We start from the raw sequence: 55,521 nt of genomic DNA on the forward strand, positions 1-55,521 counted from the left end.
CGCGAAGTCCGAGAAACCCATCTGGCTCAGGAAGCCCGCACCCCACTGCCAGGATGCTTCGATCGGATAGATGAACCCGGTCAGCACCAGCACGAAGATCAGGAAGGGCCAGAGCTTCACGCGTTCGGCCATGGTGCCGGAAACGATGGAGGCGGTCGTGGCGCAGAACATCAACTGAAAGAAGAAATCGGAGGCATTGGAATAGCCGCCGGCGTCGATCGTCGTCTTGACGTCCTTCGTGCCGAAGCCCCCCAGCACATCCTGAATGATCCAGCCATCGCCGGGATACATCAGGTTGTAGCCGACCAGCCAATACATGATTGCCGCGAGCGAGAAGAGGCCGATGTTCTTGGTCAACTGCGTGGTCACGTTCTTGGCCCGCACNAGNNCGNCNNGACGACGATCGACGCCGGCGGCTATTCCAATGCCTCCGATTTCTTCTTTCAGTTGATGTTCTGCGCCACGACCGCCTCCATCGTTTCCGGCACCATGGCCGAACGCGTGAAGCTCTGGCCCTTCCTGATCTTCGTGCTGGTGCTGACCGGGTTCATCTATCCGATCGAAGCATCCTGGCAGTGGGGTGCGGGCTTCCTGAGCCAGATGGGTTTCTCGGACTTCGCGGGCTCCACACTCGTCCATGCGACAGGCGGTTTCGCGGCATTGGCCGGGGCCATCGTGCTGGGGCCGCGCCTTGGCAAGTTCGCCAAGGATGGTCGCGTCGTGCCGATGCCCGGCTCGAACCTCGCGCTGGCCACACTGGGAACGTTCATCCTGTGGCTCGGCTGGTTCGGCTTCAACGGGGCGTCCCAGCTGGCGATGGGAACGATCGAAGACGTGGATGCCGTGGCGCAGATCTTCGCCAACACCAACATGGCCGCCGCAGCGGGTGCCGTTGCCGCACTGGTGCTGACACAGGTCATGTACCGCAAGGTCGACCTGACCATGGTGCTGAACGGTGCACTCGCCGGTCTGGTTTCCATCACCGCCGGACCGCTTGACCCGACCCTCTTCGGGGCGCTCTGGATCGGCGCCGTGGGCGGTGTGATCGTCGTATTCACCGTGCCGTTCCTCGACAAGCTGAAGATCGACGATGTCGTCGGCGCAATCCCCGTGCACCTGCTAGCCGGGTTCTGGGGCACGCTCGTGGTACCCGTCTACACGGCAGGCACGTCCTTCGTGACACAGATCATCGGGTTCGCGGTGATCGGGGCCTTCGTCTTCGGTGTATCGCTGGTGGTCTGGCTGATCCTCAAGGCGACCATGGGTATCCGCGTCGACGAGGAAGCGGAAATCACCGGCCTCGACATGAGCGAGCTGGGCATGGAAGCCTATCCGGAGTTCGCCCGCGGCTGATCCATCCAGTCCGTCCAAGAAAAGAGAAAACCCGCGCCGTCGAGCGCGGGTTTTCCGTTTGGATGCCTCCGGCGGAAGTATTTTCGATCATGAGAAGGGGAGCGTCAGATACCCACCTCGACGATTGCCCGCGCAAGGATCGGTACGGTCTGGCTGTTGAGGCCCGCAATGTTCATGCGACTGTCGCCGACCATGTAAATCCCGTGCTTTGCCCTGAGCTCCTCCACCTTGTCGGGGGTGGTGCCGAGCCGGGAAAACATGCCCCGATGCTGCGCCAGAAATCCGAAGCGGTCCGACCCGGACAGATCGCGCAGCGTATCGGCAAGCTGGCGGCGCAGCCCCAGCATCGTGTTGCGCACCTCTTCCAGTTCTGCCTTCCAACCGGCCCGCAGCGCCTCGTCCTGCAGGATCATGGTCACCACGCGCGCCCCGTGATCGGGCGGAAAGCTAAAATTCTGCCGATTGAGGAAAGCCAGCGTTCCCTGATTCAGGCCACGCGCCGCGGGTTCCGCGGAAATGGCCATGAGCAGCCCGGTGCGTTCGCGGTAGATGCCGAAATTCTTCGAACAGCTCGCCGCGATCAGGCATTCGGGCACCGCCGCCGCGATTTTCCGCGTGGCGGCGGCATCCGCATCCAATCCGTCACCGAAACCCTGATAGGCGATGTCGATCATCGGCAGGGCGCCCGTTTCGCGGAGGATTTCGATCACCGTGTCCCATTCCGCATCCGTCGGATTGGCGCCGGTTGGATTGTGGCAGCAGCCATGCAGCAGCACCACGTCGCCCGCGCGCGCCTTACGCAGATCGGCGCACATGCCGTCGAAATCGACGCCGCGCGTTTCCTCATCGAAATACCGGTAAGGCACGACTTCCATCCCGAGGTAGGACAGGATGGACAAATGGTTTGGCCATGTCGGGTCTGACACGAAAACGCGCGCCTCGGGCCGTGCCATCCGGATCAGTTCGAACGCCTGACGCACTGCCCCGGTCCCCCCGGGCGTCGCAGCCGCGGCGACAGTCTCCCGCGGCACTGCATCGCTTAGGATCAGCCCGATCATCGCATCGGCGAAAGCCGGGTCCCCGGCAAGGCCGGTATAGACCTTGGTATCCTGAGCCTCCCAGAGCCGGTGCTCCGCGGTTTTCACGGCGCGCATGACCGGGGTCAGCCCGTTCGCATCCTTGTAGACGCCCACGCCCAGATCGATCTTGGTCTCACGCGGGTCATCCCGATAGGCCTGAACGAGGGCGAGTATCTTGTCAGCAGGCTGCGCCTTGAGCGTTTCAAACATTACGAAGCCTCCCCCTTGGCGATGGGCATGGTGGGCGCCATGCCCCATTCCGCCCAGGACCCGTCATAAAGCGACCAATCCCGATGGCCCAATCGCTCAAGCCCGAGGGCGAGGATCGCGGCGGTGATGCCGGACCCGCACGAGGTGATGACTGGGCGCGACAGGTCCACGCCTGCGGCCTCGAACGCCGCGCGCAATTCATCGCCGTCCTTCATGGTCTGATCATCGTTCAGAAGCTCGGTGTAGGGCAGGTTGCGCGCGCTGGGAATATGCCCCGCCCGCAATCCCGCGCGCGGCTCGGGCGCATCGCCCCGGAACCGTGACGGTGATCGCGCATCGACGATCTGTGGATTGCCCAGCTTGGCCGCCTGCGCGACTTGGGTGACGTCCCGCACCAGTTGGTTCTGCAGACGCACTGTCATGTGCCTGTCACGCGGAATGGGCGGCATGTCCTCGGTCGGATGCCCTTCGGCCACCCACTTGGGCAGCCCCCCGTCGAGAACGGCGACATTTTCCTGCCCCATGAGCTTGAAGAGCCACCAGACCCGCGCCGCCGACAAGAGCCCGGCCCCATCGTAGACCACGACCTGATGCCCGTCGCCCACGCCCATGGCGCGCATCCGCGACATGAACTTTTCGACCGGTGGCGCCATATGCGGCAGGTCGGAGCGACCGTCGGAAATATCGTCGATATCGAAAAAGCGCGCGCCGGGGATATGGGCAGCCTCGTATTCGGCTTTCGGATTGCGCCCCGCGTCGGGCAGGTACCATGACGCATCCAAAAGGCGCAGATCAGGGTCCTTGAGGTGTTTGGCAAGCCAGTCCGTCGAGACCAGCGTCTTGGGATCGTCAGGCATGGGCAGCCCCCCTTGCAGCGGATGTGCCTCTGCCTACCGCCGCGCGCTGCCCCTGACAAGAGCGCCCGCCCCGCCCTTGTTCAACCGTGATCCTTGAGCAGGCGGGCCTTCTGCCGCGCCCAGTCGCGCTTGGCCGAGGTTTCTCGTTTGTCGTGGTTCTTCTTGCCCTTGGCGATGCCCAGCTTGATCTTGGCCATTCCCCGGTGGTTGAAATACATCACCAGAGGAACGAGCGTCATGCCCTTGCGCTGGGTCGCATTCCAGAGGTTCGCCATTTCCTTGCGGGACACCAGAAGCTTTCGCCGGCGTCGTTCGTCATGGCCGAAGGTCTTTGCCTGCTTGTAGGGGGCGATATAGCTGTTGACGAGCCACAGCTCGCCATCTTCCACCGCCGCATAGCTTTCCGCGATATTGGAGCCGCCCATGCGCAGGGATTTGACCTCGGACCCTTCCAGCACGATGCCACATTCGATGTCGTCCTCGATGGCATAATCGTAGCGGGCGCGGCGGTTTTCCGCGATCACCTTGTAGTTCGGATCGGATTTCGAAGATGATTTTACCTGCGCCATGCCCCCCGATGTAGGGCGATGACAGGAAGGACGCAAGCGCGCGCCGCTCCGAGCGGAGGACGCATTGGCCAGCGCACCTCCTTACCCGTATCTTTCCCGAAGGGGAGCATAGATTCGCCATCTTTGCGGCCTTTAGTCGTCACCTCCTGCACTGCTGAAACATAGCCAAGGATACCGACATGCCCAACGTGCTCAGACACCTCGCACTATTGCTGACACTGACCTTTGTACTGGTTTCCTGTTCGGAACGGGTGGGGAGCGAGAAAGGCGCCCGGATCATCACACTTGGAGATTCGCTGCTCGCCTCGAACGTGGGGGAAAAACGCTCCGTCTCCAACATGTTAGAGGCTGAACTCGGCGTTCCCGTGCTCGACCGCTCCGTCGTGGGAGCGCAGATGCATTATATGCTGCCCATTTCCGGCGCGCTCGGCATGAGCATCCCCAAACAGTTCGTGCCCGGCCCGTGGGAATGGGTGATCCTGAACGGCGGCGGCAATGACCTGTGGCTGGGCTGCGGTTGCCTGCTTTGCACCGGCACCATGGAACGGCTGATCTCTGCAGACGGCAAGAAAGGCGAGATCCCGAAATTGGTACGCCGGATCAGGGCGACCAATGCCCGGGTCATTTACGTGGGCTACCTGCGCAGCCCGGGCTTCGGTTCGCCCATCGATCACTGCAAGTCGCTGGGCGACCGGATGGAGGCGCGGATCGCGCAGATGGCTTCGGCGGATGAAGGCGTCACCTTCCTGTCCCTGGAGGACCTGGTGCCTTATGGGGACAAATCCTATCATTCGGCCGACCGCATCCATCCTTCCGTCAAGGGCAGCGCCGCTGTCGGCCGGCGGGTCGCTGACATCATTCGGAAAGGCGGGCTTTAACCCCCTTTGCGCGACCGGACATAACGGATCAGTAGCGGCAGAAGCCCGGCGGCGGCCAGCGTCCCGGCAATGACGATGACCTCCCGCTGCTCCAATTCGCCGTAAAGCCGCGCTAGAAGGATCGCGAACGCCTGCCCCAGCGTGGCATAGAAAAGCGCCCAGAGCGACGACGCGACAAGCGTGATGGCCGCATAGGATGTGTAGGAAACCCGCGTATGCGCCAGCGCCAAGGGCGCGAGGATGCGCATGCCGGGAATGAAGCGGAACAGGGCCGTCACCACGTAAGGATGATCGCCCACATGGCGCAAAATCCGGCCCAGCATCCGTTTCTGCGACAGTTTGATGACCCGGGGATGGGTGCGATAGCGGTGGCCTGCGTAAAATATCAGGTTGTCCGCAGTCCATGCACCCGCCGCGATGGCGATGACCACCTGCCAAAGCGGCAGGAAGCCCCCGTGCGCCAGCACGCCGCCCGTGATGGCCGCCGACTCCCCCTCGAGGAAGCACCCCAGAAACAGGGCAATAAGCCCGAACTGGGCAATCAGGGCATTCAAATCCATCAGGGCCTGACCTTGACAGGAATGTGAAGAAAGGCGGGGTCAGTCACCCAGCTTGGCATGCACTTCAGCGAGGTCGATCTCACCCACTGGCATCTTGTTCGACGGGTTGTCGAAGTCGTATTTGAACAGGTCGAAATCTCGCTTGTAGATCTCCCGCACGAGGTGCATCGAAAGATCGTCGAAATAATCCTCGACAGGATGCGCACGCTTGGGGCCGTGCCCTTCGGATTCGTTGAAGCGCGGTATCTGGGCAAGGTCCACGGGATGCGGGGTTTCGACTGCGTCCAGCACGCTTTGCATGCCGCCGTTGAAATCCTCCGTCCAGATGATCTTGTCGTAGGTCCCGCCATTGGCAATGAACGTGCTGACATGCCCTGATTCCGCCGACCAGTGGATATCCGGATCCATCGGGCGCCGCCACCGAATGGTGTCCCGCGCGAACAGCAGGAAACGGCGGAAACTGGCGATCTGGTCGAACTCCTGCTTGCCGTCGCCGCCGCCCACTTCGATCCCGTACTTCTGGACCAGCAGCGGCACCAGCTTGCCCCGATAGCGCTTTCCGTTGCGCTGAATGCCGCAGATCTTGTCGAAAAAAGAACTGAGCACCCGGGTGTAGGGGTTGCGCACGCAGGTGAAGGCAAAGGATTTATGTCGGGTCACATTCTCCACGATCGGACCCTGCGACGCATCGAGCGCCCATTTGTGCAGCCCTGCCTTCGCGTCGTGGATATCGCCGTCGAAAAACGCGCCGTGATCCGAATAGAACATGATCTGACCGATGGTGGAACAAGCGCATTTGGGCACCACGCGGTACACCATGCTTTCGCTTTCCGTCATCCACGTTCCGGGAAAACCCATAGCACCACTCGCCTTCCACCTTGCGTCTGTTTTATGGCAACAGATCGTGACCCGCATAAAAAAGCAAAGAAATGCGGTTTATTCAATCGGTCTTCACGATTATCTAGTTCAACAAAAGCACCACTGAGGGCAGTTCGTTTCGCGCATGGCAAAAATTGCCTATATCCTGCTGTGCCACAAGGACCCCGTCGCCATCATCAGGCAGGCGGAACGCCTGACCGCCGTGGGGGACTATATGTCCATCCACTTTGACGCGAGCGCTGATCCCAAGCATTTCGCGCAGATCCAGAAGGCGCTGGCGGACAATCCCAACGTTACCTTCGCCAGGAAACGCATCCGCTGCGGCTGGGGCGAATGGTCGCTGGTGCAGGCAACGCTTTACGCTGTGCAATCGGCGGTCGAAACCTTCCCCCGCGCGACCCATTTCTACATGCTGTCGGGGGACTGCATGGCGATCAAGTCGGCCGAATACACCCACCAGTTTCTCGACGACAACGATTGCGACTTCATCGAAAGCTTCGACTACTTCGCCAGCGACTGGATCAAGACAGGCTGGCGCGAGGAACGGCTGATCTACCGGCACTGGTTCAACGAACGAACACAGAAAAAGCGCTTCTACACGATGTTCGCCCTTCAGAAACGGCTGGGCCTGACCCGCCCGATCCCGGAAGACATCCAGGTCCAGATCGGCAGCCAGTGGTGGTGCCTGCGGCGCCGCACGATCGAGGCACTGCTGGATTTCCTGAAGGAACGGCGCGATGTCACGCGCTTTTTTCGCACCACATGGATCCCGGATGAAACCTTCTTTCAAACCCTCGTGCGCCATCTCGTGCCGGATACCGAAATTCGTTCGCGCACGCTGACGTTCCTGATGTTCACCGACTACGGCATGCCAACAACCTTCTATGACGATCACTACGATCTGCTGCTGAGTCAGGATTACCTCTTCGCCCGCAAGATCAGCCCCGAGGCGCAGGACCTGAAACGTCGCCTCGGTCTGCTCTACGCGGCCGAAGGCGTGCCTTTTGAGATCAGCAACGAAGGCCGGTCGCTCTTCAAATTCCTGACGGGCCGGGGGCGCATCGGGCGGCGTTTCGTGACCCGCTTCTGGGAAACCGAAAGCACGCTGGGGCGGGAACGCGAACTGCTGATCGTGGTCTGCAAGAAATGGCACGTGGCCAAACGCGTGCTGGACCGTATTCGCCAACTGACGAACCTGCCCGCCATCGAATACCTCTTCAACGAAGAGCACACCCCCCTGCCCGACCTCGGCGGGCTGGAAAACACGCTCGAAAAGCGCACCCGCCACCGCCGGGCCCTGATGCGCATGCTGTTCGACTACTACCAGACCGACCGGCTGATCGTCTGTATGGACCCGGGCAACCTCGACCTGCTGAACGATTTCGCCTCCGACCGCTCGATCACCCGGATCCTCGAAATCGAATGCCAGTTCTCAGATGACTACCTGACCGGCCACGCCATGCGTGTCGGCCTCGCGGGGGAACGGACATCGCAGGACACCTTGAACCGGCTGCTGCCGACGATCCGCAACGACATGGTTCATGAATCCGACCGCATTCGCGATTCACAGTTCGAAAACCACGACCGGATGCGCGAAAGCGCCTCGTTGGAGGAAAACGCCGTCTCCCTTGGCCGCTTCCTGAACATTCCCCATGAAAAGGCGCTACAGATCGCCGAAACCGACTACCTGTTTGCAGATTGAGGACCCCGATGGGCTACAATTACGACGACCAGAACATTTTCGCGAAGATCCTGCGGAAAGAAATTCCGAACGACACGGTTCATGAAACCGAACACAGCCTCGCCTTCCGCGATATCGAACCGCAGGCGCCGGTGCATGTGCTGGTAATCCCCAAGGGTGCCTACGTCAGCTACGATCACTTCGCGGCAGAGGCCTCCGAGGCTGAGATCATCGACTATACCCGCGCCATTTCTGAAGTCTGCCGAAAGGAAGGCGTCGCCCTCGATCAGGGGGAAGGGTTTCGCATGATCGCCAATGCGGGCAAGCACGGGGTTCAGGACGTACCGCACCTGCACGTGCACATCCTCGGCGGTCGCCGCATGGGCCGCATGGTCGCACGCGAAGGTTAAATCGGCCGCCCCTTCACCCTTTTCCAAATACTCCCGCCGGAGGCTCCGACAGCACCGCGAAAAGCCCTCGGGGGTCAGTTTCAGGTGCCCCCGGAGCATCACCTGTCTTTGCGACGGTCGCGCCACCATGCGGCCAGCCGCCCCTGCCGGGCCGACAGGTCTTCCTCCATCCGCTCCAATGCCGGGTTCACACGGGCGTCGCGGAACCGCCGCCAGCGTACCCAGACAGCGTAGACCAACGCCAGAAACAGGGTCAGCACGATGATGCTGACAAAGGGAATGCCCTTCGAGGCATTCGGCCCATCCACGACGCGCAAGGAGACGGCGTTCGGATAGATCGAGAACAGCTCGTTACGCCAGCCGTAGTGCTTCAGCGCCACATAGACAGGTGCCCCCGATACGGACCGCAGGTCAGCCGCTTCCGCTTGCAGATTCGCGGTATCGAACTTGAAATAAGGCGGCCAGCCCCAGCCGGTATCCTCGTTGCGGTAAACCATCACATCGCCGTCCGCGCGGCGTGTCTGGATAAAGAATACATCCCGGTTCTGCATCGAACCGTCCGCCCCCGCGTCAGCCTGGGCCCAGAACAAGGAGTTCGCGCCGAAATCTATCCGCTTTTCATAGGTATCGGTAATGCGGACGATATCCGTCTGCGGCAGGGTATAATGGAAAAACGCGGCGACAAGCGCCCACAGGGAAATCCAGAACACCCATTTTGCGATCTTCATCTCGGTTCCTTCCGGCGGTGACCTATCCGTGCCGGTCTATCGGCTGCGACAACCAAGATATAGGAAGTTTCGCGCGTTTTGCGACGGTGGGACCGGCCATCGGGGCCGGTCCCTGCCCGTTCAGCCCACGACGTTGAACTCCGGCCCATAGGGATAGCCGGTGATGTTCTCGTTGCCTTCGTCGGTAATGACGAGGATATCGTGCTCGCGGTAGCCGCCCGCCCCGGGCTGGCCTTCGCCGAGGGTGAGCATGGGTTCCATGGAAATGACCATGCCCGGTTCCAGCACGGTATCGATATCCTCGCGCAGTTCCAGGCCAGCTTCACGTCCGTAATAATGGCTCAATACCCCGAAGGAATGGCCGTAGCCGAAGGTACGGTATTGCAAAAGGTCACGTTCTTGCAGGAAATCGTTGATCTGCCGGGTGACCTCCGAACAGCTCGCACCGGGCTTCAGCAGGCTCATCCCGAACTCATGCGCGGCAACGTTCGCTTCCCAGATCTTCAGGCTGGCCGGGTCGACCTCTCCGGCGAACATCGTGCGTTCGAGCGCCGTATAATAGGCCGATACCATCGGGAAAGTATTGAGCGACAGGATATCGCCGCGCTCGATCTGCCGGGCCGTAACGGGGTTGTGCGCCCCATCGGTATTGATGCCCGATTGAAACCAAACCCAGGTATCGCGGTACTCGGCGTCCGGAAAGCGTTTGGCGATCTCCAGTTCCATCGCATCGCGCCCGGCCATGGCGACGTCGATCTCTCGCGTGCCGATCCGGACGGCATCGCGGATCGCGTAGCCGCCCACGTCCGCTATGGCGGCACACTGCCGGATGAGCGCGATCTCCGCTTCGGACTTGTGCATGCGCTGGCGCATCGTCGTCTCGAAAAGGTCCACCATGGTGAGCGGTTGCAGGAAATCCTCCAGCTTGTCGCGTTGCATCAGCGTCAGATGATCGCTCTCATATCCAATCACCCCGCCGGTCCCGGTGACGGAGGCCACTGCGCGCCAGAAATTGTCGCGCTGCCAGTCGGTATAGGTGATGTTGTCGGCAAAGCTGCGCCGCCACGGCTGGCCGGCGTCGATGCCCGCGCTGATCGTCACGCATTCGGTTGCGGTGACGACGAGGCCATAGGGGCGCCCGAACGCGCAATAGAGAAAGCCGGAGTAGTAGGCGATGTTGTGCATCGAGGTGAAGACAGCAGCAGTCGCGCCGACGTTGTCCATCCGCTCGCGCAACTCATCGAGACGATCTTCGTATTCAGCCGCATCAAAAGGCAGCGGCGATTTTTCTCCGTTATGGAAACGGTACATGTCAGGACGTGGGGTGGTCATATCAGACCCTCCTTTTCAGAAAGGTCCCGGCGTTCAGGACGCATCGGCCCGCGAGGGGGCGACGCCATCGCCCCGGCCTATGTTTGATTGGCGTATTCCGCAGCCCCGATCAAGCCTCTATTTCAACCCGAGCAGATCCCGCACCATCGCGCTGTCCGGCTCGGTCAGTGCATCGATCACGTCGAAATGGTGCCGCCCTTCGACGACGTGATGCCTTGCCCCCCAGGCTTGCGCGAAATTTTCGGCCTGTTCGAGAAAGACGGGCCGTTCTTCCGCGCCCACCCAGATAGAAACATGCACCCCATGCGGCGGCGGCATGTTGACCGGGCTTTCCGCGCGGGCCTCAACCATATCCAGCCGCAAAACCTCGTTCATGGAGGTTTCGAGCAGCGGTTCGAGGTCCGCCACCGGCGAGATCGGCAAGATACGGGTGATCCTGTCGCGTATATCCCCCGGCAGGACGACCGGATCCATCATGCGGGAAACCAGTTGCCCCCCTGCCGAATGACCCGCCAGCACGATGTCTCCTTGGGTACGCTTCGCCACCTCCATCACGGCGCGGGCGATCTGCCCGGTGATCTGAGCGATGCGTACATCGGGGCAAAGATCGTAGGAGGGCATCGCCACCGCCCATCCCCGCGCCACCGCGCCCTGCGCCAGATGGGACCAGTATGAACGATCGAACGCCTTCCAGTAGCCCCCGTGGACAAAGATGACCGTCCCCCGGGACACGCCCTCGGGTTCGAAAAAATCGAAGGCCTCCCGCTCGGTCGGGCCGTAGGACACCCCAAGCTGTGCGCGGAAACCCAGCTTTTTCCGAAAGGTCGCGGCCTCTTGCTGCCAGCGTGGCGGATAATCCTCCGCGCCCTCTATATGGGCCGCGTTGGCATAGGCGTCATCCAGTCTCATTCATGGCTCCCCCGGCACGTTCCATCGCAAAGTGGAACTGGACAATCATAGCCAATGTTGCTTTGGGTACCACAGACAAAAGCGGAGAGATTGCCATGACCGACGCGAAGACCGACCTCAAATCCATGCTCAAGGACCCCTCCCTGCTGGAGACGCGGGCCTATGTGAATGGCGAATGGATCGACGGTGACGACGGAACATTCGATGTGACGAATCCGGCCCGCGGCGACGTGATCGCCAAGGTTGCCAACCTGTCCCGCGCTCAGGTGGGCAAAGCCATCGCGGCCGCCGAAAAAGCGCAGAAAGACTGGGCCAAGCAGACCGGCAAGGAACGTGCCGCGATCCTGCGCAAGTGGTTCGACCTGATGATGGAAAACCAGGACGATCTGGGCACCATCCTGACCGCCGAACAGGGCAAGCCGCTGGCCGAAGCGAAGGGCGAGATCGGCTATGGCGCATCCTTCATCGAATTCTTCGGTGAAGAGGCCAAGCGCATCTACGGCGAAACCATTCCCGGCCATCAGCGCGACAAGCGTATCATGGTCATCAAGCAGCCCATCGGCGTTGCCGCATCCATCACGCCGTGGAACTTCCCCAACGCCATGATCACGCGCAAGGCCGCGCCCGCGCTTGCGGCGGGATGTTCCTTCGTGGCGCGCCCGGCGGCGGAAACGCCCCTGTCCGCCATCGTCATGGGCGTACTGGCAGAGCGTGCAGGTATCCCGGCAGGCGTGTTCAACGTGGTGCCGTCCTCTTCCTCCTCCGAAGTGGGCAAGGAATTCTGCGAGAATCCTGCTGTCCGCAAGCTGACGTTCACAGGCTCGACCGAAGTGGGTCGTATCCTGCTGAAACAGGCTGCCGATCAGGTGATGAAATGCTCCATGGAGCTGGGCGGCAACGCCCCGTTCATCGTGTTCGACGACGCGGATCTGGATGCCGCGGTCGAAGGCGCGATCCTGTGCAAGTTCCGCAACAACGGCCAGACCTGCGTCTGCGCGAACCGCATCTACGTTCAGGCCGGTGTCTATGACGCTTTTGCCGAAAAGCTGAAGGCGCGGGTCGAAAAGATGAAGGTCGGCGACGGCTTCGAGGATGGCGTAGACCTTGGCCCGCTAATCAACGGCGACGCCAGCGAGAAGGTCAAGGAACATATCGAGGATGCGCTTTCGAAGGGCGCTGAGATCATCCTCGGTTCCAAGGAAGAGAAGATGGAAGGCAACTTCCTTGCACCCACCATCGTCAAGGGCGTCACCCAGGACATGCAGGTCGCCACCGAGGAAACCTTCGGCCCGCTCGCACCGCTCTTCAAGTTCGATGACGAAGATGACGTGATCCGGATGGCCAACGATACGATCTTCGGCCTCGCTTCCTATTTCTACGCCAACGATCTCAGCCGCGTCTACAAGGTGGCCGAGGCGCTGGAATACGGGATTGTCGGGGTGAACACCGGCATCATCTCGACCGAGGTCGCGCCCTTTGGCGGCGTCAAGCAGTCCGGCCTTGGCCGCGAAGGCAGCCACCACGGGATCGAGGATTACCTTGAGATGAAATACATCTGCATGAGTGTCTGATCATCGACAGTCGCGATGTCGGAAAAGAAGAAGGCAGCGGATTCCGCTGCCTTCTTTGTTTCTTGGAACGCGGCAGGAGCGCGTCGAGCCACTCTTAGTTTAGGCCGACGCCCGCAGACCCGAACTGGGAAAGGGAGGAGCCGAAGCGCGCGTCGCTCATCCCGAGGTTCAGGCGGTTGTCCGCATCCAACGTCGTCCGGCTGCGCAGGATCACGCGCGGTGTCGCGGTGGCGAACCGGTCATCCAGCGCGACGGAATACCGCAGCGTCCCGTCTTCGCGCTGTTCGACCCGGTCAATCGTGCCCACGACCGTGCCGTCGGAGGAAACGGCCACGGCTGAACCGCTGTCGATCACTGCATTCATGCGGTCGAATTCAGCGGTTTCAAGCGGCCCTGTCACACGCGGGGTTGTGACGGTGGTATCCGTTTCGAGGTTCGTAGTCGCCAGATTGCTGGTGCCGATGTTGCTGGTATCCACGTCTGCATCGACGTTGAGATCCAGATCGGCAGCAGTCTCGGCCACGTCGGTCGCGGCAATCACACCTGTGCCGGCTCCTGCGGCAACACTGGTATCTTCGGAAAGCGTCTGCGCTGCGAGCGGAAGGGCTGTCAGCCCGGCCAGTGCTGTGGTGAGGGTCAGCGTTCGAACGGTATCGCGATAGGTCATTTGATGTTCCTTTCGTCTTCGTTGCTTTGTCTCGGACAGGCACGCAGCCTGTTATCTACAAAACGCATCGCCCCCCGGGCGGGTTGCGAGAACCTTCGAAACTCCGCGGATTTCCGCGCGCCGCATGCAAAAAGGCCCGAGGCGATGCCCCGGGCCAGTGACAGGAGTGGTCTTTATCCGATCAGTTGACGGATTTCGCGTCCACAACATCCTTCTCGATCGCCTTGCGGTCCGATGCGATCTCGATCTGACGCGGCTTCAGCGATTCGGGCACCTGACGCACGAGGTCGATGTGCAGCATGCCATCGGCATGGGCGGCGCCGGTCACCTGAACGTGATCCGCCAGTGCGAAACGGCGTTCGAACGCACGGGTGGCGATACCACGGTGCAGATAGGTCTTCTCTTCCTGTTCATCGGCCTTGCGGGCAGACACGATCAGAGATTTCTCACGCACCTCGACGCTCAGATCAGCTTCGGAGAAGCCGGCCACGGCGATGGTGATGCGGTAAGAATCGTCATCCAGCTTTTCGATGTTATAGGGCGGGTAGCTGGAGGTCGTGCCGTCGTTGGACAGGACGCGGTCCATCATGTTGGCGATCTGGTCGAAGCCAACGCTGGACCGGTAGAGCGGTGCAAAATCATATGTACGCATGTTTCATCCTCATGTTTGAGCGATTTTACGCATGGGCCTTCCATCATTGGACAGACCCGTTTCGGTTATGCCGAAGCCCTTTGAGGCACCCCGGCACCCGCCATGTGGGAATGATTCAGAAGCGTTTCAAGACCCCCGCCCAAAGGTCAGGGGCGTACGAATTTCGCCCCGGTGTCCCGGTTGGGCTGGCCCACGCGGATGCGGCGGCTGCCCGGTCCTTCATGCTGAAAGACACCTTTACCCGCGACCAGTTCGGCCTGCAAAAGGGCGAGCGGCGCGCCGAGCGCAGTCCCCAGCGAAACATTGGCGCCCTCGACCTCCGCCTTGGCGGAGACGACCGATACGATATGGGGGGCACCGTCCTGAAATACGAATATCGGCGCACCGCTCGATCCGAAATCGACAGAGCATGAGGTAACGAGAACCCCCTCCTGCCGGGCGAGAACGGTGCAAACCTCCTGCAGGGAGGGGGCCTCGGACCGGTCGCGCGCATAGCTCACCACGCCGACGCTGTCGCCGGGCCGGGGGCGGGCGCCGGTGCCGAAAGGCTGGATCGTGGTGTTGTTGATCGGGCGTTCCAGTTCCAGCAGGGCCACGTCGTTGCGCACCCGGTCGGACGATACATCGCCGTCAAACACATATTCAGGATGCACCACGGCCCGGCGGATGCCGCGGTAAGCCCCGGCGCGGCCATTGCGCCATCCGGCAAGGAACTGCACCGCGCCGTGATCGATCTGCTGTTTGGTGCGGCTGTCGAACAGGCAATGCGCCGCAGTCAGGACGAGCCTGGGCGCGATCAGCGCGCCGGTGCAGAAACCCACGCCCCCGATATCGAGCCGCCCGACCGCTTCCCAGTCGCGCCCTTCGACACCGCTGTCCAACTGGCGCAGTTGCGCATCCTGTGCCAGCGCACCCTGCGCCGCGAAAAGCAGAATAGTCGCGAATACCTTCAATACACGCAATTCAATCACCCCTGGTCACCCGGTATCCGGATACCCACCAGATGGGGCGAAAATAGGGCCGGATCAGCGCAACCGGGGGATTTCCGGGGCGCGCTGCGATCCATCGCGGTCCAGCGCCGGGGGTTTGGGCCCGCCCGTGGCCCAGTCCAACAGTTCCACGGTATGGACAACCGGAATACCGGTGCCCGAGCCGATCTGCATCATGCAACCGATATTTCCCGCCGCGATGATGTCCGGGCGTTTGGCTTCCAGCGTCCTCACCTTGCGCGCCTTCAACTGGCCGGAGATCTCCGGCTGCATCAGGTTATACGTACCCGCCGAACCACAACACAGATGCGGATCCGCAGGCTCCACCACCGTGAAGCCCGCCTTCTTCAGCAGATCTTTCGGGGCGGTCTTGATCTGCTGGCCATGCTGAAGCGAGCAGGCAGCGTGATAAGCGACCACGAGCCCTTCGTGCGCGGGTGATACCGGCGCGGGAGCATCTATTCCGGCGATGTCGTCGCGGGCCGGTCGTGGCGCTTCCTTGCCTTTTTCCGTGTCCAGAAGATCGACAAGAAGCTCGCTCACGTCACAGGCGATGGCTGACACACGCGCGGCATCTTCGGCCAGCGGTTCATTGCGGAACATATGGCCGTAGTCCTTAACCGTCGTTCCGCAGCCCGAGGTGTTGATCACGATGGCGTCCAGCCCCTTTCCGTCCATCTCCGCCGTCCAGGCGCGGATGTTGCGGGCAGCACTTGCGTGGCTCTCATCAGTCTTGCCCATATGATGGGTAAGGGCGCCGCAGCAACCTGCCCCCTCCGCCACCACGACTTCGCAGCCAAGCCGGGTCAGCAGGCGAATGGTCGCATCGTTGATATCCGTGTTGAGCGCCTTTTGGGCGCAGCCGGTCATCAGCGTCACGCGTTTGCGCGCTGTGCCTTCCGCGGCAAAAGTCTGGGGATCGTCGTTGCGGCTGACCGGGGGGATATGGCGCGGCGCCATCTCCAACATCGCCCGCAGCCGGACATCGGGCATCAGCCGTGCGAAGGGCCGGCCGATCTTCGCCCCCAGCAGGGCGAGCCGGAAGCGCGTCGGATAGGGCAGGATCCGCGCCAGCATCCAGCGCAGCGCACGATCCGACCACGGTCTTTTGTAACGACGTTCTATGTAATCGCGCGCGTGATCGACGAGGTGCATGTAATGCACGCCCGAAGGACAGGTCGTCATACAGGCGAGGCAGGACAGGCAACGGTCGATATGCTTGACGGTCTTCGCATCCGGGTCGCGGTCGTTCTCCAGCATGTCCTTGATCAGGTAGATACGGCCCCTCGGACTGTCGAGTTCATCCCCCAGCACCTGATAGGTCGGGCAGGTTGCCGTGCAGAAGCCACAATGCACGCAGGCACGCAGGATTTCATTGCTGCGTGCGATCTGCGGATCGGAAAGCTGGCTATCCGTGAAAGTCGTCTGCATCGAGCGCTCCGGCTGAAAGAGGTGGAATCAAGTAGCTCGCGCCATCAATCCGGGATTGAGGCGGGAATGAGGGTCGAACCTGTGCCGCAAAGCGGCGGCCAGTTGTGCGACGCCGGGGGCTTCGGGGTGGAACCGACCGAGTCGATCGAAGGTATCGGCACCAGCGCGAACAAGGGTGGCGTGCCCAGCAAATACGCCCACCGCAGCCCGCACGTCATGGCCGGCAGAGGCAAGGCACCAGAGCCGTCCGCCGCCCCAGTCATAAAGCACCGACTGCGCGCCGCTCCGCTCTGCGATGGCAGGCGCATCGGAAGGTTTGCACGACAGCGACCAGACGTCCCCCTTCCGCCCGGCAAAGGGGGTCACGTCGCGCAGGGTGCGCCAGGTTTCGGCGGATGCCTCCGCCTCTTCAATCTCGGCTTCGCCTGCCTTTTCGGCCAGCAAATCGCGCAACCGCCCACCGCGATAACTTACCGACTGTTCGAACCCTTCGATCCGCAGGTACGTTTTGCTGCTGGCCGGGTCGTGGGCCGCACCGGTCACCTCGAACGGGCTTCCCATCGCTTGGGCCATCGCCTGTATCGCTTCGGCATCTGACAACCCGTTCAACACCAGCGTCGCCTCGGTTTCGGGGCGCGGCAGCACCTTGAGCGAAACTTCCGTCAGAACGCCGAGCGTACCGAAAGACCCCGCCATCAGCTTCACGAGGTCATAGCCCGTCACGTTCTTCATGACCCGGCCGCCGTTCTTCACGACATCGCCCTTGCCATCCACGAAGCGGACCCCCAGCAGGAAATCCCGCGCCGCGCCGACAGTCATGCGCCGGGGCCCGGAGACATTGGCCGCGAAGACCCCGCCAATGGTGGGCGTTCCGGAAGTACCCAGCAACTGGCGGTGATCCATGGGCTCAAACGCGAGGCGCTGGTTATCCTGCGCCAGCGTCTCCTCGATCTCCGACACCGGCGTTCCGGCCCGTGCCACGAGCGTCAGCGCCCCGGGCTCATAGAGCGTAACCCCGGCCATCGCCGCGGTAGAAAGAGTTTTTGCATTGCATCGCACGCCGCGGGTGTTGCCGCCCTGTACGGCCCATGCGTCGCCTCCGCCGCGCAGAAGCTCGGCCAGTTCCGCCTCGGTATCCGGTGACACGCCGCTTTGCGGGGGGAGTGTTTCTGAAACGCTCATTCCGCTGCCAGAGCCTTTTCGCGGCGGGTGGCCGAAGCATCCAGCGGGAACACCTTCGCAGGGTTAAGCAGCCACGCCGGATCGAAAACGTCTTTCACCGCCATCTGCGCCTCCAGATCGGCAGCATCGTATTGTACGTGCATGAGGTCCCTCTTCTCGATCCCGACCCCATGTTCCCCGGTGAGGCACCCGCCCGCTTCGACACAGAGCTTCAATATCTCTGACCCGAATTCTTCGCACAGCTCCAGATCGCCGGGCTTGTTCGCATCGAACAGGATCAGGGGATGCATGTTCCCGTCGCCCGCGTGGAAAACGTTGCCCACCTTCAGGCCATAGCTTTTCGACATCTCGCCGATCCTCCGCAGCACCATGGGCAGCGCCGAAACCGGGATCGTCCCATCGAGGCACATGTAATCGTTGATCTGCCCCATGGCGCCGAAAGCGGACTTTCGGCCAAGCCAGATCTTGGCGCTTTCCTCCGCCGAGGTGCTTTCCCGCAACTCGACCGGATTGTGGCCCCGGGCAATCTCAGTGATCAGGGAAAGCTGGTGATCGATCTCGGCATCCGATCCCTCCACCTCCACGATGAGCAGCGCCTCGCACATGGGATAGCCTGCATGGGCGAAGGCTTCGGTGGCTTCGATGCAGGGGCGATCCATGAACTCGATTGCGACGGGCAGAACCCCCGCGCGGATGATGTCGCTGACGCAGGCACCCGCAACTTCGTTATCGTCGAAACCAATCAGTACCGGGCGCGCGCCTTCAGGCTTCGGCAGGATGCGCAGGGTTGCCTCCGTCACGATGCCCAACTGCCCTTCGGACCCGCAGACAAGCCCCAGCAGGTCGAGACCGCCGGCATCCATGTAAGGGCCGCCGATATCGATAATCTCGCCGTCCATCAGCACCATCCGAACCCCGAGCAGGTTATTGGTGGTGACACCGTATTTCAGGCAATGCGCCCCGCCCGAATTCATCGCGATATTACCCGCGATGGCGCAGGCCAACTGGCTTGAGGGGTCGGGCGCGTAGAAGAAGCCTTCTTCCTCCACCGCGCCGGTCACCGACAGGTTGGTTCGCCCGGTCTGCACCCGCACGAATCGGTTGTCGTAATCGGTTTCGAGCACTTCGTTCATGCGCGAAACACCGAGGATCACGCAATCGGCCGTGGGAAGCGCGCCACCGGCCAGCGAGGTCCCTGAACCGCGCGGAACCACCGGAACGCCCTCTTCCGAGCAGATGCGCAGGACGTCGGAAACCTCTTCCGTGGTGGCGGGCAAGACCGCCAGCATGGGCGGGCACTTATAGGCGGTGAGCGCGTCGCATTCGTAGGCCTTGGTTTCGCGGGGGTCTTCGATGACGGCATCGGCGGGCAGAACCTTGCGCAGCCGGTCGGCCACGCGCGCCTTGCGCGCCAGCACGCCAGCGTCGGGTACGGGCATTTCCATGAGCGCCTCCTGTTTGGTAAAGTAATATTACCAATTCACCCATTTGGCAAGAGTGAGGACGTATCGACACAGGTGGCGACGGCTGGGTGGAACCCTATTGGAATGCTCTGGGTTGAACTTATATACCCTTTGCGTAACCAAGATGGTGATCCCAGTGTACAGATTCATCGCAGCCTTGCTGATCACTTTCTCAGCCTTCCCCGCTCTCGCGGACGAACCCGTGATCGAGCAAGTCACCGTTTCCCGTGACGGGGACTTGTGGACATTCGATGTGACCATCAGCCACCCTGATTCCGGATGGGATCATTATGCCGATGCCTGGCGGATCCTGGATGAAAACGGGCGGTCCTTTGGCCAGCGCGATCTTGCCCATCCGCATATCGAGGAACAGCCGTTCACACGATCCCTGTCAGGCGTAACCATCCCGTCCGAGGTCAGAAGCGTGATCATTCAGGCGCATGACACCGTATCCGGATGGTCCGGCGCCGCCCGGCGGATAGACCTGAAATAACTCAGACCCTGTGATAAGGGCCGCCCGAGAGGATCGAGGCGGCCCGATACAACTGCTCCGCCAGCATGACGCGGGCCAGTACATGCGGCCAGACCATTTTACCGAATGAAAGCAGATGGTCGGCACCTGCGCGAAATGACGGCTCCAGCCCGTCAGCACCCCCGATGACGAAAACAAGATCGCCCTGTGCGGCATCGCGCCACCGGCCCAACCGGTCGGCGAAAGCGGGCGAGGTTTCGACCTTGCCCCGCTCATCAAGTGCGCAGATCACGGCACCGTTGGGGAGGGCTTTTTGCAGCAGAGCAGCCTCTTCGGCCATTCCGCCCTTCTTGGCTTCCACTTCGATGACATTGACAGGCCCCAGACCTACCCCACGCCCGGTCCTGTCGAACCGGGCCAGGTAGTCGTCAATGAGTGTCTTTTCGGGTCCGCGGCGGATCCGTCCCACCGCAAGCAGGTGCACACGCAAGGTTGAAACGTCAGCCCTGCAGCGCCGCCGGGTCCCCGTTGGACTGCCACATCTTTTCCAACTGGTAGAATTCGCGCACTTCGGGGCGGAACACATGGACGATCACATCGCCCGTGTCGATCAGCACCCAATCGCCGATGTCCTTGCCTTCCATACGGGCTGTGCGGCCGAACTCGTCCTTCACCTTCTGAACGAGCTTTTCGGCGATGGAGGCCACCTGCCGGGACGAACGGCCCGAGCAGATCACCATATGATCGCCAATAGCCGTCTTGCCGCGCAGATCGATCTGCACGATGTCTTCGGCTTTGTCTTCATCGAGGGATTTGAGGATAGCGGCCAGCAGAGCATCGCTCGCGGCCTGATCGCCAGCGGTCGCCATCAGCGCCGCACCGGGTTTCGCAGGCTGGCCTGCGACAGCTTGGATTGACAGGACATCGTCCTCCTTTTTGCGCGCCGCCAGATCCCCGGCGCTGGGATCACAACCAAGTTAGCAACGGCCGGGGGGCATTTCAATGACGCGCAGCGGCAATCTGCCTACCACCCTTCTTCCGTTATGATATTGTCCGCTTCCGCACCAAGCGCTTTCAGACTGTCGCGCACATCGTCGACGAACCCCTCGGGCCCGCAGATGTAGAAAATCTTACCCTCGAAATCCTGGACGTGCTTCTGCAGAAACTTACGGTCGATCCGACCTTGCGCAAAATCGCTGCTCTCTTCATCGGTGACGGTGAAGACCGGGTTCAATCCATCCATCCGCTCCCATTCTTCCTTCAGAATGATATCGGCCTCGGTCTTGTTGGAATAGAGCAGCCGGCTCCCGCTCAGGGCATCGTCCCGGGACCGACGGCGCAGGATGGAGATGAACGGCGTCACCCCCGCACCCGCCGCGATGAATACCCCCGGCCCGTGGTCGGTGATCGCGCCGAAAGGGTCAGTCATCAGCATATGATCGCCTTCGGACAGATCGGGCAGCCGCTTGGTGACACCGTCGTGGTCCGGATAGCTCTTGATCACGAACTCGAGGATCGTGTCCTCGGGCTGGGAAGTGAAGGTAAAGGGCCGGTCTTCGTCGCGCCAGCCTTCCCGGTCCAGCATGAGCGCCGCCGCCTGCCCCGGCTCGAAGTCAATCCCCTCCGGCCGGTCGAAGACGTAGTGGTTCGTGTCATGGGTAACCGGCGCAAGCGCCTTGAGGGTGAGCTTATGGGGCATTTATCAGGTCTCCTTTGCCACTCAACCTGTAGAAGAGCCCCCGGTTCCGGCTACTGGGCCCTCCTCCGGGGCTTGCCGATCCCCGGAATCGCCGCGGCGACCGCGTGACAGCGCGAGCTTGCTGTCCTCCAGCATCAGCACTTCGCGCTGCGGGAAGGGGATGGAGATGCCGTTTTCCTTGAAGGTGTCCCAAAGCGCCAGATAGACGTTGCCGCGAATGTTGGTCAGACCCCCCGTGGGGTCCCTGATCCAGAACCGCAGGATGTAGTCGACGCTGCTGTCGCCGAAGCCGACGATATGGCAGACCGGCGCCTTGAAGCTGAGCACCCGGTCCACCCCCTTCGCCGCGTCGATGGCGAGTTGGCGCACCTTGTGCGGATCGTCCGAATAGGCGGTGCCGAAATATATGTCCAACCGGACGAATTCGTTCGAGTGGGACCAGTTGACCACCTGCCCGGTGATCAGATCTTCGTTCGGGATGAGGTATTCCTTCCCGTCACGGGTGACCACGCTGGCATAGCGCGCGCCCAGCGTTTGTATCCAGCCGAAGGTCTCGCCGAGGCTGATGACATCCCCGGGCTTGATCGACTTGTCGAGCAGGATGATGACCCCGGAAACAAGGTTCGATACGACCTTCTGCAGGCCGAAACCGAGACCGACACCGATGGCGCCCGACAGCACGGCGAGCCCCGTCAGGTCGATACCGACAGCCCGCACCCCCATGAAGAACGCGAATCCGTAGAGGAAGATCTGCAATCCCTTGACCGCGAGAACCTGCATCGAGGGGCTGATGTCCTGGTTTTTGCGGATGCTGGTGGCCGTTGCGGTGCTGATGACCCGCGCGAGGGTGAAGAGCACCCCGATCACCACAAGCGCCACGATCAGGTCGAGCACCGAAAAGCGGAAATCACCGATCGAAAGCGCCAGCCGGTCCAGAAATGCAGAAACCTCGTCGGCCACCGACAGCAGGTAGAGCGTGGCGTAGATCCACAGGCTCCATGTGACGACCCTGCGCAGCGGCGGATTGCGCACCAGCCGGGCCGCGAAGGCGATGCTGACATAGACGGTCGCCAAGGTCGCCGCGATCCCCACGAGGTAGGAGCGCGACGGCCATGTGACGTTCTGCATCACGACATAGACAGCCCATGCCATAAGCGCGAAACAGATCAGCCCGAGGCGGCGCTTGATCTGGACGATGACCCGGAGTTTCCACCGCTCCCACCCCTCGCGGGACTGGACGTAGCGGCGCAGGACGTTGCCCAGAACCCGGTGCATGAGCCATGCCAAGGCAACCAGCACCACAAGGATGAGGATCTGGTTCTGTCGCCAGCCGGGCGTCAGAAGTCCTTCGGAGAAGTTGATCGTGGTATCGAAGATGCCGCGGAATGCATCCAGAAATTCCGCGAAAGGATCGCCCTGCTGGTCCATCGCCCGTCCTTTTCGTTGGAAAATGCCATGCCGCACAGGGCACCGCAACCCTAACGGCCTTGCAGGAACGTCCGCCAAAGGGTAATTCAGCGACCATGACACTCGTGTTCGATCTGGACGACCGCGCGCGCCTGCGTGAACGCTTCTTTGGCGCGCGCCACGCCGTGCGGGCACAGGGCTGAGCCGCTTCGCACATCCGACGCACACCTGAACCCTATTCATGACCGGGAGAGGACCGATGTCCCCCAAGACGCTCTACGACAAGATCTGGGATGCCCACGTGGCCCATGAGGCCGACGACGGCACCTGCCTTCTCTATATCGACCGCCACCTCGTCCACGAGGTGACGAGCCCGCAGGCCTTCGAAGGGCTGCGCATGACGGGCCGCACGGTGCGCGCCCCCGACAAGACGATTGCCGTGCCGGACCACAACGTGCCCACCACGCTGGACCGCGCCAATGCCGCCACCATGACCGAAGACAGCCGAATTCAGGTCGAGGCGCTGGACAAGAACGCCAAGGACTTCGGCATTCACTACTACCCCGTCAGCGACGTGCGGCAGGGGATCGTGCATATCGTCGGCCCCGAACAGGGCTGGACCCTGCCCGGCATGACGGTCGTTTGCGGCGACAGCCACACCGCCACCCATGGTGCCTTCGGTGCGCTGGCCCATGGCATCGGCACGTCCGAGGTGGAACATGTGCTGGCCACCCAGACCTTGATCCAGAAGAAATCGAAGAACATGAAGGTGGAGATCACCGGCAAGCTGCGCCCCGGTGTGACCGCAAAGGACATCACCCTGTCAGTGATCGGCGCGACCGGCACGGCGGGCGGTACGGGCTACGTGATCGAATATTGCGGCGAAGCCATCCGCGACCTGTCGATGGAAGGCCGCATGACCGTCTGCAACATGGCGATCGAAGGCGGCGCACGCGCGGGCCTCATCGCACCGGACGAGAAAACTTTCGAATATTGCAAGGGCCGCCCGCATGCGCCCAAGGGCGCGCAGTGGGAAGCCGCCATGGACTGGTGGAAAACGCTCTATTCCGATGACGATGCCCATTGGGACAAGGTCATCACCCTGAAGGGCGAGGATATCGCGCCCGTCGTGACATGGGGCACTTCGCCCGAAGACGTGCTGCCCATCACGGCGAAGGTACCGGCGCCCGAGGATTTCAAGGGCGGCAAATCAGGTGCTGCGAAACGTTCGCTCGAATATATGGGCCTGACCCCGGGCACTCCGCTCAGCGAAGTGGCGATTGATACTGTGTTCATCGGCTCCTGCACCAACGGCCGGATCGAGGATCTTCGCGCCGCCGCAGCGATCCTGAAGGGCAAGAAGATCGCCGTGAAACGCGCCATGGTAGTGCCCGGCTCCGGCCTCGTACGGGCGCAGGCCGAAGAGGAAGGTCTGGCGGAGATCTTCAAGGAAGCCGGCTTTGAATGGCGGCTTGCGGGTTGCTCCATGTGTCTGGCGATGAACCCTGACCAGTTGGCGCCCGGCGAACGCTGCGCCGCCACCTCAAACCGCAACTTCGAAGGCCGGCAGGGCCGGGGCGGGCGTACCCACCTGATGAGCCCCGCGATGGCAGCCGCCGCCGCGATTACCGGCCACCTCACCGATGTCAGGGAGATGATGTAATGGAAAAGTTCGACACGCTGACAGGCATCGCCGCACCGATGCCGATGATCAACATCGACACCGACATGATCATCCCCAAGCAGTTCCTGAAGACCATCAAGCGCGAAGGGCTTGGGGTGAACCTCTTCGACGAAATGCGCTATGACGACAACGGAAACGAGATCCCGGACTTCGTCCTGAACAAGCCGCAGTACCGGGATGCCGAGATACTCGTGGCCGGGGACAACTTCGGCTGCGGATCGTCACGCGAACACGCGCCATGGGCGATCAAGGATTTCGGCATCCGCTGCGTCATCGCGCCCAGCTTTGCGGACATTTTCTACAACAACTGCTTCAAGAACGGCATCCTGCCCATCGCGCTGCCGCAGGAGCAGGTCGATGTGCTGATGAAAGACGCCGAAAAAGGCGCCAACGCCCGGATGACGATCGACCTCGAAGCGCAGACGGTCACCACCTCGGACGGTGAGACGTTTTCGTTCGAGATCGATTCGTTCAAGAAGCACTGCCTGATGAATGGCTTGGACGATATCGGCCTGACGATGGAAAAGGCGGCATCGATCGAAAGCTTCGAGGCCTCCGCCTCCCAGTCCCGTCCCTGGGTCTGATCAAGGCACTGCCGTTAAGAAATAACTTGTGGGTGCCGGTGACGGCCCCACAAAATGTTGCGACCCCGCAACCACCCCTCCCCGAATAGATGCAAGAACGCCGCACCGAGGCATGCAAATCGCCCCGCTGCATGGCATCGGCCGCCCAACGTCTTGAGACATGGGGGAAATGAAGGCACAATTTGGGCAATAATGAGGCAAGCTCCTATACCAATGGGAGCATCAAGTTGGAACAAGACTGCGGCAAAGTACCGTGGCTGGCCAGTTTGAAAGGGTGGAACTTTGATCGGACGAATGACAGGCGCTGCGACGCGCGGTTTCCTTGTGGCGTTGCTCATCGCAACCCCTGCACTATTGCTTCCCGGCGTAGCGGCGGACAGCAGCCAGATCACGGTCCTCGTGGCGCTGCTCGCCTTTTCGCTGACTTTTGTCGAGTACAACTCGAATTTCCCCAGCATCGTAGAATTCCGCGATGCTGCGCCGTTCAACCGGCTGCGGTTCCTGACGCTGTTCTTCACGGTCTTTCTGCTGGCAGTGCTGCAAAAGGGGCTGAGCGAACCGACCCTGCTGACCGCTGGGCTGACCTCACTGGGAACGATCCTCGGCAATACGCTCGATTTTCCGTATTCCCCCGTGCGCCTCATCGTTCTGATGCTGCCTGAAGACGCGGATGCCGATCTGGTCGCCCTGATTCGCACCTCCGCCGGTTTTGCCTATCTCATCTCGCTTCTGGCGATGGGGGTCTTCGTCGTGCTGGTACGGTTCCTTGGCTGGCCGGTGCGCAACGGCGCCTTCAACGTCTGGGTCAACCTGCCGCTTTTCGACCCCACCGCGGGCGGTGACGTGATGCACAGGCTGCAAAGGGATGCCCGGATCAACATCGCCCTTGGGTTCCTGCTGCCCTTCGTGATCCCCGCCGTAGTCAAGGGCACCTCTGATCTGATAATACCGATCACGCTGCAGACACCGCAGACCCTGATCTGGACGATAAGCGCATGGGCCTTTCTTCCCGCCAGCATGATCATGCGCGGCATTGCCCTGAACCGGGTGGCAGAACTCATCCAGGACAAGCGCCGGCGCGCCTATGCAGACGCGCAGGATACCTTGCAGGCCGCCTGACGGTCGCCCTTGCGACGCTCTGGTTATGGGCGGCACTGCCCGCTGCGGCGGAACCGCTTCGAATCGCCACCTACAATACCGAGCTTTCGCGCGCGGGCCCCGGGCTTTTGCTGCGCGACATCCAGCGGGGCGGTGATGCTCAAGTAGATGCTGCCATCGGGGTCATCGCCGCCGCCGCGCCGGATGTGCTGGTTCTTCAGGGCATCGACTATGATTTGGAGCGTGCCGCATTGCACGCGCTCGCCGAGGCGATTGTCAAAGGGGGCGGGCCTGATTACCCACACCGCTTCGCCCTCCCCTCGAACGCGGGCCTTGCCACGGATTTCGACCTCGACGGAGATGGAAGGAAAGGCGGCCCGGGCGATGCGCAGGGCTACGGTGAATTTTTCGGGGCGGACGCGATGGCGATCCTTTCGCGCCATCCGGTGATTGCGGAACAGCTGCGGGACTTCTCCGCGCTTCGCTGGGTGGACCTGCCGGGGGGAATCCCGCCAAAGGTCGACGGCACCCCCTTCCCCTCCACCGCAGCGCTCGACATACAGCGACTTTCCTCTCGCGGACATTGGGTGGTACCGATCGAGGTGCCACACTTCGGGCGGATCGACCTGCTGACCTTCCATGCAGCGCCCCCCGTTTTCGACGGGCCGGAAGACCGCAACGGACGCCGGAACCATGATGAAATCCGATTCTGGAACCTGCTTCTGGATGGTGAATTCGGCCCGCCACCCCATGAACGCTTCATCCTGCTTGGGGATGCAAACCTCGATCCGCACCGCGGAGCGGGCCGCCGGGCCGCCATCGCGGCGCTTCTTGCCCATCCGGCCATGCAGGACCCGATGTCAGATATCCCGACCGTTACATGGGACCAGACCGGCCCCATGCGCGTGGACTACCTGTTGCCTTCCAAGGCGCTCACCGTGCTGCGGACAGGCCAGAAATCGAACACCGCAGCGAGCCGCCACGCCCTGATCTGGGCGGACCTGACCCGCTAGCGTTCTTGACCCTCTCGGGCGCGCGCGATACGCCGCTATCGACATCAGATCAGGAGAGAATTCGATGGCCACCCCCAAGCTGCTCATCCTCGCCGGCGACGGCATCGGCCCCGAAGTCATGGGACAGGTCACCCGGATCATCGACTGGTTCGGCGCGAACCGCGATCTCGCCTTCGACGTGGAGCACGACCTTGTCGGCGGTGCGGCCTATGACAAGCACGGCACCCCCCTGCACGACGACACGATGGCCAAGGCGCTCGCCGCCGATGCCGTTCTGCTAGGCGCCGTCGGCGGGCCGAAGTACGACGATCTGGATTTCTCGGTAAAGCCCGAACGCGGCCTGCTGCGCCTGCGCAAGGAAATGGACCTTTTTTCTAACCTGCGCCCTGCCCAGTGCTTCGATGCGCTGGCCGATTTCTCATCGCTCAAGAAAGACGTGGTCGCTGGGCTCGACATCATGATCGTGCGCGAACTGACCTCAGGCGTCTATTTCGGTGAACCGCGCGGTATTTTCGAAGAAGGCAACGAGCGCGTCGGCATCAATACCCAGCGCTACACGGAAAGCGAGATCGAGCGCGTTGCCCGCTCCGCCTTCGAACTCGCGCGGCGGCGGTCGAACAAGGTCTGTTCCATGGAAAAGGCCAACGTCATGGAAAGCGGTATCCTGTGGCGCGAAGTCGTCCAGCGCGTCCATGATGCCGATTATCCCGATGTTGAGCTGACCCATATGTATGCGGACAACGGCGCGATGCAGCTCGTCCGCGCACCCAAGCAGTTTGACGTGATCGTGACGGATAACCTTTTCGGTGACATCCTTTCCGACTGTGCGGCAATGCTGACCGGCTCGCTCGGCATGCTGCCCTCCGCTTCACTGGGCGCACCGAATGCCGATGGCCGCCCGAAGGCGCTCTACGAACCCGTTCACGGTTCCGCACCCGACATCGCCGGACAGGGCAAGGCGAATCCGATCGCCTGCATCCTCAGCTTTGCCATGGCGCTACGCTATTCCTTCGACAAGGGCGATGAAGCGGCGCGGCTGGAAAACGCGATCGAAGCCGTGTTGGCCAAAGGCGCGCGCACAGCGGACCTGATGGGCGAAGAAGGTGGCAGCCCGATCTCCACTTCTGAGATGGGCGATGCCATCCTCGAAGCGCTCGACGCGAGCCTCTGATAATTCTTCCGGGGCAGGCCGCGACGGTCTGCCCCGCGAAACACCTCCCTATCCGCCCCAGCCGCCGCATTTCGCTTGCCATTCGGGCACTGAACGCCTATGCGCTGCTGCACGGTCGGGCTGTAGCGCAGCCTGGTAGCGCACCTGCTTCGGGAGCAGGGGGTCGGAGGTTCGAATCCTCTCAGCCCGACCAATTTCACCATGTCCCTCTTCACCGGCGTCGTCTTTAGGCGAAGCGTCGCGCCGTGAGTATTTGTGAAAGGGTGAAGGAGCGAGGCGCGGCCCTGTCCCACCGAGTGCGGAGCGGCATGGTGACCCTGGCAGGATTCGAACCTGCAACCTGCCCCTTAGGAGGGGGCTGCTCTATCCAGTTGAGCCACAGGGCCTTGGGCGCCTGTCTAGCCCAGGCGGGGCGACCGCGCCACTCATTCGGTAAAGAAATTTGGGGCTGCCGCACCCGTGCACCCCGCTTGCGCAAAGTCGGCCAGATGCAGTAGCTTCAAATGAACAAGCAGCAGGATCATCCCTTTGACAGAAGCCAACAAACGCCCGCTTACCCTGCGCGACGTATCCGATGCGTGCGGCGTGTCGGAAATGACGGTCAGCCGCGTCCTGCGCAAGCAGGGCGATGTGTCCGAAGCAACCCGCAGCCGGGTGCTCGCCGCGGCAAAGGCGCTCGGCTACGTTCCGAACCAGATCGCGGGCTCGCTGGCGTCCCAGCGGGTGAACCTCGTGGCGGTGATCATCCCGTCGCTGTCGAACATGGTCTTCCCCGAGGTGCTGAACGGCATCAATCAGGTGCTTGAGGAGACACCCCTGCAGCCGGTCGTGGGGGTCAGCGACTACCTTCCCGAAAAGGAGGAGCGCGTTCTTTACGAAATGCTTTCTTGGCGCCCCTCGGGCGTGATCATCGCCGGGCTCGAACATACCGATGCGACCCGTGCCATGCTGGGCAATGCCGGCATACCGGTGGTGGAGATCATGGATGTGGATGGCAGACCGGTCGATGCCGTGGTCGGCATTTCGCATCGCCGCGCGGGCCGGGAAATGGCGAAAGCGATCCTCAAGGAAGGATACGAGCGGATCGGCTTCATGGGCACCAAGATGCCGCTGGACCACCGCGCCCGAAAACGGTTCGAAGGCTTCACCGAAGGGCTGGCGAAGGCGGGGATCGAGATAGAGGACCGCGCCTTCTACTCCGGCGGCTCCGCGCTCGCCAAGGGGCGCGAGATGACGCAAGAGATGCTGGAACGCTCCCCCGATCTGGATTTTCTCTATTACTCCAATGACATGATCGGAGCGGGGGGGCTGCTTTACCTGCTCGATCAGGGCATCGACATTCCGGGCCAGATCGGCCTCGCCGGGTTCAATGGGGTCGAGCTGCTGCAAGGTCTGCCGCGCCAGCTTGCCACGATGGATGCCTGCCGGAACGAGATCGGGCAGGCGGCCGCCCGCATCGTGCTCAACAGCACCAGCGACACGCCCGATCCCGACATCGCGACGCAAGTAACGCTGACCCCCACCCTGTCCTTCGGAGATACGCTGCGCCGTCGCCGCGGATGAGCCTGCCGCGGCTGGACAATAGCACCGCGCGGCGGCTTTTCCTTGACAAGCATCGGCTACTCGAACGCCCGCAGGGTCCCGCATCCAGCGCCGAGTTGCTGGCGCTGATCGACACGCTCGGCTTCGTGCAACTCGACAGTATCAATACCGTGGCCCGTGCCCATGACCTGATCCTGTTTTCCCGGCGTCCACGCTACCGCCCCGCCGCGCTCAAGCGACTTTATGAAAAGGACCGCGCGCTTTTCGAACATTGGACCCATGACGCCGCCGTCATACCGATAGCCTATTATCCCTATTGGCGCCTGCGGCGCGAACGGGATGCCGCGCGGCTTCGACGAAACTGGCGTGACTGGCGGCGCGACGGGTTCGAGGCGCGGTTTCAACCCGTGCTCGACCAGATCCGCGCGGAAGGCCCTGTTTCATCCTCCGATGTTGGACGGGGCGAAAAACGCGGCTCCGGCGGCTGGTGGGACTGGCACCCCTCCAAGACGGCGCTCGAATACCTCTGGCGCTGCGGCGCGTTGAGCGTTGTGGGGCGCGATGGCTTCCGCAAGGTCTACGACCTGACCGAAAGGGTCATTCCCGAAGATGTCCGTGCACCTGAGAACCCGCCGAACGACAGCGAAATCATCGATTGGTGCTGCGCGGGTGCCCTACAACGCCTCGGATTCGCAACCCATGGCGAAATCGCGGCCTTCTGGGCACATGTCACCCCGGCGGAAGCGCGCGACTGGTGCAGTGCTGCCCATGCCGCAGGCCGCATAACTCAGATCGAGGTGGAGGACGCCGGCGGCCTGCCGCGCCGCGCCTATGCCTTTCCCGAAGAGGTAGAGGCCGCCCTGGCCCTGCCCTCCGCCCCCGGGCGTCTTCGCATCCTCAGCCCCTTCGACCCCGCCCTGCGGGACCGGCGTCGCGCGCTCAGACTCTTTGGTTTCGACTACCGGATCGAGGTTTTCGTTCCCGCCGCGAAAAGGGCGTATGGATACTACGTGTTCCCGATCCTTCAGGGTGAGCGACTTGTGGGCAGGATCGACATGAAGGCGCTACGGGATACCGATGAGCTTTGTGTCTCGGCGCTCTGGACCGAACAAGGGGTCATCTGGGGCAGCGGGCGGCAGCGCCAGTTGGAGGCCGAATTACAGCGGCTGACGGCCCTCGCCGGGGTGAGCCGCGTCACCTTTGCCGCCGGCTGGCGCCGTGGATCAGCGCAGCACCAGTTCTGACAGGTCCTTTGACGCTGCCTGCAACCGACCGAGATGTTCCTTCAGGGCTTCCTTGTCGCCGCGCTGAATCGGCGCATGGATCGACAAGGTCGACATCAACCGCCCGATATCATCCAGCACGGGAACGGCGATCGCTACCATACCTTCCATGAACTCTTCGTCGTCGATCGAATATCCCTGTTCCCGAATGGCCTTTATCTCTTCCAGCAAGGCGGCGGGATCGGTCAGCGTCTTGGGCGTATGACGTTCGAGCTTTGCGGATTCGGCGAATTTCTGCACCATGCGCGGGGCAAGCGTGGAAAGGTACATCTTGCCGCTCGCAGTACAGTGGAACGGCACGATCGAACCAATCTGCATCTGGATGCGCAGCGGCCATTTCGTTTCCACCCGGTCGAGATACATCATCCCGTCCCGGTCGGGCGTGGCAACGTTACAGGTTTCGCCCACGTCCCGGGCGACGGCGTTAAGGACCGACAACCGCATGCTGCGCACCCTTGCGGATGACAGCACGTTGACGGCCATTTTCCGCAACCGCTGACCGGGGTGATAGGACCGCCCGTCAATGTCGCGCTGCAGGAAGCCTTCTTCTTCCAGCCGATGGAAAAGCCGGTGGATCGTCGGCTTCGGCAGGCCGAGTACTTCGTTGGCGGCCGTAGGTGTCATGGGTTCGCCGATCTGCGCGATCTCTTCCAGTAGCAACAACAACCGAAGGTTGGTCGGGATTGTCTTATCGCTATTGCTCGCATCAGGCATGGGCCGGTCCGTTTCTTGTGGCGCGGCCAGTTCAAACGGTGTCGGAACCCGGCGGGCCACGGTTCCGGGCACGGGTGAATGCCGCAGATTATGGGACTATATATTTTAAAAAGTGCATCGTGGGAATAGCATTCGCCGTTAAGGGAATGTTAACACTTCTTCCTGAGCGCCAGCGTGGCAAAATTGATGCACGTTTTGCGGGCAATCCAGCGCCACGGGTAAGCGCGGCGCTAAACGCAACTGCAGGCCGCTACAAAACGATACGCGACCGCATTTAAGTCAGCTTGCATTCCCCAGCCCCGTCTATAATGTCTGTTATTGAGACCCGTAATTTCAATAGATGATTGATTGGTATGATGACGAGTACAGACGCGGACTATATCATCGTCGGCGCCGGCTCCGCAGGCTGCGTGCTTGCAAACCGTTTGAGTGCCGATCCCCGCAATCGGGTCATCCTGCTGGAAGCCGGTGGTCGCGACTGGAGCCCCTGGATCCATATCCCTGTCGGATACTTCAAGACCATTCACAACCCCAAGTTGGACTGGTGCTACAGAACCGAGCCGGAGCCAGGGCTCAACGGGCGATCCATCCGCTGGCCCCGGGGCAAGGTGCTGGGCGGGTCATCTTCTCTCAACGGCCTCCTTTATGTGCGGGGCCAGCCGCAGGACTACGATCGCTGGAGGCAGATGGGCAACCAAGGCTGGGGGTGGGACGATGTCCTGCCCCTGTTCAAGCGAGCTGAGGGAAACGAACGGGGGGCAGACGCCTATCACGGCGCTGAGGGGCCGCTGACAGTCAGTGACATGCGTCTCGAAAGACCGATTACCAATGCCTGGGTCGCAGCCGCCCAAGCTGCAGGCCACCGCTTCAACCCGGACTACAACGGCGCTTCACAGGAAGGCGTCGGATACTTCCAACTGACCGCCAAAGGAGGCCTCAGGTGCAGCGCCGCCACCGCCTACCTCGATCCCATCCGCTCCAGGGGCAACCTTCGGATCATCACGCATGCCCACGCCAGCCATGTCCTTTTTGACGGGCAGCGCGCCACGGGGGTGGCCTACCTTGACCGGAGCGGTAAGGAGCAACACCTGCATGCCGGGGGGGAGGTCATCCTCTCGGGCGGCACAATCAACTCGCCCCAGTTGCTCATGCTGTCCGGCATCGGCGATGCGGAGGAACTTGGAGAACACGGTATCACCGTACGGCAACACCTACCCGCAGTGGGGCAAAACCTGCAGGATCACCTTCAGGCGCGGCTGGTCTACAAATGTCACGAGGCTACGCTGAACGACGAAGTGTCGACGCTTCTCGGGCGGCTGAAAATCGCCGCGCATTATGCTTTCAACCGGCGCGGGCCAATGGCGATGGCAGCGAGCCTCGCCACCGGCTTCCTCAGAACGAGGCCAGAGCTTGAAACGCCAGATATCCAGCTGCACGTTCAACCGCTTTCCGCAGAAAACCCCGGCATGGGCGCGGATCACTTTTCGGCCTTCACGACCTCCGTCTGCCAGTTGCGTCCCGAAAGCCGGGGCCGGATAAGCCTTCGCAGTCCGGACCCGCGCGCCCACCCCAAAATCGTCGCGAACTACCTGTCGACACCGAACGACCGTCACACGCTCGTCGAAGGGATCAACATCGCACGCCGCATTGCGCGACACGCCCCCCTGGCCAACAGGATATCGGAAGAATTCCGCCCCCATCCCGATCTCGACCCGGAAGACCGCGAAGCAACCCTTGACTGGGCGCGGGATAATACCGCCTCTATCTATCATCCGGTGGGGACCTGTCGCATGGGCAGCGGAACCAATGCCGTAGTGGACGATGCATTGCGGGTCCGGGGCATAGTGGGTCTCAGGGTGGCGGATGCGTCCATCATGCCGGACATCGTGTCGGGCAACACCAACGCCCCCACGATCATGATCGGTGAAAAGGCCAGTGACCTGATCCTGAAAGACCGCGATAGGGCAGCAGCAAGGGCCTGACCCCTTCACCCTTTCGCAAATACTCGCGGGGTTCGGGGGCGCGCCCCCGATCAACGGTCAACGGAACCACCCCACGCTCTGCCGAAGGAGCGGGGCGAAGATTTATCCCGTCTCACGCCGTTGACGCCGCCGCAGACTGTGTTTGAATGCGGCCAAAGGAGTCACCCCATGTCATTCCGCCCAGACGCGGCTCGATCCTTCCCCGCTTCGCGGAGCATTCCGCATGAGTGACTGGCCTGTCATTCGCAGGGTCGGGCTTTCGGGTCTTCTTGTCACCTTCGCCGCAAGGATGAGCGAGCCTGCCAACCGGGCCGCGCTCGCGCTTCGTGCGGCGATTGACGCGGAAGGTTGGGAAGGGGTCACCGAAACCAGCACCTCGCTCGTTTCCACCTTTATCGGGGTCGATCTGGCCGCGAAGGGTCCCGAAGAGCTGACCCGCAAGCTAGAAAAGCTGCTAAGCGCGCAAGACTGGTACGCGGCCCCCCTGCCCTCCGGTCGCAAATTGTGGCGCGTCCCGACTGTATACGGCACCGACCTTGCCCCCCAACTCGCCGAAGCAGCCGAGGCAGCCGGAATGGAAGCGGAGGAGGCCGTGAAGCAGTTGTCGCAGGCCCGCGTCCGGGTTCTGACGATCGGGTTCGCCCCGGGGCAACCCTATCTCGGCGAACTGGGAGAGGCCTGGGACATTCCGCGCCAGCAGGGGCTGACCGATACCGTCCCCGCCGGTGCGCTGATCGTGGCGATCCGCCAGCTCGTGCTCTTTACCAATGCCTCGCCTACCGGGTGGCGGCATATCGGGCAGACGGCTTTCCGCACATTCCGTCCCGAGGCCGAGACCCCGTTTGCCCTCTCTCCGGGTGACGAGATGATGTTCCCCGCCATAGAACGCGATGCCTATGAGGACATCCTCGCGTCAAATGCCGATGGAAACGGCGGCGCCACGCAGGAGGTGATTGAATGAACGCGCAACTCGACGTTCTTCACGCCGGGCCGGGCATGACGGTGCAGGATCGGGGCCGCCGGGGCTTCCGGGCGCAAGGCCTGACCGCAGGCGGTGCCGCCGACAGGATGGCCTTGGCCGAAGGTGCAGCACTGCTCGATCAGTCGGGCGATCTTGCGGCGATCGAAATGGCAGGCGCGGGGGGAAGCTTTCGTTGCACCAGTGATCTGCGCATCGCCCTGACCGGGGCAGATATGGGCGCCTCCGCAGATGGCGCCCCGCTGGCGTGGAACGCCTGTCATTTGCTGCCTGCCGGAACGACGCTCACCCTCGGGGGCGCGAAGGACGGTTCTTACGGCTATCTCCATGTGGGTGGTGGAATTGCCACCGAACCGGTCATGGGGGCCCGCGCCGGGCATCTTGCCGCCGGTCTGGGCGAGGCAATCGCGGCGGGCGACAGCCTCCCCCTCGGGCCTGACAAGGGGGGGCCGACGGGGCGGATACTCGAACGCGGCGACAGGTTCGGGGGCGGCACCGTCCATATCGTCGCCAGCATGCAGACCGCGAACTTCGCCGCGGAGACGCTCGACCGGTTCGTGGATACCGAATTTCGGCGCGATACGCGGGCCAACCGGGTGGGGGTTCGCATGACCCATGATGGCGAAGGTTTCTTCGCCGAAGGTCAGCTCAGCATCGTTTCGGAAGTGATTGTACCGGGCGACATCCAGATCACGGGCGACGGTGCCCCCTATGTGTTGATGGGCGAATGCCAGACGACAGGCGGTTACCCGAGAATCGGCACGGTGCTTCCCTCCGATCTGCCTCGCGTGGCACAGGCCCGTGCCGGCGATCCCATACGCTTTCGCCTGATCGAGACGGAGGAGGCCATCACGCTGGAGCGCCGCGCGCGCGACTGGCTGGCCGGTATCGCAGGTCGGATCGCACCCCTCACCCGGAACCCACATGAAATGCGCGATCTGCTGTCCTACCAACTGGTCGGGGGCGCGGTCTCCGCCACGGCGGATCCATTCGAGGAAGAGGATAGGAAATGACACAGGTCGATCTCAACGCCGACATGGGCGAAAGCTTCGGTTCTTGGAAAATGGGCAACGATCCCGCCCTGCTGGAAATCGTCACCTCGGCGAATATCGCCTGCGGGGGCCATGCCGGTGACCCGGACGTGATGGCGCGCACGATGTCGCTCGCGGCCAGCAACGGTGTGGGCATCGGTGCCCATCCGGGCTTCATGGATATTTCGGGCTTCGGGCGATTTCGAATGTCCGTCCCCCGCGCCACCCTTCAAAACCAAATCCGGTATCAGGTTGCCGCAAGCATCGGGATGGCCCGAAGCCTCGGGGCGCAGGTCCGGCACCTCAAATTGCACGGCGCCGTGGCTAATATGGCGTCGGAGGACGAGACGCTGGCGCGCGACCTTTTCGAGGCGGCGCTGTCGGTGGCCCCTGATCTCATCGTCATGGTCCTGTCCGAAACCGCGCAGCAAAAGGCAGCGGAGGGGCTCGGTTGCCGCTGGGCGGGCGAGATTTTTGCCGACCGCGCCTATAACGACGATGCAACGCTGGTGGACCGATCACTGCCCGGTGCGGTGATCCACGATGCCGAAGCCGCCGGCAAGCGCATGGCGCAAATGGTGACCGAAGGGGCCATCATCACCGAAAGCGGCAAACGCATCCCCGCGGCCATCGATACGATCTGCCTGCACGGCGACACGCCCGAAGCTGTCGATATCGCGAAATCCGTGCGCGCGGCGCTGCAAGACGCCGACATCACGTTGCGCACCTTCGACGGGCGGGGTTGATCCTGAAGGAAGATTTCAGTGGTGAGCCGTGCAGGATTCGAACCTGCGACCCACTGATTAAAAGTCAGTTGCTCTACCAACTGAGCTAACGGCCCACTAGGCGGAGTACCTAGAAAGTTGCGCCGGGGGGGTCAAGCCCGAAACGTCGGAAATTCCGCGGCCCGCTGGATATATGCAGCAGGCGGGAGTATATGCGCCGGATGAGCACCGGATTCCCAAATGGCCTGCCCTTCATGAAGATGCATGGGCTGGGTAACGACTTCGTCGTCGTCGACGCGCGGCAGGGTCAAAACCCTGTCACCGATGCGCTCGCGTGTGGCATTGCGGACCGGCATCGCGGCGTCGGCTTCGACCAACTGGCGGTGATCGGAAAGCCCGATGATGGCGCTGTCAGGCTCACCTTTTACAATGCGGACGGATCGCTTTCCGCGGCTTGCGGCAACGCGACCCGCTGCATTGCCCGCTACCTGATGGACGAAAGCGGCGATGCGGCAATCACGCTGAAGACTGAACGTGGCCTGCTGGAGGCGCGGGATGCGGGCCGGGGGCTGACCTCGGTCAATATGCTGCACCCTCAGCTAGACTGGCAGGAAATCCCGCTCGTGCGAGAAATGGACACTCTGGTTCTGCCGATCGAGGGCGAGCCGACGGCGACGGGCATGGGCAACCCTCATTGCAGCTTTTTCGTCGCGGATGCCGAGGCGGCCGACCTTGAGGATATCGGCGCACGGATGGAGCATCACCCCCTCTTCCCCCAGCGCACCAATGTACAGCTGGCCCAGATCGTCGGGACCGACCACATCCGGATGCGGGTCTGGGAACGGGGCGTCGGAGTTACACTGGCCTCCGGTTCCTCCAGCTGCGCGGTGGCCGTGGCGGCGGCGCGCAGGGGGCTTACCGGACGGTCGGTCAAGATCGATCTGGACGGCGGCACGCTCGATATTGACTGGCGTGAAGACGGCGTTTGGATGACCGGACCAACGATGCACGTCTTCAGCGGGGCGCTCAGCCCTGCGTTTCTGGAGTCCCTGGCATGAGCGCGCCTGTCTTCCGCACCATGGGGTGCCGGTTGAACGCCTATGAAACAGAGGCGATGAAGGACCTCGCCGCGCAGGCGGGGTTAGAAAACGCGGTTGTGGTCAATACCTGCGCTGTCACGGCGGAAGCCGTGCGCAAAGCGCGGCAGGATATCCGCCGCCTGCGCCGGGAACATCCCGATGCCCGGCTGATCGTCACCGGCTGCGCCGCGCAGACCGAGCCCGAGACATTCTCCGCCATGGAGGAGGTCGACGCCGTTATCGGCAATACAGAAAAGATGGCCCCGGAGACATGGCAGGGCATGGCAGCCGATTTCATCGGTGAGACAGAGGCCCTGCAGGTGGATGACATCATGTCCATCACCGAAACAGCAGGTCATCTGATCGACGGTTTCGGTACCCGCAGCCGCGCCTACGTTCAGGTGCAGAACGGCTGCGACCACCGTTGCACCTTCTGCATCATTCCTTTCGGGCGCGGAAACTCACGGTCCGTGCCTGCCGGGGTCGTGGTGGACCAGATCAAGCGGCTGGTTCAGAAAGGCTTCAACGAAGTTGTACTGACCGGCGTGGACCTCACAAGCTGGGGGGCCGATCTGCCCGCCAGCCCCAAGCTCGGCGATCTGGTCATGCGGATCCTGCGGCTGGTGCCCGACCTTCGGCGGCTGCGCATTTCCTCCATCGACTCGATCGAGGTGGACGAGAACCTGATGCAGGCCATCGCGACGGAACCGCGCCTGATGCCCCACCTGCATCTCAGCCTGCAGCATGGCGACGACATGATCCTGAAGCGCATGAAGCGCCGCCACCTGCGCGACGATGCGATCCGCTTCACCGAAGAGGCACGCCGCCTGCGGCCCGAAATGACCTTCGGCGCGGACATAATCGCGGGTTTCCCGACAGAGACCGACGCGATGTTCGAAAACTCTTTGAAGCTGGTGGATGACTGCGCGCTGACTTGGCTTCACGTCTTCCCTTATTCCGCCCGACCGGGCACGCCGGCGGCCCGGATGCCAGCAGTAGACGGCGCCACGATCAAGGAACGTGCCGCCCGCCTGCGCGCCGCAGGCGCCGACCGTGTCTCCCTCCACCTGCAGGAGCAGGTCGGACGCCCCCACAGTGTTCTCATGGAAAGCCCGCATATGGGCCGGACAGAGCAGTTCACCGAAGTACGTTTCAAAGTGGCACAGCAGGAAGGCGCGGTGGTTGACGCTGTTATTGAGGGCCGATCCGCCGACCATCTGCTGGCATAAGCTTCGGCGGTTGCAAAGATTTCCGCGACACATGTGAACCGGGTCACTGACAGCCCATCGCCCGAGAGGCACATTCACCAATGTAGAGAGCGTCAGCCCGCGATTGCCCCGGCCAAATATTCGCGGTCGCCGCGTGTTGGCATTTTCAGCCCTGCCGGGGGAGGGCTCGATCGCGCGCTGTTTGCTGTGCCGATCGCAAGGGTCATGGCCAGTGTTCTCCCGGTATTTATTGACGGATGGCGTGCAAAGGTCCGATAGCTTCCCCCATTGGTCCAAACGTCAAAGACCCTTCCGAATTGTCCCGTTCGGAAGGGTCTTTTTTAGCTCTCAGGTCTGACTGGGAAAAGTCAGCTTTCCTTGTGCTTGTGACGGGCCCAGAGGCGTTTGTTCGTCAGGTAAAGCAGCACAGACAGCAGGGTCAGGAAAATCACGCCCGCGAAACCGGCTTGCTTGCGACCGGCGAGTTTCGGTTCGGCCGTCCACATCAGGAAGGCGGAGACGTCCTCCGACAGATGCTGCAGATCGTTGGCATGTTCATCCACAAACTCGACCTGACCGTCGCCCAAGGGCGGAGCCATGGCGATCCAGCCGCCGGGGAAGACCGAGTTTCCATAAAGCACTGTGCCTGCCTGTTCCTTCTCTTCACCGGTATAGCTGGTCAGCAGGGCGGTGATATACTCCGGCCCGCCGATACCCTTGAAGAACTGGTTGATGCCAAGGCCATAGGGGCCGTGGAAGGCGGCACGCTTCTTCGCCATCAGCGAAAGGTCAGGCGCATTGGCGAGGTTCGACTGCGGGAAGTGATCCACCGGGGTCGCCGGGCGCGTGTCGTCGAGTTCCGAATCGTAGACATCGAACTGCTTGGCGTATTCGATCACCTGCGCTTCGGGCAGGTTGGGGCCGGTTTCGTCACCCAGCGTACGCATCGCCACATATTCCAACCCGTGGCAGGCGGCGCAGACTTCGGTGTAGATCTGCAGACCACGCTGAAGCTGGTTCACGTCATAGGCGCCGAAGGGACCATCGAAGGAAAAATCGATGTTCTCGATATACGGTGTTCCATGGCCATCGTCGTCGCCGTGATCGTCCTCGGCGGCGGCATGGTCGTCTTCTTTCTGACCGTGGTCATCGTCATCCATGACGCCGACTTCGGTATCTTCGCCATGGGCCTGACCGCTCACATCATCCTCTGCGATGACCTCGGTCTGGCTTTCTTCGACCGCATCGGGCTGATCCTCGGCGACTTCCTCGGCTGCTTCGGCGGCCTCGTCCTGAACGACGTCCTCGTTCACGCCGACATCTTCACGCGCGGCATCCGCGCCTTCGGCGGAGGGCAGTGCGTCGTCAGAGGCGGCTTCGACGTTCGTGTCGTCGCTGGCATCGGTTGCCTGTGCGGCAACCGAACCCGTTTCTTCAGTCGTAACGGCATCACCCTGAACGGTCGTCGTGACCTGTTCGCGGGTCTCCGTGTCCTCCTGCGTTTGCACCTGCGGGGAGGTGACGCGCTGGCCGGTGGCCGGCGCCTCGGTCGTTTCCTGCGCCAGCACGGTGGAGGCGGCTCCGACGAAACCGGCAGCGACCACGGCGGTTAGGATGTTGGTCTTCATCATAGTCATGGTCCTTACTCTGCCGGCTTGACCAGCGTTTTGGTGCCGCCGGCCTTGGGCGCGAAATGAGCGTCGAAGTCTTCTTCGATGGTCGCAGGCGGGATCAGCGGTTTCTCGATCACGCCGAGCAGCGGCAGGATCACCAGGAAGTAGGCGAACCAATAGGCCGAGGCGATCAGCGAGAAGGTTGCATAAGGCTCTTCCGCGGGCATGGCACCCAGCCACATCAGCGCGAAGAAATCAATCACCAGCAGGGCGAACCACCATTTGAACATCGGACGATAACGGCCCGACCGTACGCTGGAGGTATCGAGCCACGGTACCAGCGCCATGACCGCGATTGCACCGAACATCGCCAGCACGCCGAAGAACTTGGCGTCGATGATGCCACCCGTCACGAAGGACGCGATCTGAACGACCCAGACTTCGGAAGTGAACGCCCGCAGGATCGCGTAGAAGGGCAGGAAGTACCATTCGGGCACGATATGCGCAGGCGTCGCCAGCGGGTTCGCCTCGATATAGTTGTCCGGATGGCCGAGGTAGTTCGGCATGAAGCCCACGACCGCGAAGAACACCACCAGGATGACTGCGAGCGCGAAGAGGTCCTTGATCACGAAGTAGGGCCAGAAGGGCAGCGTGTCCTTCTCGGCTTCTTCCTTGGAACCGCGGCGCACCTCGACCCCGGTGGGGTTGTTGTTACCCGTGGTGTGGAACGCCCAGACATGCACGATCACCAGACCGGCAATCACGAAGGGTAGCAGGTAGTGCAGGCTGAAGAAACGGTTCAGCGTCGCATTGTCCACGGCAGGGCCGCCCAGCAGCAGTGTCTGCAGAGATTCACCCACGAAGGGGATTGCCCCGAAGAGACCGGTGATCACGGTCGCGCCCCAGAAGGACATCTGACCCCAGGGCAGCACGTAGCCCATGAAACCGGTAGCCATCATCAGAAGGTAAATCAGCATCCCGATGATCCACGTGACCTCACGCGGGGCCTTGTAGGAGCCGTAGTAGAGACCGCGGAAGATATGGGCATAGACCGCGACGAAGAACAACGACGCGCCGTTCATGTGCAGATACCGCAGCATGTAGCCGCCGTTCACGTTGCGCATGATATGTTCGACCGATGCGAAGGCGAGGTCCACGTGCGGGGTGTAGTGCATCACCAGAACGATACCGGTGACGATCTGCAGCAGAAGACAGAAAACGAGGACGATGCCCCATATCCACATCCAGTTAAGGTTCTTGGGTGTGGGGATCATCAATGTGTCGTACAGCAACCCAACGATGGGGAGCCGGCGGTGAAGCCACTTTTCGCCGCCCGTGGTCGGCTCGTAATGGTCGTGCGGAATTCCAGCCATTTGCGTGTGCTCCCTTAACCCAGCTTCAACGTGGATTCGTCAAGAAATTCGGCGACCGGCACCAGCAGGTTCAGGGGCGCGGGTCCTTTGCGGATCCGTCCCGCCGTGTCGTAGTGCGACCCGTGACACGGGCAGAACCAGCCCCCGAAATCGCCCGCGTCACCCAGCGGAACACATCCCAGATGCGTGCAGACGCCGATCTGGACCAGCCATTCGCCGGTGTCGTCCAGCGCGCGGTTCTCGTCGGTTGCGAGCACATCGCCCGAAAGGTTCTCGTTCTGGGCAGTCGGGTCGGGCAGGTCGCTGATATCGACGGAACGCGCCTCGACGATCTCTTCCTCGGTACGGCGGCGAATGAACACCGGCTTGCCCAGCCATTTCACGGTCAGCTGCGAGCCACGCTCAAGCCCGGAGACATCCACGCGGATCGACGAAAGCGCCTTTACGTCCGCCGAAGGGTTCATCTGGTTCACAAGTGGCCAGACCGCCGCACCGACCGCGACGGCCCCGGTGCCTGCGGTCGCGTAATAGAGGAAGTCCCTCCGGTTACCTGCGTGTTCTTCAGCTTGGGACACGGGTTTTCTCCAATTTTCTGGCCAAAGCACGGCCGTCAGACATGGCGACCGCCTGCGGACAGGCGATCTTGCTTCAGGGGGTATCTACCGGGCCATCGCGCGCCCGTCCAGATGGCAATGGCGCGCAAACCGTCGCAGGTGGCCTGCGCGGGACGGAAAAGCTTGCGATTGTGGCAATACTACCCGGCCGGGGGCGCCGTCGCCCGCATCGATGCGCGCGAATCGAACTCTTCGAACCATGCGGCGAGCGCCGGGTTGCCATTGCGCCAGCCCCGCGCGCCATGGCGAAACTCAACATATCCCAGCGCGCAGCCCACGGCGATCTGCCCCATGTCGAGCGGGCCGGACAGATGGCTGATCCAACGGCTCTCCAGCGCCGAACAGGCCCGGGCAATCTTCCCCCACTGACCTTCGACCCAGCTTTCCAATCGCTTGTCTTCGGGACGCAGCCGGTTTTCGTAGATCATCAGCAGGGCGGCATCGAGCATGCCGTCCGCCGTGGCCTCCAGCGTCAGGGTTTCCCAGCGTGCCGGACCGCTCGGATAGAGCCGGGCCGTCGCCCTGTCATCCAGATAGGCGCAAATGACACGGCTGTCATAAAGCGTCGGCCCGTCGTCCCGCTCCAGCGCGGGAACCTTGGTCAGCGGATTGCTGGCTTCCAGCCCTTCCGCCGGGTTCAACGGCGTCCCGGAGGCTTCGTGCAACGTGACATCCGCGATCTGGCCGGTTTCGTGCAGCAGGACCATGACCTTGCGCACATAGGGCGAGGTCGGAGAATAATGGAGTTTCATGCGCTGTTCCTCATGATGATCCGCGCAGTCTTTACCGAACGGCGACCCAACACAATGGGTCAGAGGTTCGTCGCGTCATCGGGGGGTCTCCGCCCTTCAGCCATCCCGCATCAACCGGGCCATCACGCCCGGGTCGGTGCCGAACCCGTGGGACTGCATTTCGGACGCGGCGGAAAGCCGGGCGGGCTCGTCCTTGTTTTGGCCCAGCTTCCATGTGCCATCGACCTCATGCACGTTCAGCCGGTAGGGCAGGATCATCCGCATCAACCGGCTGCGCGCTTCCTCCGTCATCTTGTCCATGGTCCACGCCCGCTTCGGGGCAAGACGGCTCTCGAAGAACGCGGATTGCCGGGCCAGAAGCGGCTCCAACTCTGCCAGCGGCAGGGGTTCGAGTTCTCCTATCAGGTGAACGGCCACGTAGTTCCACGTCGGCACCTGATCCTCGATCCCGTACCAGTCGGGGGAAACATAGCTGTGCGGCCCCGATACCGCGAGCCGTACCTGCAAAGGCTCCCTGCCCAGCCGGGCGATGGGATTGGAACGGACCAGATGCAACTCGGCGCTCGTGCCCTCTTCGTCCAGCACGAATGGCACATGAGACATCAGCGGCCCATCGGGACCCGCGACAGCCATGATGCCGAAGGCGGCATCACGGGCGAAGGCGACATTGCGTTCACGCGGAGTGGTGCGAAAGACGGGATTGGGATGCATCAGGCGGTCTCCGTGTCTGGCGTATTTCTATTGCGCCCGTGCCGGGCCTTTGGCAACCTGTCTGCATTCTCAGGGCGGGGTGAAATTCCCCACCGGCGGTATGTGGCCTGCGCCACGAGCCCGCGAGCGGCCCTTCCGGGGGTGTCAGCAGATCCGGTGAGATGCCGGAGCCGACGGTCATAGTCCGGATGAAAGAGAATGTGATCGGAAGGGCGCGGTGCGCTCTGCCGGTCCCGTGATCGCCTTGGGTGGATAGTGTGCCGACCAGAGGAGATCATGATGTCACACGATACTTCCGCCCGCTTCGCCTTCGTACGTGCCCGCTGGCACGCAGAGATCGTGGATCGGGCCCTGACGGGCTTTGCCGAAATCATCCCGGCTTCGGCCACGGAGGTTTTCGACGTGCCCGGTGCCTTCGAACTACCGTTGATGGCACAGAAGCTCGCCCGAAGCGGGCGGTATGACGCCATCGCCTGCGCCGCGCTGGTGGTGGACGGGGGCATATACCGCCATGATTTCGTGGCACAGGCCGTCGTGGACGGGCTGATGCGCGTGGGCCTCGATACCGGGATACCCGTGCTTTCCGTCTCGCTGACGCCGCATCAGTTTCAGGACACCGCGCACCACCGGGCGATCTATGCCGAACATTTCGTGGAAAAGGGCCGCGAAGCCGCGCATGCGGCGCTCGGTATTATCGGCGCGGGCCGGAAAGCCGCCTGATCATCCCAGGTAGACCCGCAGGGCGGGCGGCGGATCGTTCAGCAGATCCGCCGCCGACATCGGCGCCTCTGCCCTGCCGTCCGCCACGAAAATCGCTTCCTCCGCGATGCGGCGCACGTCTTCGGGGGAATGGGTGATCATCAGCAACCCGGCGCCGGTTTCCGCTACCAGATTTTCGACGAGATCCAGCATCTCCGCGCGCAGTGCGGGGCCTAGTGCGGCAAAAGGTTCATCGAGCAGGACCCAGGGCCGCGCCTGCACTAAAACCCGGGCAAGCGCGGCGCGGCTTTGCTGGCCCCCCGATAGTGCGGCAGGCAGTTTTTCCGCGTGGTCGCCAAGCTGTACCCGGGCGAGCGCCGCCGCGACCAGCTCTTCATCCTCCGCCGTCAGGCGCAGATTGGGGCGCAGGCCCAGCCCGACGTTCTGGCGCAGGGTCAGATGCGGGAAAAGGTTGTTGTCCTGAAACAGCATGGTCATCGGGCGCTGACCCGGCGGATCTGCCGTGATGTCGCGCCCTTTCACCCGGACAGAGCCGCCTGCGACAGGAAGAAAACCGCAGATCGCGTTCAGCAACGAAGATTTCCCCGCCCCCGAGGGGCCGATGACGGCGTAGCGCCTGCCCTCTCTCAGGGCCATGGTCGCCCGCAATTCGAACGTGCCGAGGCGGATCAGCAACTCTTCAAGTTCCAGCATGATGCCAGCGCCCTCCCCTGTCGAAGACCCAGAATACCAGCAGCGCGAGGCTGAGCAGGATCAGCGCCGCCCCCGCGGCGGCCTCCATCCGGTAGGCTCCCATCAGGCGATACATCTGCAAGGGCAAAGTGGCGCGATCCGGGTCGGCAAAGAGGGCGATGACGCCAAGATCGCCTACCGACAACGCCGCGGCAAGCCCCGCCGCGAATCCGAGCCGGGGGCGCAGGCGGGGCAGGATCAGCCAACGCCAGAGCGCCCAACCGCTGAGCCCGAGCGTTGCCGCAAGTCGACCATAGTCCCGCAGGACATCACGTATCCCCGGAACGAGGCTGCGCAGGGCGAAGGGCAACGCCATCATGGCGTTGACCAGCGCGGTCACGGGAAGCGCCAAAGCCTGTGGATCGGCCCATGGATTGATCAGGATGAACCAGCCGGTGCCGATCATCAGGGGCGATGCCGAAAGACCCAGCAGCCCGATCGCTTCGACCCGGCCACGCCCGCGCCCCGCGATCCAGCCCGCCATGGGCAAGGCCAACGCCATCAGCAATGCAACGCTGAGCATGGCAACCCAGAGCGATGTGGCCGCCGCCTGCCAGACAGACGCCGGAACCTGCGCCAGCCCGGCGACGCCGCGCAGCACCACGGCAAGGATCGGCCCGAGCAGGAACAGCAAGGCGAGCAGGATCGAGACACCGTCCGCGAACCTTTGCGTTCCGCCGCGCGCATCCCACCGCTGTAGGGGCCTGTCCAGCCCCGCGTCGGGCGAGACGGAAGGCAGCAACCCCAGTGCAAGCACCGCCGCACCGCCCGCCAGAACAAGCTGCAGTAGGCTAAGCATCGCGGCGCGGCCCAGATCGAAATCGAAGCGGAACGCCTGATAAATAGCCAGTTCGATCGTCGTGGCGCGCGGACCGCCACCCAACGTCAGCGCAACCGCGAAACTGGTGAGGCAGATGACGAAAATGAGTGCGAAAACGCCGGGCACGACCTGTTTCAAAAGCGGCCATTCGACAGCACGGAACAGCGCACGCGGCGCAAGATCCAGTTGCGCAACAAGGCGGAACCGTTCCGACGGTACGGATTGCCAGGCTTGCAGCAGCAAGCGCGTCGCAAGCGGCAGGTTAAAGAAGACGTGGGCCAGCACCACCCCGTGCAACCCGTAGATCGACAGGCCCGGCAACCCGAGCAGGTCGAGCCCCGCATTGACCCATCCCGACCTTCCGAACACCACGAGCAACCCCAACACCGCCACGATCACCGGCAAGATGAAGGGTGCGCCCAGCAGGGTCACGACCAGCCCGCGACCGGGAAACCGCCGCCGGGCCAACGCGCGCGCCACCGGCACCGCCAGAACGACCGAGATTGCCGCCGACAGCAAAGCCTGAAGTATCGTGAAACGGATCGCGGCCCAATCGCTCGTTGACAGCCCGCCTGCTATTTCCGCCCGGCTGAGGACACCGGCAAACGCCGCCAGTATGGCCGCGACGACAAGCGCCGCCGCGGCCATACCCGATCTGGGGCTTATCGGGACAGCGCCGCAAGCCATTCCTGCAACGCTTCGTCACGCAGGGTCGGCACGGCCTCCGTTTGGATCAACAGCGCCTTTTCGGGTTCGACCAGCGTTTCGAAACCCTCCGGCAAGCCGCCTTCGGGCATCACGGCGGGATACATCCAGTTGGTCGTGGGAAGGATGGACTGCGCCGCGTCGGAAACCATGAACCGCAGGAATTGCTCTGCGAGGTCCGGCCTATCGCTTGCTGCCAGTCGGCCAGCGACCTCGATCTGCATGTAATGCCCTTCGTCGAAGACGGCGGCCGCCTTGCTCGAATCCTCCTCGGCAATGAGGTGATAGGCGGGAGAGGTCGTGTAGCTCAGCACCATGTCGGCCTCGCCTTCGAGGAAGAGGCCATAAGCCTCCGACCAGCCTTTGGTTACGGTGACGATATTGTCGGCCAGCCCTTCCCAGATCGCGGGCGCCTCATCCCCGTAAGCCTGCTTCACCCACATCAGCAGCCCCAGCCCCGGAGTAGAGGAGCGCGGATCCTGAATGACGATCTTCAGGTCGCTGTCGGCCAGCGCGCGGAAGTTCGCGGGGGCATCGAGCGTATCTTCGTGGACAAAGGCGAAATAACCCCAGTCATAGGGCACGAAAACCTCGTCGTCCCAGGCTATCGGCAGATCGTACTGGGCGCTGACATCGCTTTCCTGGAAAAGCCCCGTCTCTTTCGCGGCAGCAATCAGGCTGGTGTCCAGCCCCAGGACGACATCGGCATCCGTGCGGGCGCCTTCCAGCTTCAGGCGGGCCAGAAGCGCTGCACCGTCCCCCATGCCGACGAAATTCAGATCGCAGCCGCATTCTTCTTCGAAGGCTTTCTCGATCGCGGGGCCGGGGCCCCAGTCCGCCACAAAACTGTCGTATGTATAGACCGTGAGTTCAGGTGCCTGGGCGTAGGCCGCCGAGGCTCCAGCAAGGCCCGCTGCAAGTGCAAGATACTTCATCGCATCCTCCTTTTGCGGCGAAAGGGTGTAAGGTGGATGGATGTCCAGACCTTCCCTCCGCCGGTGCTAACCGGTTCAGGTTCAACGGGTCCGCGCATCACGCACATCTCAGCCTTTCGGCCCCCCGAGGTACTGCGAGAGGTAATATGAGTGAGACCAACAGGCAACAGTATTAATGAAACTTCGGCAGATGGGGCGAGATCGGCACCCTGCGCCCTACATGTGAATAGACAGCCCACCGTCGGGCCAATGATTAATGAGGAACCGATTATGAAAAGCCACTTCCTGTATCTTTCCACCGCCGCCCTTCTGGTTGGAACCGGCGTCAGCGCCCAGCAATTCCAGTACGACGGCACGACCCTGGGTCTGTCTTACAGCGCCAACACCTTCGGTAGCGGAGGGGGCGAAGAGCCGCGTGTCTCCGCGCTCACCGCGGTGTCCTACGGCAATTTCGGGGCCGAGGCCTATCTTGCCTACTCGAAAGAGAATTATCAGAACGCTGACTTTTTCGAGACCAACACAGCCGGGTTGCGCTTTCTCTACAGCTTTTCTGACGCTTTCGCCGTCGGCATCTACGGGCAGTACAACACGCGGGATCGCGAACCCTTCCTCGTGGGCTTCACCGGACCGGGCAACAACAATACCTCCCACGGGGGGATCGAAATGCGCGGGGATTATCGCGGTTTCGATTACGTCGGATATTTCGGTGCGAGCAACGAAAAGAACACCGGCGGGGAAGACTGGTATTCCACTGGCCTGCACGTGGGTCGGGACTTCTCCAACGGTCTGAACCTCTTTGCAGAGGTGCAGTACGACAACTACCAGGAAACCACGACCACCATCGAAGACGATGTGACGGCGGTAAAGCTCGGCATGACCTATGACATCGGCAGCGCCCTGCCTTCGATCAACCGCCCGATCTATCTGAAGACGGAAGTGGGCCGCCTGCATTCGGACCTGCTGGACGAGACATGGACGCAAGGCAACATCACGGTCAGCATTCCGCTGGGTCGCGATGCCCCCGAGCCGCCTGCTTTCCGCGGCAAGCGTTCGCTGGCAACGGAATCGCCCAGCCTCTGACATCGCGCCCCGCTTCCTGCGGCCCTTGGCAAGCCGGAGGCGGGGCAGTATGCCGTTCAACGAAATCGGAGAACGCGCATGAGCCTCAACAGTTTCGGGCATCTTTACCGGGTCACCACGTGGGGCGAGAGCCACGGCCCGGCCATCGGGGCGACCGTGGATGGCTGCCCCCCCGGCGTGCCGATCGATGAAGGCATGATCCAGCACTGGCTGGACCGTCGCAAACCCGGGCAAAATAAGTACACCACTCAACGGCGGGAAGCCGATGCCGTGCGAATCCTGTCGGGCACGTTCGAAGGCGTCACCACCGGCACCCCCGTGCAGCTGCTGATCGAGAACACCGATCAGCGCAGCAAGGACTACGGCGACATCAAGGACAAGTTTCGCCCCGGCCACGCCGATATCACCTATTACCAGAAATACGGTATCCGCGATTATCGCGGCGGCGGTCGGTCTTCGGCGCGCGAAACCGCCAGCAGGGTTGCCGCGGGCGGGCTGGCGCGCGAAGCGATCCGCGCCATGGTCCCCGACATGCAGATCACCGGCTACATGGTGCAGATGGGGCCGCACAAGATCGACCGCGACGCCTTCGACTGGAACGAGATCGAGCGGAACCCGTTCTGGGTGCCGGACGCTGGCGCGGCCTCTGACTGGGCCGAATACCTCGACGGCCTGCGCAAATCCGGAAGCAGTGTCGGCGCGATCATCGAAGTGGTGGCACGGGGTGTGCCCGTCGGCCTCGGCGCGCCGGTCTATGGCAAGCTGGATACCGATCTGGCCGCCGCAATGATGAGCATCAATGCCGTCAAGGGCGTGGAAATCGGCGAAGGTATGTCTGCCGCCATGCTCACCGGCGAATCGAACGCTGACGAGATCTCCATGGGCCCCAACGGGCCGGTCTACTCGTCGAACCACGCGGGCGGGATACTCGGCGGTATCAGCACCGGGCAGGACATTGTGTTGCGTTTCGCGGTCAAGCCCACGTCGAGCATACTGACCACCCGGAAGACGATCACCAAGACAGGCGAGGATACAGAGATCATCACCAAAGGTCGCCACGATCCTTGCGTCGGCATCCGCGCCGTTCCGGTGGGTGAGGCGATGATGGCCTGTGTTCTGCTGGACCACCTGCTGCTGCACCGCGGGCAGATCGGCCAGAATCGCGGCGTGATCGGACCGGAAGCCTGATGCGAAAACCCCTCCTGTGAAGGTAGAGGATTTCTCCGCCCGGCCCGCACTTGGCGTCGGCCTCAAGGTGCTGGCGATCTTTCTGTTCACCACCATGTCCGCGCTCATCAAGGCCACGGCGGACGATGTCCCGGCGGGCGAAGCCGTTTTCTTCCGCTCGTTCTTTGCCATCCCCGTCATTCTGATCTGGCTCATCCAGCGGGGGCAATTGTCCCACGGGTTGAAGCCGGTCAGCCCGATGGGTCACGTCTGGCGCGGCCTGTTCGGCACGACCGCGATGGGGCTTACCTTCATGGGCCTTGGCCTGCTCCCCCTGCCGGAGGTTACGGCGATCGGTTTTGCCACTCCGATTTTCACGGTCGCGCTCGCCGCCGTCCTTCTGGGAGAGAAAATCCGCCTGATCCGTGTGACGGCGGTGGGGATGGGGCTGCTGGGCGTGATGATCATCCTCTGGCCGCGTTTCACCAGCATCGGGACGATGGAACAGACCGCCACCATCGGTGCCCTGCTGATCCTCATCGCGACGATGATGCGCAGCCTCGTGCAGATCCATATCCGCCAGCTGGTGCAAACCGAACATACCGCTGCCATCGTGTTCTACTTTTCCGTCACCGCATCCCTGCTGTCCCTGCTGACCATTCCCTTCGGCTGGGTTGTGCCGGATGCGGAAACGGTTGCCCTGCTGATCACCGCCGGGCTGATCGGCGGTGTGGCGCAGATACTCGTCACCTCGGCCTATCGCTATGGCTCCGCCTCCATGCTTGCGCCCTACGATTATACCTCGATGCTCTTCGCCATCGTCATCGGCTATGTCTTCTTCGGGGAATTGCCCACGATGGTCATGCTGGCGGGGGCATCGCTTGTGATTATCGCCGGGGCCCTCGTCATCCTGCGCGAACGTCAGCTTGGTCTGGAACGGGGCAAGGTGCGGTCGGTGACCGATCCCAAGGCCTGATGCTTTACCCCGGCGACAGGGGGCTTATGGTGCCCCGGAGAAACAAGGGAGCCGCAGCATGTCCGACAAGACCCAACCCGACGACCACAAACAAAAGATGCAGGAACGTCAGGCAGAACAGCGCCTCAAGGTAGCGCAGCTGGAAGACCCAGAAAAAGGCCTGGTGCTGGTTCATACCGGGGCCGGCAAGGGGAAATCCTCCAGCGCCTTCGGCGTGGTGATCCGCGCACTGGGCTGGAAACAGACCGTGGGCGTCGTGCAGTTCATCAAGGGTAAGTGGAAAACCGGCGAACGGCTGTTCTTCGAACGGGCCGGCGGGGTGACATGGCACACCATGGGGGACGGCTTCACATGGGATACGCAGGACAAGGAACGCGACATCTCCGCCGCCAAGGCCGCTTTCGCCAAGGGGCGGGAGATGATGGAGAGCGGCGACTATGATCTGGTCGTGCTGGACGAGATCAACATCGCAATGCGCTATGACTATCTGTCTACGGAAGAAGTGATCGCCGCGCTCGACGCCCGCGACCCGCGCACCGGGGTGGTGCTGACGGGGCGGGACGCAAAGCCCGCGCTTTGCGACTACGCGGACCTCGTGACCGAAATGACAGAGGTCAAACACCCCTTCAAAGCGGGCATAAAGGCGCAAAAGGGCGTGGATTACTGAACATGGCAGAGCCGGAAGCCGACACGCAAAAGGTTGCATTGATCACAGGTGCGGCACGGGGCATCGGGCTGGCCACGGCGAAGCTCTTTCTTGCCGAAGGCTGGCGCGTGGCGTTGCTGGACCGCGACGCGGAGGAACTGGAGACGGCCTGCGCCGAACTCGGGCCGGACACGCTCGCGCTGGTGCGCGACATTTCCAACCCGCAGGATGCGCCCGCCGCCCTGCGCGATGTACTGGAAAGGTTCGGGCGGCTGGACACACTGGTGAACAATGCGGGCGTCGCCGACTTCGGACCGATCGATGAAACGGATTTCGACCGCTGGCGGCGTGTCATGGAAACCAACCTCGACGGGACCTTCCTGATGTCGCAGGCTGCCCTGCCCGCATTGAAGGAAAGCCGAGGCGCATTGGTCAATATCGCCTCCATCTCGGGGCTGCGCGCCTCCACCCTGCGGGTGGCCTATGGCACGTCGAAGGCCGCTGTCATCCAACTGACGAAACAGCAGGCTGCTGAACTAGGTGAGTTCGGCATCCGCGCGAACTGCGTCTGCCCGGGGCCGGTGCGCACCAAGCTCGCCATGGCGGTACACAGCCCCGAGATCATCGCCGCTTATCATGACGCGATTCCGCTGAACCGCTATGGCAGCGAGAGCGAGATCGCGGAAGTCATCGTCTTTCTCTGCAGCCCCCGCGCAAGCTATGTGACGGGCCAAGTCATCGCGGCGGACGGTGGTTTCGAAAGTACCGGGGTCGGCCTTCCCGCCCTGCGAAACTGAGGACCGCAAAGCGGACTGGCCAGATCGGGGAATCGTGTTAGCCTGCCCTCTCCAAGGGAGGATTTCACATGAACATTAAACCTGTTATCGCCGCCGCTTTTGTCTTGGGACTGGGCGCCGCACCTGCCTTTGCGCAGGACTGCAAGAATTCCCAATGGGGGGCCGAGGATACGATCGGATCGGCCAACCTCGTCACCCCGGAACGCACGCTTGAGGCCACAAAGCTGATCAAGCAGGGCAAATCGATGCCGTTGGGCATCGCGATCGGGCCGGATACACCCGCCTTCCCGCCCCGCTCGCTCAACCTTCAGGTGGTGCAGCCCAATCAGCAGGGGGGCCAGAAACTTTCAGGCTTCGGCTATGAAGGGAACTACAACGACGACCTTTTGCAGACATGGATCGGCATCGGATCACAGCTCGATGGTCTGGGCCATCTGGGGGAGAACGGGCATTATTATAACTGCCTCGACGAAAAGGAAATCAGCGCCATCACCGGTCTGACAAAGCTCGGCACGCATGCGGTGCCGCCGCTGGTGGGCCGGGGCGTGATCCTCGACATGGCCGCGCAGGCGGGCGTGGAGGTCATGGAAGCAGGCCAGAGCTTCGGCTCCGAAGAGATCAAGGCCGCCGCAGAAGCGCAGAACGTCGAACTGCGCGAGGGTGACATCGTTCTGTTCTATACCGGCTGGACCGACGGCATGCTGGAAAGCAACCCGGCCCTCTGGGGCCAAGCCGAGCCGGGCCTCACCAACGAGGGAGCGGTCTACATGGCGTCGCTGAACCCGATTGCCGTCGGGGCCGATACATGGGGGCTGGACGCCGTGCCGCCGGCCGAAGGTGACAAGGTGTTCTACGGCCATGTCACGCTCCTGAAGGAAAACGGGATCTATATCCTCGAGACGATGAACGTGGGCCCGCTGCTGGAGGAAGGTGTGAACGAGTTCATGTTCGTACTGGGGCAGCCACGGATCATCGGATCGGTTCAGGCGATGATCAATCCGGTGGCCTTGTATTGAGCGACCCCGGTACTGAAGACAGAAGGCCGGGCGATGATCGCCCGGCCTTTTGGTTTCTTGTCTTACCGGATTTGCCCGCCTCTGCCCTTGTTCGCAGCGGCAATCGCGGGAGCCTCCGGCGGGGATTTTCCGCCATTTGGAAGCGGGCGGCGGGATCGCCGCCCGAGAGGTGATTTCAGGTGCGGACCAGCTTTTCGTAGCTTTCCGAGATGTCGCGGGTCATGGAACCCACCTCGAAGTTGTAGTCGCCGATCTGGCCCACGGGCGTAACCTCGGCGGCGGTGCCGGTCAGCCAACACTGTTCGAAACCTTCCAGTTCTTCGGGCATGATATGGCGTTCGTGTACCTTGATCTGCTTGTCCCGCAGCATGCCGATCACCGTCTGGCGGGTGATCCCATTGAGGAAGCAGTCCGGATCGGGGGTATGCACCTCGCCATCCTTGACGAAGAAGATGTTGGCGCCGGTCGCTTCGGCCACGTAGCCGCGGTAATCGAACATCATGGCATCCGAACAACCCTTTGCCTCTGCGGCGTGCTTGGACATCGTGCAGATCATGTAGAGGCCCGCGGCCTTCGCGTGGGAGGGGATCGTTTCCGGCGAGGGGCGCTTCCACTTGGAGATGTCGAGCTTGGCGCCTTTCATCTTGGCGTCGCCGTAGTATGCACCCCATTCCCAGGCGGCGATTGCCAGCCGGACCGGGTTGCGCGCCGAAGCCACGCCCATGTCCTCGCCCGCGCCGCGCCATGCGATTGCGCGCACATAGGCATCCTGCAGGCCCGAAGCTTGCAGAACCTCGAGCTTGGCCGCCTCGATTTCGTCAACCGTGTAGGGGATTTCAAAGTCGATCATCTGGGCCGAGCGCTTGAGCCGTTCGGAATGTTCGCGGCTCTTGAAAATCTTGCCGCCATAGGCCCGTTCACCTTCGAAGACGGAAGAGGCATAGTGCAGGGCGTGGGTCAGGATATGGACGTTGGCCTCGCGCCAGTCGACCATCTTGCCATCCATCCAGATGTATCCGTCCCGATCATTATATGCGCCTGCCATGTCGTTTCCTTCCCAAATTACATGGTATGTATTGCAATAGTTGCGCAAAAGGGCGCGCAAATATCATTTTATTTCCCATTTCCCCCGATTCGATAGCCTTTCGCCCTTGGAATGTCAACAAGGCTGACATAAACTGCGCCTGACTGCGACGAGAGGTGATTTATGGCGGACGGGCGGGCGCTTTCCATCAACAGCGGCGAGAATCTGCTGTTTCTCACCGACGAACAGTTGCGCCAGGGCATCGAGGCGATGTTCTTTGCCTACCGGGGTTTTACCGCCGATCCCGATCGCATTCTCGACGATCTTGCCTATGGGCGCGCGCATCACCGGGCGATCCATTTCATCAACCGCGCCCCCGGCACGACAGTTAATAATCTGCTCAACCTGCTGGGCGTCACCAAGCAATCGCTCAACCGTGTGTTGCGCACATTGATCTCAGATGGTCTGGTGCAAAGCAGGATCGGTAAGAACGACAAGCGGGAAAGGCACCTTTATTTGACGGACAAGGGACGGGAATTGGAGCAGACCCTGTCGGACGCCCAGCGTGCGCGGATGCGCGCCGCCTACAGAGAGGCGGGGCCCGAAGCGGTAGCGGGATTCCGCACCGTACTCGAAGCGATGATGGACAGCGAAATGCGCCGGAGCTTTCAGCGCCTCAAGGAAACCGGCGCGTGAGCGATTTCGAATCCCACCTGCTGATCGTGGATGACGACGAACGCATTCGCACTCTGCTCAAGAAATTTCTGGT

The 55,521-nt window shown here is 62.3% G+C and carries 55 protein-coding genes, 3 tRNA genes, 2 pseudogenes and 2 riboswitches (1 of these 62 only partly in view); of the genes and pseudogenes, 29 read left to right on the plus strand and 31 right to left on the minus strand.

Features of this window, described 5'->3' with window-relative positions; genetic code table 11:
• A pseudogene (locus tag A3728_RS22660) lies at positions 1-390 on the minus strand (ammonium transporter); the annotation flags it as partial.
• A 30-nt stretch (positions 391-420) separates the two neighbouring features.
• On the opposite strand from A3728_RS22660, the pseudogene A3728_RS06175 reads away from it, so the two are divergent.
• A pseudogene (locus tag A3728_RS06175) lies at positions 421-1,353 on the plus strand (ammonium transporter); the annotation flags it as partial.
• A 104-nt stretch (positions 1,354-1,457) separates the two neighbouring features.
• On the opposite strand, the gene A3728_RS06180 reads toward A3728_RS06175, so the two are convergent.
• From A3728_RS06180 to smpB, 3 genes are all read right to left on the minus strand, one after another.
• Positions 1,458-2,642, minus strand: a complete 1,185-nt coding sequence (locus A3728_RS06180) for an amino acid aminotransferase (RefSeq protein ID WP_067921221.1) — start codon at positions 2,640-2,642, stop codon at positions 1,458-1,460.
• The gene (gene sseA / locus A3728_RS06185; RefSeq protein ID WP_067921224.1) at positions 2,642-3,499 is read right to left on the minus strand and encodes a 3-mercaptopyruvate sulfurtransferase; all 858 of its coding nucleotides are present in this window, start codon (positions 3,497-3,499) and stop codon (positions 2,642-2,644) included. The genes A3728_RS06180 and sseA overlap by 1 nt, the downstream gene beginning before the upstream one ends.
• Before the next feature lie 80 nt (positions 3,500-3,579).
• Positions 3,580-4,068, minus strand: coding sequence for an SsrA-binding protein SmpB (gene smpB / locus A3728_RS06190; RefSeq protein WP_067921226.1), 489 nt, complete (start codon positions 4,066-4,068; stop codon positions 3,580-3,582).
• Positions 4,069-4,247: 179 nt separating this feature from the next.
• Here smpB and A3728_RS06195 point away from each other — a divergent pair, with 179 nt between their 5' ends.
• Positions 4,248-4,946, plus strand: coding sequence for an SGNH/GDSL hydrolase family protein (locus A3728_RS06195; protein WP_067921228.1), 699 nt, complete (start codon positions 4,248-4,250; stop codon positions 4,944-4,946).
• Here A3728_RS06195 and A3728_RS06200 read toward each other — a convergent pair.
• Together A3728_RS06200 and A3728_RS06205 are read right to left on the minus strand one after the other, a co-directional pair.
• Complete coding sequence (locus tag A3728_RS06200; RefSeq protein WP_067921230.1) at positions 4,943-5,506, minus strand: DedA family protein; 564 nt, start codon at positions 5,504-5,506, stop codon at positions 4,943-4,945. The two genes, A3728_RS06195 and A3728_RS06200, sit on opposite strands and share 4 nt — an antisense overlap.
• Positions 5,507-5,545: 39 nt before the next feature.
• The gene (locus A3728_RS06205; protein ID WP_067921232.1) at positions 5,546-6,364 is read right to left on the minus strand and encodes a sulfotransferase family protein; all 819 of its coding nucleotides are present in this window, start codon (positions 6,362-6,364) and stop codon (positions 5,546-5,548) included.
• A 145-nt stretch (positions 6,365-6,509) separates the two neighbouring features.
• Here A3728_RS06205 and A3728_RS06210 point away from each other — a divergent pair, with 145 nt between their 5' ends.
• Positions 6,510-8,087 carry a DUF5928 domain-containing protein gene (locus A3728_RS06210; protein ID WP_067921233.1) on the plus strand — a complete coding sequence of 526 codons (1,578 nt, stop codon included), beginning with the start codon at positions 6,510-6,512 and terminating at the stop codon, positions 8,085-8,087.
• A gap of 8 nt (positions 8,088-8,095) precedes the next feature.
• A complete protein-coding gene (locus A3728_RS06215) occupies positions 8,096-8,476 on the plus strand; it encodes an HIT domain-containing protein (protein WP_067921235.1) in 381 nt (126 codons plus the stop codon).
• A 98-nt stretch (positions 8,477-8,574) separates the two neighbouring features.
• Here A3728_RS06215 and A3728_RS06220 read toward each other — a convergent pair whose 3' ends face one another.
• From A3728_RS06220 to A3728_RS06230, 3 genes are all read right to left on the minus strand, one after another.
• Positions 8,575-9,204, minus strand: a complete 630-nt coding sequence (locus tag A3728_RS06220) for a DUF1523 family protein (protein ID WP_067921237.1) — start codon at positions 9,202-9,204, stop codon at positions 8,575-8,577.
• A 120-nt stretch (positions 9,205-9,324) separates the two neighbouring features.
• Positions 9,325-10,536, minus strand: a complete 1,212-nt coding sequence (locus tag A3728_RS06225) for a M24 family metallopeptidase (protein ID WP_067921240.1) — start codon at positions 10,534-10,536, stop codon at positions 9,325-9,327.
• 117 nt (positions 10,537-10,653) lie between these two features.
• Complete coding sequence (locus tag A3728_RS06230; protein ID WP_067921241.1) at positions 10,654-11,445, minus strand: alpha/beta hydrolase; 792 nt, start codon at positions 11,443-11,445, stop codon at positions 10,654-10,656.
• A 95-nt stretch (positions 11,446-11,540) separates the two neighbouring features.
• Here A3728_RS06230 and A3728_RS06235 point away from each other — a divergent pair, with 95 nt between their 5' ends.
• Positions 11,541-13,016 carry an NAD-dependent succinate-semialdehyde dehydrogenase gene (locus A3728_RS06235; protein WP_067921244.1) on the plus strand — a complete coding sequence of 492 codons (1,476 nt, stop codon included), beginning with the start codon at positions 11,541-11,543 and terminating at the stop codon, positions 13,014-13,016.
• Positions 13,017-13,110: 94 nt separating this feature from the next.
• On the opposite strand, the gene A3728_RS06240 is transcribed toward A3728_RS06235, so the two are convergent.
• From A3728_RS06240 to A3728_RS06265, 6 genes are all read right to left on the minus strand, one after another.
• Positions 13,111-13,683 carry a hypothetical protein gene (locus A3728_RS06240; protein WP_067921245.1) on the minus strand — a complete coding sequence of 191 codons (573 nt, stop codon included), beginning with the start codon at positions 13,681-13,683 and terminating at the stop codon, positions 13,111-13,113.
• A 181-nt stretch (positions 13,684-13,864) separates the two neighbouring features.
• The gene (locus A3728_RS06245; protein ID WP_067921247.1) at positions 13,865-14,335 is read right to left on the minus strand and encodes an Hsp20 family protein; all 471 of its coding nucleotides are present in this window, start codon (positions 14,333-14,335) and stop codon (positions 13,865-13,867) included.
• Between the two features lie 146 nt (positions 14,336-14,481).
• Positions 14,482-15,297, minus strand: coding sequence for a trypsin-like serine peptidase (locus A3728_RS06250; protein ID WP_067921370.1), 816 nt, complete (start codon positions 15,295-15,297; stop codon positions 14,482-14,484).
• Positions 15,298-15,360: 63 nt separating this feature from the next.
• Positions 15,361-16,755 carry a glycolate oxidase subunit GlcF gene (gene glcF / locus A3728_RS06255; RefSeq protein ID WP_067921249.1) on the minus strand — a complete coding sequence of 465 codons (1,395 nt, stop codon included), beginning with the start codon at positions 16,753-16,755 and terminating at the stop codon, positions 15,361-15,363.
• Between the two features lie 27 nt (positions 16,756-16,782).
• Complete coding sequence (locus A3728_RS06260; protein ID WP_067921372.1) at positions 16,783-17,901, minus strand: FAD-binding protein; 1,119 nt, start codon at positions 17,899-17,901, stop codon at positions 16,783-16,785.
• A 32-nt stretch (positions 17,902-17,933) separates the two neighbouring features.
• Complete coding sequence (locus tag A3728_RS06265) at positions 17,934-19,382, minus strand: FAD-linked oxidase C-terminal domain-containing protein (RefSeq protein WP_067921251.1); 1,449 nt, start codon at positions 19,380-19,382, stop codon at positions 17,934-17,936.
• A gap of 154 nt (positions 19,383-19,536) precedes the next feature.
• Between A3728_RS06265 and A3728_RS06270 the strand changes: the two genes are divergently transcribed.
• Positions 19,537-19,893 (plus strand): hypothetical protein, encoded by a 357-nt coding sequence (locus tag A3728_RS06270; protein WP_443069048.1) that lies wholly within the window; start codon positions 19,537-19,539, stop codon positions 19,891-19,893.
• Between the two features lies 1 nt (position 19,894).
• Here A3728_RS06270 and rlmH read toward each other — a convergent pair whose 3' ends face one another.
• From rlmH to A3728_RS06290, 4 genes are all read right to left on the minus strand, one after another.
• Complete coding sequence (rlmH, locus tag A3728_RS06275; protein WP_067921253.1) at positions 19,895-20,362, minus strand: 23S rRNA (pseudouridine(1915)-N(3))-methyltransferase RlmH; 468 nt, start codon at positions 20,360-20,362, stop codon at positions 19,895-19,897.
• A 10-nt stretch (positions 20,363-20,372) separates the two neighbouring features.
• Positions 20,373-20,741: a ribosome silencing factor gene (gene rsfS / locus A3728_RS06280; protein ID WP_067921255.1), complete on the minus strand. Its 369-nt coding sequence runs from the start codon at positions 20,739-20,741 to the stop codon at positions 20,373-20,375.
• Between the two features lie 155 nt (positions 20,742-20,896).
• Positions 20,897-21,571: an FAD-binding oxidoreductase gene (locus tag A3728_RS06285; protein ID WP_067921257.1), complete on the minus strand. Its 675-nt coding sequence runs from the start codon at positions 21,569-21,571 to the stop codon at positions 20,897-20,899.
• Positions 21,572-21,592: 21 nt separating this feature from the next.
• Positions 21,593-22,999, minus strand: coding sequence for a mechanosensitive ion channel family protein (locus A3728_RS06290; protein WP_082850971.1), 1,407 nt, complete (start codon positions 22,997-22,999; stop codon positions 21,593-21,595).
• A 238-nt stretch (positions 23,000-23,237) separates the two neighbouring features.
• On the opposite strand from A3728_RS06290, the gene leuC reads away from it, so the two are divergent.
• From leuC to A3728_RS06320, 6 genes are all read left to right on the plus strand, one after another.
• Positions 23,238-24,641: a 3-isopropylmalate dehydratase large subunit gene (gene leuC / locus A3728_RS06295; RefSeq protein WP_067921259.1), complete on the plus strand. Its 1,404-nt coding sequence runs from the start codon at positions 23,238-23,240 to the stop codon at positions 24,639-24,641.
• The gene (leuD, locus tag A3728_RS06300; RefSeq protein WP_067921261.1) at positions 24,641-25,246 is read left to right on the plus strand and encodes a 3-isopropylmalate dehydratase small subunit; all 606 of its coding nucleotides are present in this window, start codon (positions 24,641-24,643) and stop codon (positions 25,244-25,246) included. The genes leuC and leuD overlap by 1 nt, the downstream gene beginning before the upstream one ends.
• Before the next feature lie 294 nt (positions 25,247-25,540).
• On the plus strand, positions 25,541-26,365 hold the full coding sequence (locus A3728_RS06305) for a hypothetical protein (protein WP_236630418.1): 825 nt from the start codon (positions 25,541-25,543) through the stop codon (positions 26,363-26,365).
• 107 nt (positions 26,366-26,472) lie between these two features.
• The gene (locus A3728_RS06310; RefSeq protein ID WP_082850972.1) at positions 26,473-27,357 is read left to right on the plus strand and encodes an endonuclease/exonuclease/phosphatase family protein; all 885 of its coding nucleotides are present in this window, start codon (positions 26,473-26,475) and stop codon (positions 27,355-27,357) included.
• A 64-nt stretch (positions 27,358-27,421) separates the two neighbouring features.
• On the plus strand, positions 27,422-28,528 hold the full coding sequence (gene leuB, locus A3728_RS06315) for a 3-isopropylmalate dehydrogenase (RefSeq protein WP_067921265.1): 1,107 nt from the start codon (positions 27,422-27,424) through the stop codon (positions 28,526-28,528).
• A gap of 116 nt (positions 28,529-28,644) precedes the next feature.
• Positions 28,645-28,721: transfer RNA gene (locus A3728_RS06320), tRNA-Pro, on the plus strand.
• A 116-nt stretch (positions 28,722-28,837) separates the two neighbouring features.
• Here the strand turns inward: A3728_RS06320 and A3728_RS06325 are convergent.
• Positions 28,838-28,914 (minus strand) — tRNA-Arg (locus A3728_RS06325).
• Between the two features lie 142 nt (positions 28,915-29,056).
• On the opposite strand from A3728_RS06325, the gene A3728_RS06330 reads away from it, so the two are divergent.
• Together A3728_RS06330 and A3728_RS06335 are read left to right on the plus strand one after the other, a co-directional pair.
• Positions 29,057-30,091 (plus strand): LacI family DNA-binding transcriptional regulator, encoded by a 1,035-nt coding sequence (locus A3728_RS06330; RefSeq protein WP_067921267.1) that lies wholly within the window; start codon positions 29,057-29,059, stop codon positions 30,089-30,091.
• A complete protein-coding gene (locus A3728_RS06335; RefSeq protein ID WP_067921269.1) occupies positions 30,088-31,314 on the plus strand; it encodes a winged helix-turn-helix domain-containing protein in 1,227 nt (408 codons plus the stop codon). Before A3728_RS06330 ends, A3728_RS06335 begins: the two co-directional genes overlap by 4 nt.
• Here the strand turns inward: A3728_RS06335 and A3728_RS06340 are convergent.
• Positions 31,294-32,067, minus strand: coding sequence for an IclR family transcriptional regulator (locus tag A3728_RS06340; RefSeq protein ID WP_067921271.1), 774 nt, complete (start codon positions 32,065-32,067; stop codon positions 31,294-31,296). The genes A3728_RS06335 and A3728_RS06340 overlap by 21 nt on opposite strands.
• A gap of 356 nt (positions 32,068-32,423) precedes the next feature.
• Here A3728_RS06340 and A3728_RS06345 point away from each other — a divergent pair, with 356 nt between their 5' ends.
• The 4 genes from A3728_RS06345 (at position 32,424) to A3728_RS06360 (ending at position 36,805) form a co-directional block, all read left to right on the plus strand.
• The gene (locus A3728_RS06345; RefSeq protein WP_067921378.1) at positions 32,424-34,049 is read left to right on the plus strand and encodes a GMC family oxidoreductase; all 1,626 of its coding nucleotides are present in this window, start codon (positions 32,424-32,426) and stop codon (positions 34,047-34,049) included.
• Positions 34,050-34,272: 223 nt separating this feature from the next.
• Positions 34,273-35,010, plus strand: coding sequence for a 5-oxoprolinase subunit B family protein (locus A3728_RS06350; protein ID WP_067921273.1), 738 nt, complete (start codon positions 34,273-34,275; stop codon positions 35,008-35,010).
• Positions 35,007-36,041: a biotin-dependent carboxyltransferase family protein gene (locus tag A3728_RS06355; protein ID WP_067921275.1), complete on the plus strand. Its 1,035-nt coding sequence runs from the start codon at positions 35,007-35,009 to the stop codon at positions 36,039-36,041. Before A3728_RS06350 ends, A3728_RS06355 begins: the two co-directional genes overlap by 4 nt.
• On the plus strand, positions 36,038-36,805 hold the full coding sequence (locus tag A3728_RS06360; protein WP_067921277.1) for a LamB/YcsF family protein: 768 nt from the start codon (positions 36,038-36,040) through the stop codon (positions 36,803-36,805). The genes A3728_RS06355 and A3728_RS06360 overlap by 4 nt, the downstream gene beginning before the upstream one ends.
• Positions 36,806-36,824: 19 nt before the next feature.
• On the opposite strand, the gene A3728_RS06365 is transcribed toward A3728_RS06360, so the two are convergent.
• Positions 36,825-36,900, minus strand: a tRNA-Lys gene (locus tag A3728_RS06365).
• Between the two features lie 96 nt (positions 36,901-36,996).
• On the opposite strand from A3728_RS06365, the gene dapF reads away from it, so the two are divergent.
• Positions 36,997-37,842: a diaminopimelate epimerase gene (gene dapF, locus A3728_RS06370; RefSeq protein ID WP_067921279.1), complete on the plus strand. Its 846-nt coding sequence runs from the start codon at positions 36,997-36,999 to the stop codon at positions 37,840-37,842.
• Entirely contained in the window at positions 37,839-39,092 is a 1,254-nt protein-coding gene (gene mtaB, locus A3728_RS06375; protein ID WP_067921281.1) for a tRNA (N(6)-L-threonylcarbamoyladenosine(37)-C(2))-methylthiotransferase MtaB, read from the plus strand. The genes dapF and mtaB overlap by 4 nt, the downstream gene beginning before the upstream one ends.
• 347 nt (positions 39,093-39,439) lie before the next feature.
• Here the strand turns inward: mtaB and A3728_RS22215 are convergent, their stop codons facing one another.
• The 5 genes from A3728_RS22215 to A3728_RS06400 form a co-directional block, all read right to left on the minus strand.
• The gene (locus A3728_RS22215; RefSeq protein ID WP_082850974.1) at positions 39,440-40,231 is read right to left on the minus strand and encodes a cytochrome c1; all 792 of its coding nucleotides are present in this window, start codon (positions 40,229-40,231) and stop codon (positions 39,440-39,442) included.
• 482 nt (positions 40,232-40,713) lie between these two features.
• Positions 40,714-42,057 (minus strand): cytochrome b, encoded by a 1,344-nt coding sequence (petB, locus tag A3728_RS06385; protein WP_067921285.1) that lies wholly within the window; start codon positions 42,055-42,057, stop codon positions 40,714-40,716.
• A gap of 14 nt (positions 42,058-42,071) precedes the next feature.
• A complete protein-coding gene (gene petA / locus A3728_RS06390) occupies positions 42,072-42,632 on the minus strand; it encodes a ubiquinol-cytochrome c reductase iron-sulfur subunit (protein WP_067921287.1) in 561 nt (186 codons plus the stop codon).
• A gap of 179 nt (positions 42,633-42,811) precedes the next feature.
• Complete coding sequence (locus A3728_RS06395) at positions 42,812-43,423, minus strand: glutathione S-transferase (protein ID WP_067921288.1); 612 nt, start codon at positions 43,421-43,423, stop codon at positions 42,812-42,814.
• Between the two features lie 96 nt (positions 43,424-43,519).
• Positions 43,520-44,134 carry an FMN-binding negative transcriptional regulator gene (locus tag A3728_RS06400; RefSeq protein ID WP_067921290.1) on the minus strand — a complete coding sequence of 205 codons (615 nt, stop codon included), beginning with the start codon at positions 44,132-44,134 and terminating at the stop codon, positions 43,520-43,522.
• A 61-nt stretch (positions 44,135-44,195) separates the two neighbouring features.
• A riboswitch (FMN riboswitch) is annotated at positions 44,196-44,338 on the plus strand.
• 75 nt (positions 44,339-44,413) lie between these two features.
• On the opposite strand from A3728_RS06400, the gene A3728_RS06405 reads away from it, so the two are divergent.
• Positions 44,414-44,854: a 6,7-dimethyl-8-ribityllumazine synthase gene (locus tag A3728_RS06405; protein ID WP_067921292.1), complete on the plus strand. Its 441-nt coding sequence runs from the start codon at positions 44,414-44,416 to the stop codon at positions 44,852-44,854.
• Here the strand turns inward: A3728_RS06405 and A3728_RS06410 are convergent, their stop codons facing one another.
• From A3728_RS06410 to thiB, 3 genes are read right to left on the minus strand one after another with little or no spacing between them, the layout of a single operon-like run.
• Positions 44,855-45,547, minus strand: a complete 693-nt coding sequence (locus A3728_RS06410) for a thiamine ABC transporter ATP-binding protein (protein ID WP_067921294.1) — start codon at positions 45,545-45,547, stop codon at positions 44,855-44,857.
• A complete protein-coding gene (locus A3728_RS06415; protein WP_067921296.1) occupies positions 45,534-47,093 on the minus strand; it encodes a thiamine/thiamine pyrophosphate ABC transporter permease ThiP in 1,560 nt (519 codons plus the stop codon). The genes A3728_RS06410 and A3728_RS06415 overlap by 14 nt, the downstream gene beginning before the upstream one ends.
• Positions 47,069-48,046, minus strand: a complete 978-nt coding sequence (thiB, locus tag A3728_RS06420) for a thiamine ABC transporter substrate binding subunit (protein ID WP_067921298.1) — start codon at positions 48,044-48,046, stop codon at positions 47,069-47,071. The genes A3728_RS06415 and thiB overlap by 25 nt, the downstream gene beginning before the upstream one ends.
• A 35-nt stretch (positions 48,047-48,081) precedes the next feature.
• Positions 48,082-48,183, minus strand: a riboswitch (TPP riboswitch).
• A 133-nt stretch (positions 48,184-48,316) separates the two neighbouring features.
• Between thiB and A3728_RS06425 the strand changes: the two genes are divergently transcribed.
• The 6 genes from A3728_RS06425 (at position 48,317) to A3728_RS06450 (ending at position 53,728) form a co-directional block, all read left to right on the plus strand.
• Entirely contained in the window at positions 48,317-49,126 is an 810-nt protein-coding gene (locus A3728_RS06425) for a hypothetical protein (RefSeq protein WP_067921300.1), read from the plus strand.
• Between the two features lie 78 nt (positions 49,127-49,204).
• On the plus strand, positions 49,205-50,314 hold the full coding sequence (aroC, locus tag A3728_RS06430; protein WP_067921302.1) for a chorismate synthase: 1,110 nt from the start codon (positions 49,205-49,207) through the stop codon (positions 50,312-50,314).
• 16 nt (positions 50,315-50,330) lie between these two features.
• On the plus strand, positions 50,331-51,269 hold the full coding sequence (locus A3728_RS06435; protein WP_067921304.1) for a DMT family transporter: 939 nt from the start codon (positions 50,331-50,333) through the stop codon (positions 51,267-51,269).
• A 58-nt stretch (positions 51,270-51,327) separates the two neighbouring features.
• The gene (cobO, locus tag A3728_RS06440; RefSeq protein WP_067921306.1) at positions 51,328-51,936 is read left to right on the plus strand and encodes a cob(I)yrinic acid a,c-diamide adenosyltransferase; all 609 of its coding nucleotides are present in this window, start codon (positions 51,328-51,330) and stop codon (positions 51,934-51,936) included.
• 2 nt (positions 51,937-51,938) lie between these two features.
• Positions 51,939-52,712 (plus strand): SDR family NAD(P)-dependent oxidoreductase, encoded by a 774-nt coding sequence (locus A3728_RS06445; RefSeq protein WP_067921308.1) that lies wholly within the window; start codon positions 51,939-51,941, stop codon positions 52,710-52,712.
• Between the two features lie 68 nt (positions 52,713-52,780).
• Positions 52,781-53,728 carry a cyclase family protein gene (locus A3728_RS06450; protein ID WP_067921310.1) on the plus strand — a complete coding sequence of 316 codons (948 nt, stop codon included), beginning with the start codon at positions 52,781-52,783 and terminating at the stop codon, positions 53,726-53,728.
• 175 nt (positions 53,729-53,903) lie between these two features.
• On the opposite strand, the gene A3728_RS06455 is transcribed toward A3728_RS06450, so the two are convergent.
• Positions 53,904-54,773, minus strand: a complete 870-nt coding sequence (locus tag A3728_RS06455) for a branched-chain amino acid aminotransferase (protein WP_067921312.1) — start codon at positions 54,771-54,773, stop codon at positions 53,904-53,906.
• Between the two features lie 162 nt (positions 54,774-54,935).
• On the opposite strand from A3728_RS06455, the gene A3728_RS06460 reads away from it, so the two are divergent.
• On the plus strand, positions 54,936-55,448 hold the full coding sequence (locus A3728_RS06460; protein WP_067921314.1) for a MarR family winged helix-turn-helix transcriptional regulator: 513 nt from the start codon (positions 54,936-54,938) through the stop codon (positions 55,446-55,448).
• A protein-coding gene (locus tag A3728_RS06465) for a response regulator (protein WP_067921316.1) crosses the window boundary here: on the plus strand, positions 55,445-55,521 show its beginning. The gene runs 625 nt beyond the window's last position; the window shows 77 of its 702 coding nt (coding positions 1-77); its start codon is at positions 55,445-55,447; its stop codon lies beyond the right edge, outside the window. The genes A3728_RS06460 and A3728_RS06465 overlap by 4 nt, the downstream gene beginning before the upstream one ends.

The organism is Sulfitobacter sp. HI0040 (genome assembly GCF_001634885.1).
Taxonomy (GTDB): Bacteria; Pseudomonadota; Alphaproteobacteria; order Rhodobacterales; family Rhodobacteraceae; genus Sulfitobacter.

What these genes read in the sequence shown, in the direction of transcription:
- sseA (WP_067921224.1), bottom strand. Translation starts at nt 3,499, where the DNA reads ATGCCTGACGATCCCAAGACGCTGGTCTCGACGGACTGGCTTGCCAAA.
- A3728_RS06455 (WP_067921312.1), bottom strand. Translation starts at nt 54,773, where the DNA reads ATGGCAGGCGCATATAATGATCGGGACGGATACATCTGGATGGATGGC.
- A3728_RS06335 (WP_067921269.1), top strand. Translation starts at nt 30,088, where the DNA reads ATGAGCCTGCCGCGGCTGGACAATAGCACCGCGCGGCGGCTTTTCCTT.
- A3728_RS06450 (WP_067921310.1), top strand. Translation starts at nt 52,781, where the DNA reads ATGAACATTAAACCTGTTATCGCCGCCGCTTTTGTCTTGGGACTGGGC.
- leuC (WP_067921259.1), top strand. Translation starts at nt 23,238, where the DNA reads ATGTCCCCCAAGACGCTCTACGACAAGATCTGGGATGCCCACGTGGCC.
- petB (WP_067921285.1), bottom strand. Translation starts at nt 42,057, where the DNA reads ATGGCTGGAATTCCGCACGACCATTACGAGCCGACCACGGGCGGCGAA.
- A3728_RS06225 (WP_067921240.1), bottom strand. Translation starts at nt 10,536, where the DNA reads ATGACCACCCCACGTCCTGACATGTACCGTTTCCATAACGGAGAAAAA.
- A3728_RS06400 (WP_067921290.1), bottom strand. Translation starts at nt 44,134, where the DNA reads ATGCATCCCAATCCCGTCTTTCGCACCACTCCGCGTGAACGCAATGTC.
- A3728_RS06395 (WP_067921288.1), bottom strand. Translation starts at nt 43,423, where the DNA reads ATGAAACTCCATTATTCTCCGACCTCGCCCTATGTGCGCAAGGTCATG.
- A3728_RS06345 (WP_067921378.1), top strand. Translation starts at nt 32,424, where the DNA reads ATGACGAGTACAGACGCGGACTATATCATCGTCGGCGCCGGCTCCGCA.
- A3728_RS06265 (WP_067921251.1), bottom strand. Translation starts at nt 19,382, where the DNA reads ATGGAAATGCCCGTACCCGACGCTGGCGTGCTGGCGCGCAAGGCGCGC.
- cobO (WP_067921306.1), top strand. Translation starts at nt 51,328, where the DNA reads ATGTCCGACAAGACCCAACCCGACGACCACAAACAAAAGATGCAGGAA.
- A3728_RS06290 (WP_082850971.1), bottom strand. Translation starts at nt 22,999, where the DNA reads ATGGACCAGCAGGGCGATCCTTTCGCGGAATTTCTGGATGCATTCCGC.
- A3728_RS06240 (WP_067921245.1), bottom strand. Translation starts at nt 13,683, where the DNA reads ATGACCTATCGCGATACCGTTCGAACGCTGACCCTCACCACAGCACTG.
- A3728_RS06405 (WP_067921292.1), top strand. Translation starts at nt 44,414, where the DNA reads ATGTCACACGATACTTCCGCCCGCTTCGCCTTCGTACGTGCCCGCTGG.
- A3728_RS06415 (WP_067921296.1), bottom strand. Translation starts at nt 47,093, where the DNA reads ATGGCTTGCGGCGCTGTCCCGATAAGCCCCAGATCGGGTATGGCCGCG.
- A3728_RS06460 (WP_067921314.1), top strand. Translation starts at nt 54,936, where the DNA reads ATGGCGGACGGGCGGGCGCTTTCCATCAACAGCGGCGAGAATCTGCTG.
- A3728_RS06305 (WP_236630418.1), top strand. Translation starts at nt 25,541, where the DNA reads ATGACAGGCGCTGCGACGCGCGGTTTCCTTGTGGCGTTGCTCATCGCA.
- A3728_RS06425 (WP_067921300.1), top strand. Translation starts at nt 48,317, where the DNA reads ATGAAAAGCCACTTCCTGTATCTTTCCACCGCCGCCCTTCTGGTTGGA.
- mtaB (WP_067921281.1), top strand. Translation starts at nt 37,839, where the DNA reads ATGAGCGCGCCTGTCTTCCGCACCATGGGGTGCCGGTTGAACGCCTAT.
- rsfS (WP_067921255.1), bottom strand. Translation starts at nt 20,741, where the DNA reads ATGGCGACCGCTGGCGATCAGGCCGCGAGCGATGCTCTGCTGGCCGCT.
- A3728_RS06445 (WP_067921308.1), top strand. Translation starts at nt 51,939, where the DNA reads ATGGCAGAGCCGGAAGCCGACACGCAAAAGGTTGCATTGATCACAGGT.
- A3728_RS06340 (WP_067921271.1), bottom strand. Translation starts at nt 32,067, where the DNA reads ATGCCTGATGCGAGCAATAGCGATAAGACAATCCCGACCAACCTTCGG.
- thiB (WP_067921298.1), bottom strand. Translation starts at nt 48,046, where the DNA reads ATGAAGTATCTTGCACTTGCAGCGGGCCTTGCTGGAGCCTCGGCGGCC.
- A3728_RS06220 (WP_067921237.1), bottom strand. Translation starts at nt 9,204, where the DNA reads ATGAAGATCGCAAAATGGGTGTTCTGGATTTCCCTGTGGGCGCTTGTC.
- A3728_RS06355 (WP_067921275.1), top strand. Translation starts at nt 35,007, where the DNA reads ATGAACGCGCAACTCGACGTTCTTCACGCCGGGCCGGGCATGACGGTG.
- A3728_RS06245 (WP_067921247.1), bottom strand. Translation starts at nt 14,335, where the DNA reads ATGCGTACATATGATTTTGCACCGCTCTACCGGTCCAGCGTTGGCTTC.
- A3728_RS06180 (WP_067921221.1), bottom strand. Translation starts at nt 2,642, where the DNA reads ATGTTTGAAACGCTCAAGGCGCAGCCTGCTGACAAGATACTCGCCCTC.
- A3728_RS06230 (WP_067921241.1), bottom strand. Translation starts at nt 11,445, where the DNA reads ATGAGACTGGATGACGCCTATGCCAACGCGGCCCATATAGAGGGCGCG.
- leuB (WP_067921265.1), top strand. Translation starts at nt 27,422, where the DNA reads ATGGCCACCCCCAAGCTGCTCATCCTCGCCGGCGACGGCATCGGCCCC.
- A3728_RS06210 (WP_067921233.1), top strand. Translation starts at nt 6,510, where the DNA reads ATGGCAAAAATTGCCTATATCCTGCTGTGCCACAAGGACCCCGTCGCC.
- A3728_RS06205 (WP_067921232.1), bottom strand. Translation starts at nt 6,364, where the DNA reads ATGGGTTTTCCCGGAACGTGGATGACGGAAAGCGAAAGCATGGTGTAC.
- A3728_RS06215 (WP_067921235.1), top strand. Translation starts at nt 8,096, where the DNA reads ATGGGCTACAATTACGACGACCAGAACATTTTCGCGAAGATCCTGCGG.
- A3728_RS06360 (WP_067921277.1), top strand. Translation starts at nt 36,038, where the DNA reads ATGACACAGGTCGATCTCAACGCCGACATGGGCGAAAGCTTCGGTTCT.
- A3728_RS06200 (WP_067921230.1), bottom strand. Translation starts at nt 5,506, where the DNA reads ATGGATTTGAATGCCCTGATTGCCCAGTTCGGGCTTATTGCCCTGTTT.
- A3728_RS06285 (WP_067921257.1), bottom strand. Translation starts at nt 21,571, where the DNA reads ATGCCCCATAAGCTCACCCTCAAGGCGCTTGCGCCGGTTACCCATGAC.
- leuD (WP_067921261.1), top strand. Translation starts at nt 24,641, where the DNA reads ATGGAAAAGTTCGACACGCTGACAGGCATCGCCGCACCGATGCCGATG.
- glcF (WP_067921249.1), bottom strand. Translation starts at nt 16,755, where the DNA reads ATGCAGACGACTTTCACGGATAGCCAGCTTTCCGATCCGCAGATCGCA.
- aroC (WP_067921302.1), top strand. Translation starts at nt 49,205, where the DNA reads ATGAGCCTCAACAGTTTCGGGCATCTTTACCGGGTCACCACGTGGGGC.
- A3728_RS06350 (WP_067921273.1), top strand. Translation starts at nt 34,273, where the DNA reads ATGAGTGACTGGCCTGTCATTCGCAGGGTCGGGCTTTCGGGTCTTCTT.
- smpB (WP_067921226.1), bottom strand. Translation starts at nt 4,068, where the DNA reads ATGGCGCAGGTAAAATCATCTTCGAAATCCGATCCGAACTACAAGGTG.
- A3728_RS06235 (WP_067921244.1), top strand. Translation starts at nt 11,541, where the DNA reads ATGACCGACGCGAAGACCGACCTCAAATCCATGCTCAAGGACCCCTCC.
- A3728_RS06195 (WP_067921228.1), top strand. Translation starts at nt 4,248, where the DNA reads ATGCCCAACGTGCTCAGACACCTCGCACTATTGCTGACACTGACCTTT.
- A3728_RS06410 (WP_067921294.1), bottom strand. Translation starts at nt 45,547, where the DNA reads ATGCTGGAACTTGAAGAGTTGCTGATCCGCCTCGGCACGTTCGAATTG.
- dapF (WP_067921279.1), top strand. Translation starts at nt 36,997, where the DNA reads ATGCGCCGGATGAGCACCGGATTCCCAAATGGCCTGCCCTTCATGAAG.
- A3728_RS22215 (WP_082850974.1), bottom strand. Translation starts at nt 40,231, where the DNA reads ATGGATGACGATGACCACGGTCAGAAAGAAGACGACCATGCCGCCGCC.